This is a genomic window from Methylophaga sp. UBA2513 (assembly GCF_002341285.1).
GTDB classification, from domain to species: domain Bacteria; phylum Pseudomonadota; class Gammaproteobacteria; order Nitrosococcales; family Methylophagaceae; genus Methylophaga; species Methylophaga marina.
In genome coordinates this window covers 89,316-131,203 of sequence record NZ_DDNT01000001.1, presented here as the reverse complement: position 1 = coordinate 131,203, position 41,888 = coordinate 89,316, and the positions used below count along the sequence as shown (strand labels likewise).

Below are 41,888 nucleotides of genomic sequence, written 5' to 3'. Positions count from 1 at the left end.
TCCGGGATCAGTAAACCACTACAAGTGAAACACTTAATAAAAGATAATCAAAATTTGTCGGAAGAAGAATTAAGTGTGTTGTGTATGCTAAGAGAGAGTTTAAAGCAAAAGTCTTAATCCATTAGAATCAACGTAGATAAGGAATCAATAGAATCATATCGTTTGATTTTATACATATAGATTAAATTAATTTTCATCGTCATTTAAGCAAGGATTGCTCATGACCAGATTACCAAGACTATTCAAAAAAGATTGTCCACAATATCTCATTCAACGTGACAATTTTCATCAAGCTGTTTTCTTTTCTGATGAAGATGACTCAGTCTATTTATTTAAGTTCAAAGACTTCTCCAAGCGGTTTGAAGTAAAAATTCATCCTATAAAAATCAAACATTCTGACCGTATTGGTTCTTGAATTTCCTCATTAACACTGTAATTCGAAGTAGACCCCCATTGCATTTTTCATCAAGGTAATTAAATGCGTTTATTTAAAAATATCTGACAGCAAATCATGGATATTAATCCATTTAAGGGTGATGTTTTACCGTCACGTGTATATCTATTTGAAAGAGGGCGGCCATGTCTCCCTTTTCCTCATCTTTTGAACTACAAAACGCCTTTGGCACTCTTCGATGCTTTTTATACAAATGCTAAATCACCTGATTTGTTTGAGCGTGATAACCGCTATTTATATGTGATGGGTATGCCACTGGTTTTCATTACGCGTGATCCAGCCGTCATTAGAGCTGTTCTTCTTGCTACAGGCGATAAGCCCGGACAATTTGATCGTGATACGACACCCATGACTGGAATTGCCCGTGTCACCGGAGTCAATTCTCTCCTATATGCAAACGGCAAAGTATGGCGAAAACAAAAACAGATGTCAGCGGGGCCTTTTGGAAAAGGCTCTCTGTTCCAACCTGAAGAGTTTCATGAGTTTGAGAAAACGTTTCGTAAAACGATAGAGAAACGATTAATCGTTTTACGTGATGCGCAGAAGATGAGTAAGAAAAACATTTCTCGCGTCGGAATTGAACAGGAAATTCAACCTATCATGTTGGAAATGTTAGTGAATAATTTCTTTGGTGGTTCGGTTGACTATAAGGAGTTACGGGAACGGTATGTCCCTGCGTTACTTTCGTTAATTGATTACATGATTACTAATACCGTGGCACCTAACCTTTCGGCTATTCATCAATTTATTACGGGAAAAGGAGCTGATGTAAAGCGTTGGAGGGAAGCCCTTGAGGACTTAACTGACATTGCACTTTCTGGCAGAGGCGAAAAGTCAGGACATTGGAAAAACTTCATTGATAAAGTTGAAGATGAAGAGGCATTGCGGAGCAATATCAGAGTATTTCTAGCCGGGGCTTTAGAAGCGACTTCATCGTTTGCGACTTGGACGTTATCTCATTTGTCACGACAACCTGAGTTGCAAGAGAAGATATATAACGAAGTAAAAGACATTGATGTTTACGATCCTGAAAGCTTAACCGAAGCAAAATTGCTTAATCAGTGTTTGAATGAAACCTTACGTTTAACCCCCTCACTTTATTTTTTTCCCCGGAAAGCCACGGCCGATACTTGGCTTAAATTAGACGATACAAGAAAAATCATGATTCCCAAAAATACCACCATCCGACTGGATATTTGGAATGCAAACCGCAACGAAGCTTTTTGGGGCAAAGAGGTTTCTGGATATCCGGCAGACGTTTTTTCACCTTTACGCTGGGATGAGCTGACGCGTCGAGGCATAACGCGTAAAAATTTAACACATTTTGGATTTGGTTTAGGAGCTCGTGTATGCCCGGGGCAATTTCTTGGTCAGTTAGAGGTAGGGCTAGTGGTCGGCGCTTTTATCAAGGTATTCAAATTTAAAGCTGTTAATAATGCATCTGGAGTACGGGCTGGAGTCACAACCAAACCAGGTGATGGGACTTTAATGGATCTCGAACTGCGATAACGCTTATAGACCCCGATCTTGATAACCTAGGATATTTGGACCAGATTAAGACTATTAAGATTAACCTGACCCAATCGTGGCCGAATGTCGCAAAGTAAACTAATTGTAAATACTGCGGGGATTTTGTGTTGCTCAGCCGGAGTTTGCAACGGTAGGCGCGTTAGTTGTACCTTGTTGCGCAACGCGCTACAATTGCTTCATGATTAAGTCATTTAAACATAAAGGTCTGAAACTCTTTTTCGAGAAAGGCAAGACATCAGGCATACAAGCAATACACGCAAAGAAACTTCGTATGCAGTTAGTTGCTATTCATACCGCACAAGAAATAGATGACGTTAATCTACCAGGTTTTTTTCTTCATCCTTTAAAAGGAGAAAGAGCCAATATCTGGTCTATATCAGTTAACGGTAACTGGAGAGTAACTTTCGAATTCAAAGATGGTAATGCTTACATCTTAAATTATGAGGATTATCACTAATGATTATGCATAACCCACCACACCCAGGTGAATTTATTGAATCCATCTACATGGAACCACATGGGATTAGTTGCAGAACACTTGCAACACATCTTGGTGTCGCGGCTTCAACACTCAACCGGATTGTTAAAGGCAAAAGTGCTGTAACGCCCGAAATGGCCTTACGTCTATCCAAAGTACTGGGGCGAAGCCCTGAAAGTTGGCTTAGCATGCAAGACAACTATGAACTCTGGCAAGCTAAGCAAAATATCAACTTAGATAATGTGCAGCCAATAGATGTGCATGTAGCCTAACAAGACAACCAAGTTTACACGCTACCGTTCAGGAATATTTGGGCGCAGGTTATAAACGTTTAAAAGTAGCCTTACAAAACTGTGGCCGAATGTCGGAAAGTAAGCTATTTCGATCTGACTCAAAATACTACTTGATATCACCATCCTTGTGAGTGGTGTCACAAAACTGCAATATTTGTCCTCTTATGCAGTAGAAATCATTTTTTGATTTGATTAGATTGATCATGTTGTGCATGGATGCGCGCGAAAAAATATTTCTAAACCGTCATGGAGGACAGTCAGAATGAATCAATTTCCTTGTAAATTCCAATTTGATATTTATCGCGTTTAGGCGCGATGAAGACAATTACATGCTTGTGGCATATAGCTATATGCTGCTTTTCATTGATCCTGTCTTCCTTGAGTCTGCCTGTTTTCTCACAAACATTACCTGATATTGATGCAGCTAAAGAGCAGCGGCAAGAAAAACAATTAGAAGCGCTACGCCAGCATCAGGAACGGAAACCCGACATCAGACTTGAGCGTGATAATGTGGACAGTCCGGGCGATATACCTTTAGATGAAGACCCCTGTTTTATCATTGAAGAGATTTCATTAACAGGTGATGAGTCATCGAGATTTCAGTTCGCTATTCAAGATGTCTTGCATCAACATCCAGAGATCATGGGGCGATGCTTGGGAATTCAGGCAATTAACCGAATCCGAGCAGAGCTACAAAACAGTGTCATAAAAAAAGGATTTATCACGACACGTATATTGATAGAGCCTCAGGATCTTAACTCTGGCGAGTTGGTATATAGCCTTATTCCTGGACGTATTAGTAATGTCGATCCTGATAATTTGGTGTCCAGGTTAACACTATGGTCAGCTTTACCGAGTAGTGAAGGCGACTTGCTCAATGTGAGAGATCTCGAGCAAGCAATGGAAAATATGAAGCGTATTCCTACTGTGGATACGAATATCGATATCAAACCGGATGATACGGAAAACAGTCAGCCTGGTGATAGTCAGCTGATATTTGAACACAAGCAGGCAAAGCCATTCAGGATGACACTGTCATTTGATGATAGTGGTTATGAATCAACAGGGCGTTTTCAGGGTTCCGCCACCTTATCTTTGGATAATGTGCTGGGAATCAATGACCTTATCTATCTTAGTAAAAATAAAGACTTTGGTGGCAAGGGGAACGTCGGCGGCAGTCAGGGTGAGACTGCTCATGTTTCTTTTCCTTTTGGTTACTGGTTAGTGGCATTTACAAATAGTGAATATGAATATGATCAACGCATTGCTGGACTCAACCAGACCTATGTCTACAAAGGAGAGAGCGAGAGGCAGCAGCTTGCTCTAAGCCGAGTGTTATATCGTGATCAGTTGTCGAAATTAACCGCTTCATTGACCGGCTATCATCGACGTTCAAATAACTTTATTGATGATACTGAAATTGAGGTTCAACGCCGGAAAAGCGCTGGCTGGATTGCCGGTGTGGATTACCGTCGCTATATCGGTACATCCACCATGGATGCAGGTATTTCATATCAGCGAGGAACAGGTGCTTTTCACGCTATTGCTGCACCAGAGGAAGCCTTTGGTGAAGGTACTTCCAGACCCAAAATTATTAAAGCCTATTTCAATTGGTTTCTGCCACTGCAATTAACAGATTATCAAATACAGTTGCAGTCAGAGTGGCAGGCTCAATGGAATAAAACGCCATTGGTGCCGCAGGACAGGTTCTCAATTGCAGGGCGATACACCGTCAGAGGATTTGATGGTGAGCAATCCTTATCTGCTGAACGTGGCTGGCTTAGTCGTAACACCATCACTTTTCCCATAGAGCGTCAGCAACAGTTGTATTTAGGGGCAGATGTGGGACATGTCAGCGGTTCATCAGCAAAATTTTTATTAGGACAAACGTTGGTGGGCGGCGTGGTCGGATTCAGAGGTCAATGGAAGGGCCTTTTTTATGATGTGTTTGCAGGAAAATCTTTTTCAAAACCAGATGGTTTTGAGGACGGGCGACATCTTGGATTTAATCTGACCTATCAATACTGAACGGATTCAGGGAGATATGATCATGGAAGATCGTTTCAATAAAAACTATTTAAGCGTACTGATTTCAGCTGCTCTTTTTAGTTCATCACTTTATGGTGCTGGTGCTATGGCGGCTGGGATTACTGTCGATCCATCTGCGCCGGCAAATCAACAGGCCATCATTACGCAAACAGCAAATGGTTTGCCACAAGTTAATATTCAGACGCCCAGTTCAGCAGGGGTATCAAGAAATAAATACAGCCAGTTTGATGTTAGCAAAAAAGGCGTCATTCTTAATAACAGCGCCAGTAACGTACAGACGCAACTGGCTGGCTGGGTACAGGGCAACAGTCTGCTTGCAGGTGGCACAGCCCGAATTATTCTGAATGAAGTGAATTCACAACATCCCAGTTATCTGAATGGACCAACGGAAATTGCTGGAAGCAAAGCACAGCTTGTTATTGCTAATCCTGCTGGTATCAGCTGCGATGGTTGTGGTTTTATTAATGCAGACAGAAGCACGTTAACAACTGGCCGAGCTTTGATGAATAATGGCCAATTGAATGGTTTTCTAGTGGAAGAAGGCAAAATCAGTATTCATGGCGCTGGACTAGATGACAGTGGTACAGCCTATACTGACCTGATGGCCAGAGCCGTGTCAGTCAATGCCGATATCTGGGCAAACAATCTCACTGTCACCACAGGAAAAAACCGGGTTAGTACCACTAACGACATCATAACTAAACTGGATACTGATGATGACCAGCCTAACTTTAGTGTTGATGTCAGTGAGCTCGGCGGTATGTATGCAGGCAAAATCCGTTTAATCGGCACAGAAGACGGCGTTGGTGTTAAACAGTCTGGAGAGATAATCGCTGAGCAACGTTTAACGCTGACAACAGATGGGCGCCTAATAAATTCTGGTGCGATGAGAGCTGAAGGTGCTGGTTCTATCGCAACGGCTGAACTTCAAAATACCGATTCTGGCGAAATTATCTCAGACAATTTACAGATAGTGGCTGATTCGATGATAGACAATGAAGGTCTAATCAATGTTGGTCAATTGCTTATAGAGTCTGAGACAGTAAACAATCAGCCAGACGCACGTATTTATGCTGATAACGCCACGCTCAATACAATAACAATCAATAATAATGCCATCTTGGCTGCCAGAAACAATGTGTCGATATCGACCGAAACTCTCTTCAATAATGAGAATGCGGAAATAGTCAGTCAGGGCAATATACAGATTGCTGGCGTCTCTATCGGTGATGCATTGACATCAGCTCAACAGGTGATTAATTCAGGTGGGCGGATCGAGGCTTCAGGGGATATAGCGATAAATGCTGATGAGCTAAAAAATCTTAATGTCGGGATCAGTACTGAGTGGATGACAGACAGTATTGAGCGAATCATTGAAGTGCAGCCTGAGGGTTGGGCACATAAATATGATGTGAGTCGTTTTCCATTGATTCATAACCATAATGTAGAAGGCCAGCCTTTTACCGATGAGAACGGCAATATCATTCGCTACTTCGAAGACTATACCTATTACGACTACACGGCTAAAACACAAAGCACACATATCATCAGTTCTGCACCCGCCAAAATTATTGCGGCAGGTAATATTGAGCTAAAAGGCGATGTACTCAATAGCGATAGCCAAATTGTGGCAGGTCAAAAGCTGAATATCTCAGGAGGAAGACTACAGAATACTGCTACACCAGGACAAAAAAGAGTCAGTTATAACGGTACACGTCAGTTCAGGGATTGGGATGGAAATGATGAAGAGCTCGATTTTGGTGGAATAGCCCCCTACAGTCCAGCCACCAAAAACACCGAGTTTAATTTAGGAGTCAGTCTACTGGAGCATAGTCATGCTGATATCAAAAGCCTGGCGAATATCCAAACGATAACGATTCCAGTTTTTAATAATGCCATGTTCAGCTTTGTCGACAACCCGACGCAGTTTTATATTGAAACTGATCCACAGTTTCTGGATTACAGAGATTGGTTGAGCTCAGATTATATGTTGCAACAACTCGCCTTTGATCCTGCCAATACAATGAAACGTCTAGGTGATGGTTATATCGAGCAGCGCTTAGTCACTGAACAAGTTGCCCAGTTAACCGGGCATCTCTACCTGAGTGAATATAACGACCAGCAGACACAGTTTATGGCATTGATGAATGCAGGTGTGAGCGTGGCAGAAACACTTCAGTTAACACCGGGTGTGGCAATGACAGCGGAACAAATCGCCCAATTAACGACAGACATTGTTTGGTTAGTGAATACAGAGCTGACACTGGATAATGGCGAGGTAATCACTGCCTTGGTACCGAAAGTGTATATCAAGCCTGAAGCAGGTGACTTGGCTCCAGAAAGTGGTCTGCTGGCGGGGAATGAGGTGACCTTTGATGTACAAAGCCAAATATTTAACTCTGCCAGTATCAGAGGTCAAAAAAACGTTTCATTAGATAGTGAGCGTTACCAACAGCGTGGTGGAGATGTTCAAAGTCAGTCTATTGCTATCAATGCGACAGATATCACGATGGACGGTGGCACTTTAGCGGCCAATCACTCACTTTCACTTGCTGCTGATAACGATATCAATATCAGCAGTTCAATGACTCACAGCAAGCAGGATCAAGCTAACAGCCATTTCGAACGAGACAATATTAAGCGATACGCCAATCTTTATGTGTCTGATGAAACGGGTCAATTAATCGTTGATGCCCAGCGTAATGTTGCACTTAATGCAGCGAATATCGATTTATCAGGAGAGCAGAGCCAGACGCAGATATCTGCTGGACAAAATTTAACATTGGGCACTGTCAATGAGTCAGAAACAAATCTGAGCATAGTTGATAGCCGTGATTTTAATAAGATGTCTGAGCAAAAAGATAGAGGCACATCACTTCGTACAAATGGTGATGTCAGTTTGATGGCAGGAAATACTCTGCAAATCACAGCTGCAGATATTAATTCTCAACAAGGTAAGCTTGAACTCACGGCAAGAGAGGTCAATATTGATAATGGTGAAGCCCGTTATCAATCAGATATTGCCACCTATACTAATCGTTCGAGTGGCTTTAGTACTCGAAAAAAACAACAAAGAGATATATTCAGCCAGCAAACATCTGTGGCATCTTCATTAACAGCCAAAAATATTGCTGTTAACTCTGCAACGAATATCAATGTGAAGGGTAGTCAGGTTCTGGCTGATGAAGGCATTCAATTTAATGCGTCAAAAGATATTAATATCGCGGCTGCAAAGCAATCATTTACTGAGTCCCACTATATAAAAGAGAAAAAATCAGGTCTTTCAGGCACAGGTGGTGCGGGCATCAGTATTGGCACCCGAGAAATGAATACGGAAAATGACATCAAGCAACTGGTTCACAGTAAATCAACTATAGGGGCTTTAAATGGTGATATTTCCATGGTTGCCGGAGAAGCCTTTCATCAAAAAAACAGTGATTTGATTGCAGCGAAAAGTAATGTTGATGTTAGGGCAAAAGATATCAATATCACGAGCCTATATGATAAAACCGAAACAAAGCAGGTAACGGAGTTTTCGCAAAGCGGTTTGTCACTATCGCTAAAAGCGCCGGCTATTTCTGTCGCCACCCAAGCGTATCATCATGCTTTGGGAAGTGTGGAAGAGGACAAAAAGAAAAATCGCGTCCTGAATGGCATTACGGCCTATGTTCAATCTAAGCAACTCATTGAGATGGGGGAGAACACGCTAGATCTTATCAATGAAGGCAAATCCGATGAAGCCTTATCCACCTCAGGGATAAAAATAAGTATCAGTATCGGTAAGTCAGAGAGTAAAACCCAGACGCAGACCCAATCACAAACTTCACAAGCGAGCACCATTCGGGCGGGTCAAAATGTGCGTTTAACGGCAACAGATAAGGATGTGGCAGTCACTGGTAGTGATATTTTGGCGGATGGTGATATTACCATTGATGCTGCTAAGGATATTCATCTTTTAGCCAGTCAAAATACACAACAGCAAAACACCAAAATGACATCAAGTAGCGCCAGCATTGGTCTATCTTTGGGCATTGGTCAGAATACTGGCTTAAGTCTTGATATGGCGATGAGTAAAGGAAAAGGCAAAACGGATAGTCAGGGTGTGTTTTATCAAAATAGCCACATAGAAGCTGCAAAAGCGTTATCCCTAACCACTGGCCATGATCTCAGTTTGATTGGTGCACAAGCCCAAGGTGAAAAAGTATTTATCGATGCGGGGAATAATCTCACCCTATCCAGCTTACAGGACAGTCATTATTTAAAAGGTAAAGAATCCAATTCGGGGATGGGTGTCGGTATTGGTATAGGAACGTCCATGTTTTCATTTAACCTTCATCACAATACTCAAAAATCGAATAGTGACTATCTCAGCGTGAATGAACAAACGGCCATTCTCGCTGGGCAAGAGGGGTTTGATATTCATGTAGGTGCTCATACTGAATTAGATGCTGCGCTTATTGATAGTCAAGCTTCAGCGGACAAAAATCAGATGATTACCGCCACCTTACATACGACAGATAAAGAAAATGCGATGAGTGCTGAAGTGAGTCAACAAGGGTTTAATGTTGGCTCTGATGCCTTCTCTGGAAAATATGGCGTGTTAAAAACGGCGTCTCAGAATTTAAGTAATAAAGGCGAAGCCAGTGTGGATGATGCCAGTTCAACATTAAGTGCAATCGCGCCTGCAGAGATCACATTAATCGATCCTGACAAACAACTAGCTGTATATGGCAAAACAGCAGAAGAAACGATCTCGGATATCAATAGAGACACGGACAGTACGCACCGAAAACTGAATATAGCGGATATAGACCTACTCAAAGATAAGGCTGAAGCAGAGCAACTTTCCAAACAGTTAGTTTATGAAGCTGCGACGGTATTTACCGATGAAGCATTCAGAAAAATGTTTCTGACCAAGATCGAGTTTTATCAAGTGATGCGTGATGAAAATGGTGAAGTCATTAAAGATGAAAATAATGAAGCGATATGGAAAAAATTAACGGATGAAGAAAAGCAAAATTTAAAACCCGGTAAAGATAATAAGGTACATATTTTTAATAACGGCATGTTTAATTCAGTCGATGCGGCAAAAAAACTGGCACTGCAAAATCATCAATCAGACTATTTGATTCATTTCCCATTAACCAATAATGCCTTATCGGAGCTAATGGTTGCCGGTTACCAGAAATTTCTTGAAAGCGAAGGTTTTGGACTCACGAATGCTGTTAAAGAAAATATTAAGGTGATGGCTAAATACGGTAAGACAGGACTTATTATTGATGCGCATAGTCGAGGTGGAATGACAACAGGTAATACCCTGCGCTTTATCAATGAAAATTACAATGACAATTTAATCCTAAAAAAACTAGATATTTATACTGTAGGCTCAGCATTCAATAATCAACAGATGGCAGATTTATTGAGTGAAAATTCTAGTGGAAACGGTAAGGTTTTTGCTCAAGTTCACAAAGACGATTTTGTAGGTACTTTCATTGGTAGTAATGAAGCTACTGGGGGCACTACTCCTGATGGTAGTACCAGTTTTATTGAAGGACTGAAATCGCTCTTTTTTGATGTCACTGTGCATAATAGTTATGGGGAGGGAAAGCCTAATGGTGCTAGTAAAAAATATTGGCAGGATAGTCCCGATGGGAAAGCTAAATTTATCTTAATACCAGCAAGTAACAAGGAAGTGTTAAATAAATGATAAAAAAACAACTCGTTATATTGATCTTTTATATGTTTGTCACTGCATGTAGCTCAGTATATCAGCAACAAGATTGTGGAAAAGAAGGAAGCAATGAATGCCAGAATGGATCGGGCGGATATGTTCTTATAGAACCAAAGATTGATGAGGACTATGTCAGAAAATACAATATCCCATCACTGGATTTATACAAAAATAAAATAAGTATTGTAAAGACCAGCAATTGGCAAAAAGGTGATTTAACACGTAAAGAACGTGATGAGGCACTTTTAGAATGTGGCTCCAGTGATATCTGGTTGTCAAAAAACTATGCCTTAATGAAGACATTATCTCCTGATGAATATAACGGTAAGCTACTACTGATCAAACGCTGCATGCTTGATGATGGCTTTACTTTCCTTGGTGATTTTTCACCATGTGAGAATGATCCTATTCCTGCTTGTGAACTACCTGCTCCAAAAAGAGATATCAAAAGACGGCTTGATAGTGGGTATTGTATTCGCGATGCTTATCTTACGGAGTGTCAACCTCAGTCGCGTGAACGTATTCTCAATACTGAACAATGCAAGCGTTATCCTGAGGTGTATTACTGTGATGTTTGAGTATGTCCAATCCAGCCAAGCATTTTCTTTTTCAAAACTAAGATACATGGAGGTATCAAATGACTTATTTTTCCAGAATTATTATCACTATTTTTATTTGCAGTCTGGCGGGTTGTTCTATGTATAAGGTCGTTCCAGACCCGCTCTGGGATGCTTGGCATAAACGAGGCAGTGATAAAGATTCAACCATAAAAGACATGAATGAGTGCGGATATAGTAAAGATTTAAGAAGAGGAGCGGATCTACCTAACAGCAAGATTGAACCTCTTCACCGCTGTATGGAAGAAAAAGGTTATAAGTTTGACTTTAGTAGTTTTCGAGCGAATAACTGTTACGGTACAAATGCGCCTTATCCGTGTCGTGTTTACTGGGGTGGCGGTGCAGCTGAATGGGAAAAAGTGACGCCAACAAACTAGATTAGGTTTGTTTGGTGAGGGGCAGGCAGATGACGAGAGCATTAGTGCTTGTCCCTTACTTTTTTTGTTTAACAGGATATTCTTTCACCACATTTTTAACTCACGTTAAATCATAGAAGTCGATAGGGTGTTACTTTCACCTCCAAAATTGTGAACTTTATCTAAAAATGAAGTGACTTAATGTTACTTGATTGTCATAAGTTCAGTCAGGAGGTGCTTTTGTATTCCATTACTTATGTCAGTTCGGCTACCCATGCCTTTTCTCAGGAGCAGTTATTTGAGCTGCTGGATGAATGTCGTAGTAATAACCTTAGAGAAAATCTTACTGGACAGCTGCTGTATAAAGATCAAGAGTTTATGCAAGTTCTGGAAGGTGAGGAAGAGCCACTGAAGTTTACTTTTGAGAAAATTTGCTGTGACAAGCGCCATAAAAATATTCTCATTTTAAACGAGGGGTCCATCGGCCATCGTGAGTTCTGTGATTGGACCATGGGGTTTTACAATCTGGATAATGAATATGAGCATCATATTCCCGGCTACAGTGACATTTTGAATTACCCACTGACAGGGAATGAATTTCAATCACAGCCATCATTAGCCCAAATTCTACTTCTATCATTCAAAGATACTTATTAGTTCAAGTTAAATAATGACCAAGAGAATGGTGACCGTTTTATATTAATTTCACCTGCCCATGTTAGGGTTGAGTGATTAAAGTCTATTCGAATCAAATACAGTCTGTTTTGGTTCAAGCATGCAGCACGGTTTTTCAGAGAATCTTATAAATTAAGAGAGGAGAGACAACATGAGCACGAAAGATAACAACAGAACAACGACTGATTCCGGTTTACCTGTCTCCAGTGATGAACATTCCTTAACCGTTGGCCGAGATGGCCCGATTCTGCTTCATGATTTATATCTTATTGAGCAGATGGCTAATTTTAATCGCGAGCGAATTCCAGAACGTCAGCCTCATGCTAAGGGCTCTGGTGCGTTTGGTCATTTCAAAGTGACACATGATGTTAGCCAATTTACCAAGGCTGCAGTGTTTCAACCTGGTACCGAGACTGAGGTTCTAGCTCGGTTTTCAACTGTGGCAGGTGAGCGAGGTAGTCCCGATACCTGGCGCGATCCTCGTGGCTTTTCACTTAAGTTTTATACGACGGAAGGTAACTATGACATGGTGGGGAACAATACCCCCGTGTTTTTTATTCGTGACCCGTTAAAATTCCAACACTTTATCCGCTCTCAAAAACGTCGTGCTGATAACGCAATGCGTGACCATGATATGCAGTGGGACTTTTGGACCTTGTCTCCAGAGTCGGCGCATCAGGTGACGTGGTTGATGGGGGATCGTGGCATTCCCAAAACATGGCGTAACATGAATGGCTATTCCAGTCATACGTATTTATGGGTGAATGATAAGGGCGAAAAGTTTTGGGTGAAATATCACTTCAAAACCAATCAGGGCATTGATTTTCTGACTCAGGACGAAGCTGATACGCTGGCGGGTAAAGATGGCGATTATCACAGACGCGATTTGTTTAATGCGATCAAAGAAGGGAACAATCCTAGCTGGACCATGAACGTTCAGATTATGCCTTTTGAGGATGCGAAAACATACCGTCTGAATCCATTTGATTTAACGAAGGTCTGGCCTCACGATGATTATCCATTGCATGAAGTGGGGCAATTAACGCTGAATCGTAACCCGACAGATTTTCATACTGAGATTGAACAGGCCGCATTTGAGCCAAGTAATTTAGTGCCGGGCATAGGGATTAGTCCTGACAAGATGTTACTGGGTCGTATGTTTTCTTATGCTGATGCCCATCGCCACCGTTTAGGGGTGAACTATAAGCAGATTCCGGTGAATGCGCCGAAATGTCCTGTGAATAGTTATAGTAAAGATGGGGCCATGCGTGTACAAAATGTCACTGATCCTGTTTATGCGCCTAATTCTAAAGGTGGGCCGAAAGCTGATCCTGAAAACTATCCAGAAGACACCACATGGGCGGCCAGTGGTGAGTTCACACGCGAAGCTTACACGCTACGCGAAGATGATGACGACTTTGGTCAGGCCGGTATTTTAGTTCGGGAAGTGATGGATGATGCGCAGCGTGATCGTCTGGTATCAAATGTGGTTGGCCACGTGAGTGATGGTGTTGAAGAACCCGTATTATCACGCGTCATTGAGTACTGGAAAAACATTGACAGTGATATCGGTGAACGTATTGCCAAAGGCCTAGGCAAAGCATAAACCAATAGTTTGTCAGTGAAACAAAAAAGCCAGCTTTAAGCTGGCTTTTTTTATGAATCGATATATTTTTTTATCGGCTCAAGGCGTCTTCATCACCTTTATGGTTTGGGTGTATGAAGTTGGACTCTTTCGCTGTCTGCGTATCCGGGCCATCTAAAAGCGCGCCAGCACGATCAGGCAACACACGCTGGTCAGTAAAGTTGCCAAGTTCTTCATAGCCATGAGAAAGATGATCAAACAGCTCTTTGTACGAACCCGCCATATCCTTAAAAGCTTGTGCCGTTTTGTCGTAATGGGCATGTACTTTTTGTTTATAGGCATCAAGTTCGGCTTGTTTATCGGCCAGTTGACGATCATATGACTCAGCGATTTCTTTCATTTGATGATCACTGCCGGGAGCTTGGCGACGTCCCAGAGCAAAGCCGAGCAATGCAGCAATGATAGCGATGACAATCGTGATTGCCCAGATTTCCGTTGAGGTCATAGTTCTTCCCGTTAAAAGTGAATAAGCTCTAGTCTAGCCATTGAGTGTCCTCATGACAAACCGTTTTATTGAAAGGTTTTATTTTGTGATTTAATAAGCCATTGATATCACTTCTATCCGCCATTGCTGAAAGGATACATCATGGTTTCACCTCTTTTCTTGGGTCAGTCAACACAGCCCGTCACCTTATTAGCTAATATGGCAAACCGTCATGGTCTGATTGCTGGTGCGACAGGGACAGGCAAAACCGTCACGCTTCAGGTGCTGGCAGAAAGCTTCAGTCAGATAGGTGTGCCTGTATTTGCAGCAGATATTAAAGGGGACTTATCGGGAATCAGTCAGCCGGGTAAACCGCATCCCAAAATTAATGAGCGTGTTGATCTGATGGGTCTATCAGATTTCGGCTTTACTGGAATGCCTGTCACGTTTTGGGATGTATTTGGCAAGCAAGGTCACCCACTTAGAGCAACGATTTCCGATATGGGGCCGTTGCTGTTATCCCGATTGATGAATTTGAATGAAACGCAGCAGGGCATTTTGAACTTGGTATTTCGCGTTGCCGATGACAATGGCTGGCTGGTTTTGGATTTAAAAGATCTCCGATCCATGCTGCAGTTTATTGCTGAGAATGCGGCAGAGTTCAGAACCTTATACGGCAATATTTCTGCTGCTAGTGTGGGCGCTATTCAACGTCGTTTATTAGGACTGGAAGAGCAGGGGGCTGACCAGTTATTTGGTGAGCCAATGTTTAATCTGGATGAGCTGTTGCAAACAGATGAACATGGGCGAGGCATCATTAACTTGCTGGCCGCTGACAGTCTAATGCAGTCGCCTAATCTTTATAGTGCTTTTTTACTCTGGCTGTTATCTGAATTATTTGAGCAATTACCCGAAGTAGGCGATCCTGAAAAACCGAAGTTGGTGCTGTTTTTTGATGAGGCTCATTTATTATTTGATGATGCGCCTAAAGTATTGTTGGATAAAATTGAGCAAGTCGTTCGACTTATTCGTTCAAAAGGCGTTGGCGTGTATTTTGTCACACAAAACCCGACGGATATTCCGGATAGTGTGTTGGGACAATTAGGCAACCGCATTCAACATGCTTTACGTGCATACACCGTAAAAGACCAAAAAGCGTTAAAAGCAGCTGCTGAAACGTTCCGTGATAACCCAGAATTTGATACCCGCGAAAAGCTGACGAGTTTAGGTGTGGGCGAAGCCCTGATCTCCACACTGGATGAAAAAGGTCGCCCGCAGGTGGTGCAGCAAACGCTTATCAAACCGCCACAGAGTCAGATTGGTCCCATTACTGAGCAGCAAAGACAGAGTCTGCTGAGCACGTCTTTAGTGGCCGGTGTTTATGACAAGACGCTGGATAGAGAGTCAGCCTATGAAGTGCTGGCAGAGCGTGCATTAAAAGCCCAGGAGGCTGAAAAGAATCAGCCTGAAGACGAACCCAAAACAATTAAGAGAAGGCGTGAAACCGTGCTGGAAGCCTTTGCAAAAAGTACGATGCGTGCAATTGGCAGTCAATTAGGTCGTCGAATTGTCAGAGGTATTCTGGGTTCCTTATTAGGCAAGAAATAACAAATTGAGTCTGTTTTTAAATGCCGTAGAATAGTCATGAAGATATAAGGGGAAAGATGATGATTGATACTAAGAAAATTGAAGAAGTCGTACAAAGCATCAGCAAAGCATTACCACCGGGTTTAGTGCAAATGCAGGAAGATGCTGAAAAGAATATTCGTTCAGCTCTCACCGCGACATTCACCAAGCTGGATTTAGTCACGCGTGAAGAGTTTGATGTACAGGCGCAAGTATTGTTGCGTACCCGTGAAAAGTTGGAGGCACTGGAACGACGTGTCGCCGAGTTAGAAAACCCACCTAAATAAGAGAAACACTATGTCTGAATTTACTAATGTCACGGTCACACGTGAAGCAAACGTTTATTTCGATGGTAATGTGACCAGCCGTAAAGTGACATTTGCTGATGGCAGCTACAAAACATTAGGCATTATGATGCCTGGTGAGTTTACCTTTGGTACTGAAAAAGCCGAATTGATGGAAATTATGGCAGGTAAACTGAGTTATCGATTGAAAGGAGATGCAGAGTGGATTGATGTGACAGCTGGCGAGTCCTTCAATGTGCCCGCTAACTCATCATTCGATATCCAGATTTTAGAGTTAGTGGATTACTGCTGTACTTACTTAGATTAATTTTATTTTTCTATCAGCAATAAAAAAGGCGCTTCAAGCGCCTTTTTTTATGTCTTTAAGAGAGAGCTTTATTCCCAATCATAGACTAAGTTCATTTGATACGTGGTATCAGTTGTCTCAGCGTCTTCAGCAGGTTGACTGTTATATTTGCTACGCAAGCTAGCACGTAACTTCCAGTCTTCTTTTTCAGTAATAGGCATTTCTCCACCAAAATTGGTGACAATCAGATAGTTGGTGCCAGGGCTGCTGAATGAGGGGTAGTAGGTCAGATCATGAAATAAACTGAGTTTACTGTTCATTTTGTATTTGATGTCATAGCCTAATACACCAGTTGGGTCTTTATCTTTTGTGCCATCGCTGTAGCTTTCAAAGCGATAACCCAGACCGGCGAAGCCCTTGAATTTGAGATCATCTTCACGAATGAAAAATCGACCTAAACTCGCTGCGGCAATGGCACGTAAGTCTAATTCTTCAAACTCATCAATTTCAAAGTCGGCTGAACCACGAGCAAACCACATTTCGCTGATATCACGTTCTAAAGATAGACCGGCCAGCTTTTGGTTGGCGGTTTGTTCGCCATCTTCTTTCTGGAAGTTAATTTCCATGTAGAGATTCATGCGTTCGGCATCTGTTTCACGGTTCAGCTCACCACGACCATGCGCGCCAAATCGATCTGTATTACCTGATGCGCCCGTGACACCCATTGCAATGCTGCCACTCCATGGATCACGCAGACGATTTCGTTCTTCACGTAGCGCGTTAATTGCTGTTTCATAAGACGTTTTTATGTCTTCGACTTCTTTTTCTTTGTCAGCTTTAATGGTTTCGATTTCGTCTTGATATTCTTGTTGTACAGCAAGAATTTGAGGTTTGGTGGCATCAGTAGCCCAGACGTTCTTGATATTTTTGGGGTCAATATCCACATTACCGAATGCTGTATTAGTCAGTTGCGCTTGGCCGTTATTATCAACAGATAGTTGGCCGACTATTCTGTCGCGGCTGTCTAACTCAATCAGATATTTTTTATCGGTAGTGATTTGGCTGACGCGAGCATAATCAATCGTGACTTCATTAGCGAAGGCTGTGTCCATGATTAATTGACCATTTGCGACTTGTTTTACTGTCCCTTTGAGCATACTGCCATCATCAAGAACGACTTGGTCAGCTACTGCGATATTGGTCAATGTGCTTGAAATTAATAAAAAAATAGTCCTCAAGCTAGGCTTGTACATATAAACTCCGGAGATTTGTATTAGATGAGTTGCGCACTACTAAACTAACACAAGCAACCTCGCTCGTAAAAACGCAACGCTTTTTTGTCCTTTATTTATTCGACAAGTTTCACGGCATCTCAAAAAAAGTTAGGCTAATATTTCTTTTTTACACTCAACCAAGGATGGAGTATGAGTATCGCAAAGGTTTACAGCCGTGCGGTGACAGGCATACATGCCCAAGAAGTCACAATTGAAGTGCACCTATCGAATGGTTTGCCTAGTTTGTCGATTGTAGGGATGCCAGAAACAGCGGTGAAAGAAAGTAAGGATAGGGTGCGTTCTGCCATTTTGAACTCCCAGTTTACCTTCCCCCAGCAACGTATCACTATCAATCTGGCTCCTGCAGATTTACCCAAGGAAGGCGGGCGGTTTGATTTACCCATAGCATTAGGCATCTTAGCCGCATCAAACCAGATTCCACTGCAGACAATTGCTGATAAGGAATTTATTGGTGAATTAGGGCTGGCTGGCGAATGTCGTTCTGTGCGGGGCGTATTGCCAACCGCACTGGCTGCATCGGCAGCTAAACGTACATTGATTCTGCCAGAAATCAATGCCGGCGAAGCAGCCTTAATTGAACAATGCGAGAGTTTTGGGGCGGATAATTTGCTCGCCGTATGCGCGCATTTACATGGACAGCAACGACTTAACCTGGCGAGTTCACCAGATTTATCTGATGCAGCAGACTATCCAGATCTCATTGATATTCGAGGGCAGTCTCATGCAAGAAGAGCACTAGAGATTGCCGCAGCAGGCTCACACAGTATTTTATTTTGTGGACCGCCTGGCACAGGGAAAACCATGCTTGCCAGCCGATTACCCGGCATATTAACCACGATGTCTGAAGCTGAAGCAGTAGAAACGGCAGCCATACATTCTATTGCTTCTAACGGTTTTGATCCTGGTCATTGGCGTCAGCGTCCATTTCGTTCACCTCATCACACAGCATCTGCTGTGGCTTTAGTGGGGGGAGGCAGTCATCCGAGACCGGGAGAAATATCATTAGCGCATAATGGCGTACTTTTTCTTGATGAACTCCCTGAGTTTGACCGGCGTGTGTTGGAAGTGCTGCGCGAGCCAATAGAATCTGGCAAAATCTCGGTGTCGAGAGCAGCTCATCAGGCGGAGTTTCCAGCCCGCTTTCAACTGGTGGCAGCCATGAATCCGTGTCCATGTGGTTATCTGGGCGAGTCTCGCTGTCGGTGCACAGAAGAGCAAGTTCGTCGCTATCGTGCTAAAGTCTCCGGCCCATTGCTGGACAGAATTGATATGTTGGTTGACGTGCCTGCGGTAGATAAAAGCTTATTAAGACATCAACATGTCGATGTGACAGCCGAATATTCAGAACAGGTTCGGCATCGAGTAGAAAAAGCCCGCAAGAGACAGCTCGATCGACAGCGTAAAGCCAATAATTTGTTAGACCAAAAAGAAATTGAGGATGTGTGTCTGTTGAGTGAAGACGATTATCAGCTAGTGGAAAAGGCGATTGTCCGCCTTGGACTATCAGCACGGGCCTACCATCGAATTCTAAAAGTGGCGAGAACGATTGCTGATCTTGCAGGAAGTCGTCAAATACAAACTGAACATCTCAGCGAAGCCATTAGCTATCGTCGGCTTGATGTAGGTCACTAATGTTGCCGCTTTTTACCTTATTTGTTGAGTGGAAACACTCTTTTGATCATGTAGTTTTCAGAGGCGTTAATGCTCAATGATCTTAACCCGCAGCAGCAGGAAGCTGCGCGTCATATAGATGGACCCCTCTTAGTTTTAGCTGGTGCCGGTAGTGGTAAGACGCGGGTTATAACCCGAAAGATTGCCTATCTGATTGAGCAATGTGGTATTCCAGCCAAAAATATTGCTGCAGTCACTTTCACCAATAAAGCGGCGCGTGAGATGAAAACCCGTGTGTCTGAATTGATGGCCAGTCGTCAAAATTCGGCGGCAGCACGTGGTTTGATGGTCTCAACTTTCCACACACTTGGTTTGAATATTCTACGCCGTGAATATAAATCACTCGGATACCGCAGTGGTTTTTCTATTTTTGATGCTCAAGACAGTCTGGCGGTATTACGTGATCTGATGGGACGTGATTTTGCTGCAGATAGTGAGCATGCTGAACAGGTGCAGTGGCAAATATCAGAGTGGAAGAATCAGCTGATTCTGCCTGACAAGGCCATGCAAATTGCTGAAGCAGGTACGCAAATGGCCGCAGCGAAAGTGTATCCACTTTATACCGCTGCGTTACAAGCCTATAACGCCGTTGATTTTGATGATTTGATACTCAAACCGGTGGTGTTATTTCGTGAAAATCCTGAAGTATTAAAAAAGTGGCAAGCGCGTATTCACTATTTATTAGTGGATGAGTATCAGGATACCAATGGCTGCCAGTATGAGCTGGTCAAGCAGCTGGTCGGCATTCGTGAAGCACTGACAGTGGTAGGTGATGATGATCAGTCTGTCTATTCATGGCGTGGTGCCCGACCGGAAAATCTGGCACAACTACAGACCGACTATCCTCGTCTGAAACTGATTAAACTCGAACAAAATTACCGTTCCATGAGCCGCATTCTACGAGTGGCTAATACTCTGATACGCAATAATCCTCACGTATTTGAAAAGCAATTATGGAGTGCACTGGGAGAGGGTGATCCGATACGGGTGATCGGCTGTCGAGATGATGATCATGAATCAGAAAAAGTGGTGTCTGAGCTGCTTTATCACAAGCTGAAACATCAGGCCAGTTTCAAAGATTATGCGATCCTCTATCGCAGTAATCATCAGTCCAGACCGATTGAACGTGTATTACGTGAACATAATGTGCCTTACTTCTTAACTGGCGGCACATCGTTTTTCTCACGGATCGAAGTGAAAGACATCATGGCCTATCTGAGATTGCTAGCGAATCAGGATGATGACAATGCCTTCCTTCGGGTTATTAATACGCCGCGCCGTGGGATAGGTTCAAGCACTCTACAAGCTCTCGGTAATTATGCTACTGAGCGTAAAACCAGTTTGTTTGGTGCCTGCTTTGAGATGGGCCTGGCTGAAAAATTGCCTGAAAAAGCGATTCTGAATCTGACCCATTTTGCTAACTGGTTGGTTGATATTGCAGATAGAGCTAAACGTGGTGACTTAATGAGTGCGATCCGCGATATGGTCGAAGAAATCGAATATCGTGGTTGGCTGGAAGAGACCAGTGGTGATCCGAATAAAGCAGAGCGGCGCATGGACAACGTGCTCGAGCTGTTGAGCTGGATTGAACGTATCATCGAAAATGATACCGAAGAGAAAAGTATTGGCGATATTGCAGCCAGACTGACATTGATGGACATTCTGGATCGTCAGGAAGACGAAAACCAAGCTGATGCCGTGCATTTGATGACCTTACATGCTGCAAAAGGTCTGGAGTTTCCACATGTATTCATGATTGGCATGGAAGAAGAAATTCTGCCTCACCGAACTAGTATCGAAGAAGGCACCATCGAAGAAGAACGTCGCCTGACCTATGTCGGTATTACCCGAGCCCAACGCAGTCTGGTCATGACGATGGCCAATACGCGTAAGCGTTATGGGGAGAAGATGGAGTGTGAGGAAAGCCGTTTTCTTCGTGAGTTACCATCAGATGATCTGATTTGGATGTCTGAAAAAACACAGGCTGATCCGGAAGAACGCAAAGAGCGTGGTAAGGCGCATCTCTCTAATATTCGGCAAATGCTGAAATAAAAAAAGCCCGGTGACTGAAGTGACCGGGCTTTTTTATGCTAAACCATGCGGCGAAGCGTGTCGTCTTTGCGTATAAAGTGATGGTAGAGTGCAGCGCCAATATGGCCGACCACCAAAATAACCAGTACGATAGCTAATACTGAGTGTAACTCGCCGATATCATGGGCCCATTGCACTTTATCTGCTGGTTTTTCAACGAGCACCTGACCAAATATTTTGACTGGATACCCATGTCCATGGATATATAGTGCACCCAGTGGTGGCATAGCAATCAGGCAAAAATACATGATGCTATGTACCGTTTTTACCAGTTTGCTGTTAGCACCTTCAATAATCGGACGTTGATTTTTTTGTTTCATACTCCACAATAAACGCACTATGGCGAGAATCATAATGATTGCGCCTATCGACACATGATAGGGACCGAACGTGTCGCCTAACCAGTGTTTACCATCGTTAATCCGATCAGCAAATTTAAAAAATTGTTGGAAAACAAGTACGGCTACTAACCAGTGGAAAAAACGCGTCACACTGCCATATCGGTCTATCGAATCATTTATCATTTCTCTCTCCTTTGTGAAAACCATCGCTGAGACAGAATTATCAATACAATTGTTCCGGTTATTTGGTTTTTATTAAAATGATGATTGAATAATTTTGTCGAGTTGATTGGCAAACTGCATTCTGTCACGGTGATTAAAGGCATTCTGTCCACCTGTATCCACACCGCTTGAACGCATGGTATCCATAAAATTACGCATGGTTAAACGTGCAGCAATATTGCTTTTATCCATTAGTTCACCACGTGGGCTGAGGCAGATGCCGCCACGATCAATCACATCGTTGGCAAGTGGAATGTCAGCAGTGATAACTAAATCTTTCATTTGAACACGGCGGGCTATCTCATCATCTGCCATGTCAAAACCTGAGGCGACTTGAATAAACTGAATTTGATTATCTGCCGGCACCTTAATCGCGTGGTTTGCAATAAAGGTCAGCGGCAGGGAGGTGCGTCTTGAAGCCCGAATCAGGATTTCTTTAATAACAGCCGGACAAGCGTCGGCATCGACCCAGATATGCATTATTCTTCCTGGTCAGATTTATTCAACGTACGTTTTTCTTGTCTGACTTTAATATGAAGTGCAGCCTTTGCCATCAAATGTGCACTGACTGGAGCGGTGATAAATAAAAATAAAGTCACCAGTATTTCATGCAAACTGATACCGTCAGTTTTGGTACTGAAATGAATGGCAGATGCCACCAGAACAGCACCGACACCTAAAGTACTGGCTTTGGTGGGACCATGTAAACGCATATAAAAGTCAGGCAGTTTGAATAAGCCTAGGGAACCGACCAGCGTAAAGAAACCACCCAGAATAATCAGAATAGATAATAAAATTTCTAACATGATTTATTCCATTATGTCGCCGCGCAGCAGGTATTTGCTTAGCGCGAGTGTACCCATAAACCCCATCAACGCAATCAATAGAGCGGCTTCGTAATAAAGATTGCTTCGCAGGAAAATACCCAGCAGGATAAGTAGGGCAATTGAATTAATATACAGTGTATCGAGGGCCAGAATTCTATCCGGCACACTAGGACCGATAAGTAGTCGATAAAGGCTCAATAGCAGGGCCGTACACACCATAACGCAGGCTGTAATGATGGCGATATTCAGCATTAGTTGAAAATCTCCTTTAACGGTTTTTCAAACAGCTGTTTGATTTCATCAATGGTTGTTTGGGCATCATCGATATGCAGGGCATGAATCAACAGCTTTTTCTGGTCTTTAGACAAGTCACAGGTGACAGTCCCGGGAGTCAGTGAAATGGTATTGGCAAGAATACTGATCGCCAATGGTGAGGTTAAATCCAATGGTATCTCAACAAAACCGGGTCGCAGTTTATCTGAGGACATGAGAATAAGACGCGCCACATGAATATTGGCAATCACTATCTGCCAGAGCACAGAGCTGAAAAACTTAATCAGCAACCATGGCCGACGTACCATGACGCGCTCCTCCCAGAATCCAGCACTGAACCAAGGAATAAATATTGCGAGTAAGCCACCTAAAATCATATGGCCAGCCGATAAGGTGTTATTCAATAAAAGCCAGATAGCCCATAAGGCCAGAGTGAGAAATGGATGAGGAAAGCATTTTCGCCACATATTATTCTCCTCCCTGATAGGCAGGCTGGCCCATTACTGCATCAATATAAGCTTGATGATCATTCAGTTGTGAAGCCACACTCTGGGTAAAATCAGATATAGGACCGGCTGCAATGACTAATATCGGACTGGCTAGCACTAAAACTAAAGCCAGTGCCAATGCACGTATATTCAGCTTTTCACTGTCATCATCGAGAGAGGTATCCGTTTGATAGAAAATGATTGAGCCTGACCGTGCCATCGCCATAATCATTAATAAGCTGCCTATTAAAATGATGGCATAGATCCAGGTACTTAATGTGCTGCTCAGCGCGGCTTCCAAAATCATTACTTTACCGATAAACCCTGACAGTGGTGGCATGCCTACAATAGCAATAGCGGTAATGAAAAACACAGAGCCTAAAAGAATGGCATGTTTCATTGGGGCGCCAGGACGTAACCTATCAGAGTATGAGCCTCTGGCACGAGCAATGATGTCGGCTACCAGAAATAATCCGGCACCAATCAGCGTGGAATGAATTAGATAATACAAGGTAGCCGCTAAGGCTTCGGTTGTATTAATCCCGATACCAATCAAAAGCGTGGCGACGGAAGCCAGTATCAGAAAAGCGGTTTGTTCTTTTAATGCACGGGATGCAAATACGCCAAGGACGGCCATTGCTAACGTGACCAAGCCAAGACTTAATACTACCTCAGCATGTAAGCCAACTAGCGCGCTTGCCTGTTCTGAGAATAACGTGCCGTGAACGCGAATAATCGCGTAGAGACCCACTTTGGTCATGATCGCAAATAAAGCAGCCACGGCAGCAGAGGTATTGGCATAGGCACCAGGTAGCCACAAATAGAGCGGGAAAATAGCCGCTTTGATACCAAACACCACTAAAAGAAGCAGTCCAGCTGCTGCCACAATACCTTGATCAGCACTGTCCAGCTGAGCAATGTGCGTAGACATATCAGCGATATTTAATGTGCCCAAAATGCCATAGAGTGTACCCACAGCGAATAAAAACAAACTGGAGCCGACCAGATTAATGACGACATAATGCAGCCCGCCTTTAGTGCGAAGACGACCGCCGCCATGGAGTAATAAGCCATATGATGCGAGTAACAGCACTTCGAAGAAGACAAACAGGTTAAACAAGTCACCAGTCAGGAAGGCACCATTCAGACCAAAAAGCTGGATTTGATAGAGCACATGAAAATGTTGACCTTTTTTATCAGTACCCTGAGAAATGGCATAAGCCAATGCAATAACAGCCAGTATGGAGGTCAGCAGTATCATCAAGGAAGATAGCTTATCCAACACCATCACGATGCCAAATGGCGCTGTCCAGTTACCAAGTAAGTAAACAGAATAATCACCACTATTGGCGATAGTGACGGTATAGATACTCAGCAACAGCAGAGCCATAGTGAATATCAGGCTAACTACACGCTGCAGCGGGATACCTTTGGGCCGAAAAAATAATGTCAGTATGCCACCCAATAAAGGTAACAAAATAAGCAGAATAGGCAGCTGTGACAGTGTCATTTGGCATCTCCTCCTGCTACTTTATTCTCCTGTTCTTCAGCCACATAACTCATGCCATCGACGTGATCGTTACCTAGTTCACTACGTGCTTTTAAAGCCAGAACAATCAAAAATGCCGTCATGCCAAATGCGATGACGATGGCGGTTAATACCAGCGCCTGAGGAAGAGGATCGGTATATTTGGTTGTTTCCGCAGAGATAATGGCAGCCTCACCAATTTGTAAGCGTCCCATAACGAATAAAAATACATTCACTGCATAGGAAATCAGCGTTAACCCCAGTACCAGAGGAAAGGTACGAGCCCGAAGCACAAGGTAGACACCACTTGATGTCATGACACCTATCGCGATGGCAACTAACCACTCCATCTATTTTTTCTCCTGTTGAGCTAAACCATGAGATGCGTGACTGAGCTTACCCAGTTCGACCAGAATAAGTACGGTTGCACCAACGACCACCAGAAATACACCTAAATCAAATATCATGGCACTGGCAATTTCAAATTTGCCAACAATCGGCCATGTCAGATAGGTGAATGTCGTCGTTAGGAACGGATAAGACAGGAACATGGCTGCTAACCCGGTGACAAAAGCTGCTGTTAAACCAACCGCAATGACTTTATGCATATCCACTTTGATTCTGGCGTTTGTCCAGGCAATACCGTTTGCAAGATACTGTGAAATGAGTGCTACTGCAGCAATCAATCCTGCGATAAAGCCACCACCAGGTAAGTTGTGACCTCGCAAGAAGATAAAGACGGCAACCATCAACATTAATGGGAATAGCAGTCTTGTCAGTGTTTGCATAATCGGCGGGTGAGGATCATGACTCCACTCACGTCCCTCTGTGTCACGTTGCGGTGCAGGTAATTTCAGATCTTTGAGTAGCGCAAAAATACCCAGACCAGCTAAGGCTAGTACAACAATTTCGCCCAATGTATCAAAGCCACGGAAGTCAACGAGAATAACATTCACCACGTTAGTACCACCGCCACCAGGCTTGCTGTTCTCAAGGAAGAATCCAGAAATACTCGCGTAATCCCGGCTCATTACAGCCATGGCTAATAACATGACAGTGACACCTGCAGAAATGGATAAAACCAGATCACGAAACAGTCGTCTATGACTTCTTTCCTGAGGACTGTGCTGTGGTAAGAAGAACAGAGCCAATAACAGCAGCACAATCGTGACGACTTCAACGGATAATTGCGTCAAAGCCAAATCAGGTGCTGAGAATTTCACAAAGCCCAGGGAGACGATCAAACCAATCACACCGATAATAATCAGTGAAACAAGTCTTTGATGATGCAATAACGCCGTTAATATACTGGCAATCACAAGAATACCCACTTGCACCATGGTGAGCAGGTTCGCATCCAGTAAAGTGCGGTCACCAAACAGTGGGCTATCAAACTGTAAAAATCCATACAATGTTGCCGCGACACCAGACAGCAATACCCAACTAATGGCATTTTGCAAAGAGCCACGATCAAATAATCGACTGATTCTGCCACTCAGCACTAATAAACCGTGTGTGATTCTGTTAAACAGTGTTTTCGCATCCAGGCGAGGTAAATTTGTATCGTGCCAGCGGAATAATTTTTCCCGATAGAAATAGACAATAACGCCGAATAACAGAGCAATAAAACTCATTAATAAAGGGATATTGAAACCATGCCAGATAGCGAGACTATAATCAGGTGGTACAGATTGTATGCTCGCCGCGACAGCCACACTTAGAATCGGGGCGACAATCAGCATGGGTACCATACCCACCCCAAGACACAGCAATACCAGAATATCGACAGGTATCTTCATAAACCGTGGTGGTTCATGTGGTGTTTTGCTTAAGCCCTGAGGTTCACCATTAAAAAATACATCGTGGATAAATCGTAGCGAGTAAGCAACAGAAAAAACGGCGCCGAATGTCACAATGACGGGAATCGCCCAACTAAGAGTATGGTGATCCGTTGCGGTTAAAGCTTGTTGGAAAAACATTTCCTTACTCAGGAAACCATTCAGAAGGGGAACACCTGCCATGGCAGACGCCGCGATCATGGCGAGTACAGCGGTATGTGGCATGTATTTTAATAAGCCATTAACTTTGCGCATATCGCGGGTGCCACATTCATGATCGATGATTCCAGCCACCATGAATAACGATGCTTTGAAGGTCGCATGATTAATGATGTGGAAGATGGCCGCCACAGCAGCTAACTTGGTGCTAAAACCAAATAACAGTGTGATTAGTCCAAGATGACTTATGGTGGAATAGGCTAATAGTCCTTTTAAATCATGCTTAAAGAGTGCGGTATAGGCGCCCAGCACCATAGTTATCATACCTGCCCCACCCACTAACCAACCCCAGGCCTCAGTGCCTGAAAGAACCGGAAATAGTCGAGCAAGAATAAAAATACCGGCTTTCACCATTGTGGCTGAATGTAAGTAGGCCGATACAGGGGTCGGTGCTGCCATGGCGTGAGGCAGCCAGAAGTGAAAAGGGAATTGAGCCGACTTGGTAAAGACGCCCAATAAAATTAATACTAATGCCGTCAGATAGTGTTCATTTTGGCGAATAAGATCGCCTGATGCCAACACGTCGGTGAGATTAAAGCTGCCAACCATATTGCCAATCATTAATACGCCAGCCAGCATAGCTAAACCACCGGCACCTGTGATGGTCAGTGCCATTCTTGCACCATCGCGGGCATCTTGGCTGTACTGCCAGTAGCTGATCAATAAAAATGACGTTAAGGATGTTAATTCCCAGAATATAACAAGCTGAATTAAATTTTCTGAAAGCACAATGCCTAACATTGAGCCCATAAACATCAATAAATACGCAAAAAAACGGCCCATTGAGTCCTGAGCCGATAAATAATAGCGTGCATACAGAATGACAAGTAGTCCAATCAGTAAGATCAGAAAACTAAAGAGTAGCGACAGGCCATCAAGTCGAAACGCGAAATCTAAACCCAGTGCAGGTAGCCATGACCAGCTCTGAATCAGTGTTTCATTATCAAAAGGAATATGAACAGCTGGCATCAAGATCAATAGTGCTAAAAAGGTGACAATGCCCGCCACCCAGGCAGAGGCAACACGATTAAATCTTGCAGCCCATGCGGCAATAGGTGCGCCCAGAAAAGGGATTAGAGCAACTAAAGGTAAGTTGAACGCCAATAAATTCATTGATTTTCCTGTTATCTAACGGGTGCTCATATTCTATATTTATACATGAAAAAGCACTGTAGAGCAGCGCTCTACAGTGCTTTTTTGTTCATTTCAGACTTTACGCTATTGTGATTGAGCGACCATGTAGTCTACCGCTTCCATTATTGCTTCATCACTCAGATCAGAACGACCACCTTTAGCAGGCATCATATTAAAGCCTTCAATAGCATGCTTATGCAGGGTGTCGATACCTTTTTCAATACGTGGAGCCCAGTCTGCAGCATTGCCAATTTTAGGTGAATTCATCAGTCCAGAAGCATGGCAGGCAGCACAGACTTGCGTCACGATTTGTTCACCGGCGCCACCAGTATTGGTATCTTCTTCTGCAGGTGCTGCTTGCACAGCAGGCGGTTCACCAATGTTGACTTCTGCAACGGGTTTGATACGTTCAGCGACCGCTTCTTCATCCATGCTGGCTGGAGCGGTTGCATTCTTGCCCAATTCGAGTGCGTTATCCAGCACAACTAATATCAAACCGAAAAGTATTAATACGGTGACAATACTACCAATTAGAAATTGACCAGAATTATTATTATTCACTGAAAACCTCTGCTTATTTTAATAATGGCGATGATTATACGGTTAACGAACTTTCTGTGCCACGAAAAGCAACAGAAAGGATTAGTTCTCTATTGCCGATAAACATATTTTCCCTATGGTATGACCGGATAGTAAACGTTGGTGGGCTTGTTCAATATTACTGGCAGACATCGGCCCCAATGTCTGTTTGTGAGTACATTTAAGCGTTTCTATATCCAGCATTTCTGAGATGCTATTCAGTATATGATGTTGCTCGATCATATCGGCTGTTTTGTACATAGGTCTGGCAAACATAAACTCCCAGACAATGCCTGCACTTTTATTTTTGAGCTTGTCTATATTGTGATTTTGCTCGCTTGTGACAACAAAACAAATCATGCCTTGAGGGGCTAGCAAATCGGTCAGTTCATCGTAGTATGGGTCAGTATCTGCTAAGCATAAAATATAATCGGGAGCAGCAATATTTAATGCTGAGTAATGATCCGTTAATTGTTGATGGTTGATGACGTGATCTGCACCCATTGCATAGCACCAATCGATAGACTCTTTACGAGATGCTGTTGCCACGACATTGAACTTTGCAACCTGTTTAGCCAGTTGAATAGCAATTGAGCCTACACCGCCGGCACCGCCAACAATCAGGATGGTTTTACCTTTATCCAGATCGGGCTGAATGCGCATTCTTGAGAATAGGGCTTCCCACGCAGTAATACTGGTAAGCGGCATGGCAGCAGCTTGTTCAGCAGTGAAATTTTGTGGGGCCTTGCCGACAATGCGTTCATCAACTAATTGATGTGAGGCATAACAGCCATCACGCGTGACATCGCCAGCGTAGAAAACTTTATCGCCAACTTTAAATAGTTCACACTCATCACCTGTCTCGACAACAGTGCCAGAGGCATCCCAACCAATAATTTTGGCCTTGTCATTATTGTCACCCAGGCTGGCTTTAATTTTTGTATCAACAGGGTTAACAGCAATCGCTTCTATTTTGATAAGAAGATCATGTCCTTTGGGTGAGGGTGTCTCGCGCTCGAGTTCTTGTGCTTGTCCATTGGCTTGAAAAAATCCATAGGCTTTCATTCACTTTGCTCCGCTTGTGGCTATTTGATGTTAATGACCCAATAGTATGAATTAAGTTGCTGTGATTTATGGCAAAAGCTGCTTCAAAGCGTTTAGGTACTCGTCTTCTGATGGTGGCATGCCATCACGTTGTGCTTGCCATATAGATTGCGCCAGACAGTCCATCATCATGTGATCACAGTGATGTGGGTCTTGTTTGGAATGAAGTAATTGCTGATAGATGTCACGAATACCCTGGGGTCTATTTGTTTGAATCTGTTCGTGCAGAGCCAGATGTAACCCCATATGTAAATAAGGGTTGGTTTCGCCAGCTTCAACGAAGTAGTCTTGATCGATTTTATCTGGTTGATTAAATAAGGCGTGATATTCGGGATGAATCTCAATGATATGAGCGATGTGTTTTTCGAGCTCGGTGAGGGGGGCGCTAGTATGGAATTTCTTCCAAACATCGAAATAGACTTGTCTGATTTCTTGTCGGTTTTGACCAAACATTATGATGCAGTTCGTGACTGACGACGTTGCTGGTCACGGTAATAGTCACAATATTGGGTGACAGAGCAGGTGTCACATTTTGGTTTACGCGCCAGACAGACATAGCGGCCATGTAATATTAGCCAGTGATGCGCATCTAACAGATAGTCTTTCGGGACAACTTTCATAAGTTTGTCTTCGACCGCCTTAACCGTTTTTCCTTTTGCCAGCCCTGTTCTGTTAGATAAACGAAAGATATGCGTGTCTACGGCAATGACAGGGTGTTTAAAAACGGTGTTTAAGATAACGTTAGCGGTCTTGCGACCAACACCAGGTAAGGCTTCCAGTGCTTCCCTATCTTCTGGGACCTGACTGTTATGTTGCTCAATTAAAATTCGACAGGTCTTGATGACATTTTCAGCCTTGCTGTTGAATAAACCAATCGTTTTGATGTATTGCTTTAAGCCATCCACTCCCAAGGCGAGAATTTGCTCAGGCGTATTCGCTATGGGGTACAGTTTGTCCGTGGCTTTGTTTACTCCCACATCCGTTGCTTGAGCTGACAGAATCACAGCAATCAGTAACTCAAAAGGAGAAGAGTAATGAAGCTCCGTCGTAGGGGCCGGGTTATGTGCTTTTAAAGTAGCAAAAAAGTCACGCCGTTGAGCCTGGTTCATCTTAGCTGCTCGTAGCGACTTCGGCTGTGGGTTCAACTTTTACTGTTTGTTGCTTACTCACTTTGGCATCAATCACATTTTTTAAGGCAACAATTAATCCCAAGCCGATAAAAGCACCCGGTGGTAACAAAGCCAACAAAAAGCCACGGTAATCATCAATAACGGTAATAGTGAAGTTTTTTGCGATATCACCAAACATCAACTCTGCCTGACTGAATAAGGTGCCTTGACCAATCAGTTCACGCATGCCGCCAAGCACAACCAGGACAGCAGTAAAGCCAATTCCCATCATTAGCCCATCCAGCAACGCTGGTCCAACTGAATTTCTAGCGGCGAAAGCCTCTGCACGGCCAATGATGGAGCAGTTGGTGACAATCAGCGGGATAAAAATACCCAAAATAATGTAGAGATCATGGAACCAGGCATTCATCGATAATTCAATAATGGTCACAATTGAGGCAATGATCATGACAAAAACGGGTAATCTTGCTTCATCAGGAATCTGGTTTCTGAGTAGCGAAATCAAACCATTTGATGCCACTAAGGTCAGGATGGTTGCTAATCCCAGTCCCAGTCCATTAATGACGGTGTTCGTTACGGCGAGGAGGGGGCATAAACCCAGAAGTTGAACAAGGGCGGGGTTATTCTTCCACAGACCATCTTTTACAATCTGATAATAAGCATTCATGATTTTTCCTCATTGATAGCAAATAATGCTTCACGATGATTTTTGAAATACTCAAGCGAGCCTTTTACCGCTCTCACCACAGCTCTTGGTGTAATGGTTGCCCCAGTAAACTGGTCAAAAGCACCACCATCTTTTTTGACCTTCCATTTGGCTGATGATGGATTTTCTAATGATAAACCTTCGAATTGTTTAATCCAGTCAGAGCGGCTGGCATCAATTTTATCACCGAGGCCTGGGGTCTCTTTGTGATTGATAACACGTACGCCTGCCAGCGTACCATCGTTATAAATCCCAACCAGCATTTTAATACGTCCCGAATAACCGTTGGGCGCGACAACGGTCAGGATGACAGCGACTGGTTGATCCTGTTTGCGAGCACGGAAAACTTGAGTGGGTTCTTCAGTACCTAAGCTTTCAGTGGCTGGCAGTAAGATGGTGTCTTGTAAAATCGCATTATCGTATTGTTCATGCGGTATCAGAATATTGATGGCATCCAATAATGCTTGACGTTCGTTTTCTTTAATTTGTTGACGTGTATTTTGTTCTGTGTACGCCACCATGGTGGTAGCGACGATAGCAAAAATGCCCAAAACCACGCCTACGCGTAAGATGTGCTTTTTTAGGTCTGCCATTATTTCGTGGCCCCGTAGACTTTAGGTTGCGTGTAATAATCGATTAGCGGTGCCAGCATGTTCATTAACAGCACAGCAAAGGCAACACCATCAGGATAGCCTCCCCATACTCGAATGATGTAGGTTAAAGCGCCTACACCAGCACCAAATACCAGACGACCTTTCACCGTTGTCGAACCTGAAACCGGATCAGTGGCAATAAAAAACGCACCTATCATCGTTCCGCCACTTGTCAGGTGGAATAGAGGTGAGCCCGTGATTTCAGGGGCAAACAAATAAGTGACACCACTCATCACAAACAATGTGCCGATCATGGCAACTGGAACATGCCAGCTAATGACGCGACGATAAAGTAAATAAAGACCACCAATGGCAAACCAGATGTTAATCCATTCCCAGCCTAAACCACCTAAACTGCCAAATAGGTTTTGATTAACGATATAGACAGGCGCAATCGATTGTCCTATCTGAGTTTTCATTGTATCGAGTGGCGTTGCCCCAGAAACAGTATCTGCAGTCCAACCAGCGCTGGTTTCACCGTAAAAAATTAATTGTAAAGCCGAATGTAAATCGAGAGATTTGTCTGTCAGCGAGTCAACAGGTAACCAGGTTGTCATTTCAAGCGGAAATGACACTAATAACAACACATATCCAACCATGGCAGGATTAAATGGGTTGTAGCCCAGACCTCCATACAAATGCTTGGCAAAAATGATGGCAAATAAAATCCCGGTGACCGTTAACCACCAAGGTGCGAGCGGCGGTATGGCGACAGCCAACAATACGGCTGTTACTGCCGCACTGCCATCGGTGATGAAAGGTTTAATCGGTCTTTTACGCAGAGTCAGCATGACTGCTTCTGCGAGCAGGGCGACGATTAATGCCAGTGTAATATTGATTAAGACCGCAGGGCCAAAGAAATAAACCATCGCGGCTACTGCAGGAATCATCGCTAAAATGACTTGCAGCATTTGCAGCGTCACGCGGTTGGTACCTGCCAGAAATGGCGGGCTCATTCGAAATATCGCCATTATTTACTCCGTTTCCTTACTATCCGCTTCGGCTGTCACGGCAGCTTTTTCTTGTTGTTCTTTTTTGGCTTTAGAGGCTGCTAAGGCTGCTTTACGCTGACGCTGACGCTCTTCTTTTTCGCGCTGTTCCCGTTCTAAACGTGCCTGACGTGTTTCGAAACGGTCGCGAGCGAGATCTGATTTCTTACGTTCACGTTCTTGGTTCATAATTTCCGTTTTAGCAAAGCGGAAATAGGAAACTAACGGAATTTTGCTTGGGCAGACATAATCACAACAACCACATTCAATACAATCGAATAAGTTGTAATCTCGAGTTTGATCAAAATCTTTAGCCCGTGAATGCCAGTAAAGTTGTTGCGGTAATAAACTGGCAGGGCAGGCACTTGCACAGTCGCCACAACGGATGCATGGCAAAGGTTCCTGTGCTGGGGCGGCATCTTCCACACCGGCGAGAATACAGTTTGCTGTTTTTGTCACAGGTAAGTTATCGCCAGACAGGTTAAAGCCCATCATGGGGCCACCAAGAATGAAGGCTTCATCAGGTTCGCGCTGAGTTTCTGCGTACGCTAATAATTCTGAGATGGGTGTGCCAAAAAGGGTTTCAAAGTTGCCTGCATGTGTCACGTCTTTTCCGGTCACCGTAACGATTCTGGAGATTAACGGTTCCCCATGAAAAATGGCACGGCCCACTGCATAGGCTGTGCCCATATTGTGACTCACAATACCCAAATCAATCGGCAAGCCATCACTTGGCACTTCTTTACCCGTCACAACCTGTATAAGTTGTTTTTCACCACCCGTTGGGTAACGAGTGGGGACAACAACCAAGCGTGTATTATGCATACCAGGACGAGAAGCAAGTGCCAACTCCATAGCTGAAATGGCTTGCGGTTTGTTATCTTCAATTGCCACAATAACTTCACGAGCCCGAAGTGCGTACTGCATGATTTCAATACCATCCAATATGCCGTCAGCACGTTCGCGCATGAGCATGTCATCACAGCTGATGTAAGGTTCACACTCAGCACCATTTAGCAAAAGTGTTTCAACAGTGTGATGAACGCCGGGGTTCAATTTGATGAAGCTTGGGAAACCCGCGCCTCCGAGGCCAACGATACCTGCATCGCGTACGATTTGACGAATTTCATGAGTCGAAAGTGAACGATAGTCTTTTACGGGTTCACGCTCAATCCAGCGATCTTCACCATCGGTTTCGATAGTGATGCACGGCGCTGTCAGACCGGATGGATGGGGAATAGGCTGCTCATTAATGGCGGCAATGGTACCTGAACTGGGGGCGTGCAGGCAGACTGAAACATGGCCATCCGCACGAGCAACTCGTTGTCCCTTAAGTACCTTATCACCCACTTCAACAATAGGAATAGCTGCACTACCAATATGTTGTTGCAGCGGTAGAATCAGCCGTTTTGCGAGTGGTGTTTTCCGTATGGGAGTTTGAGTTGACCGCTTCTTATGACCGGGCAACTTGAGTCCACCTGGAAATGAGCCTAATGTTTTTGTCATGTTCTTTCTCCACGTTCTAGCTGGACGTGAGAAGGATCTGGCCAGCGCCAGGTGTTTGGATTAGGTGCCATTTCAACCATATCAATACAATCTACCGGACAAGGTTCTAAGCAGAGTTCACAGCCTGTGCATTCATCAGCAATAACTGTGTGCATATGTTTTGCCGCACCCAGGATTGCGTCGACAGGGCAAGCCTGAATACACAAAGTGCAGCCGATACAACGTTGTTCATCGATGACTGCAAGCATTTTGGGTTTTTCAACACCGCACTCTTCATCGAGTGGTTTAGGTTCAACATCGAGCAAGTCCGCCAGTGCTTGAATGGTTGATTCGCCGCCAGGAGGGCAACGGTTTATATCAACTTCACCTGCTGCAATAGCTTCAGCGTAAGGACGGCAACCTGCAAAACTACATTGACCGCATTGTGTTTGAGGAAGAATTTTATCGATCTGATCGACGATAGGATCGCCTTCAACTTTGAACTTGACGGAAGCAAATCCTAATAGCAAACCGAGAACTAACGCCAGAAGCGTTAAAGCAATAACCGCTGTCAACATGGGCTTATCCTTTCACTAGTCCGGTGAAGCCCATAAAGGCCATTGACATCAGGCCGGCAGTAATCAGGCCGATTGCAGCACCTTGAAATGGAACAGGTACATCGGCTGCAGCAAGACGTTCACGCATGCCAGCGAAAATAATCAATACCATTGAGAAACCCAGAGCAGCACCAAAGCCATACAGTGCTGACTCAATAAAGCCATGTTTTTCTTGTACATTTAGCAGAGCAACACCCAGTACCGCACAGTTGGTAGTAATGAGGGGTAAGAAAATGCCTAATACCTGATAGAGCAGTGGACTGGTTTTGTGAACGACCATTTCTGTGAATTGCACAACTACAGCAATTACAAAGATGAAACTGATAGTGCGAAGAAACTCAATACCAAAAGGGGCCAGCAAATATTCATTGATCAAATAACTGCTGATAGAAGACAGCGTTAAGACAAAGGTGGTCGCCAGAGCCATCCCCATGGCTGTTTCCAATTTACGAGACACACCCATAAAAGGGCACAGCCCCAGGAATTTGACCAAGACAATGTTATTGACCAGTATCGTACTTATAAGTATGAGGGCATAATCTGCCATTTAATAACCTACTGATTTTCTCAGGAATTAGTTGTCATTTCAGCACGGAATCAATTCTGCTGTAAACGGTAATCAGTAATTATAGCTTAAAAAGCATTAATATCGAAGCTGTTAGAGTGATATTAATGCTTTATTTGTGAGCTACTTATCCGTTATCTGGAGACGGAGGATTTGACGTCAGTGATGTTTATTTTTGTCGGCGTTGCTGTACAGCTTCAGCCAGTTCTCTTAATAAATTTTCAGTATTGTCCCAGGCCATACAAGCATCGGTAATACTTTGACCATAAACTAACTCTTTTCCAGACTCTGCATTCTGACGACCAGCAATCAGGTTACTTTCCAACATGAGGCCGATAATACGATTTTCACCTGTCGCAATCTGGGCTGCGACTTCGCGACAAACGGTTTCTTGCTGGATGTGGTTTTTTCCACTATTGGCGTGGCTGCAATCAATCATGATTCTGACATCTTGACCGGAACGGGTTATAACGTCTGCCGCAGAATTGATGCTGTCACTATCAAAGTTGGGCTCACGTCCACCACGTAAGATGATGTGACAATCAGGGTTGCCCGTGGTGGAGAAAATAGCCGAGCGTCCTGCTTTAGTCAAAGACATGAAATGATGAGGTTTAGAGGCTGACAGACATGCATCGACAGCGATTTGAACGCCTCCATCTGTTGCGTTTTTGAAGCCAACAGGACAGGATAAACCTGAAGCCAGTTCACGGTGCGCTTGACTCTCTGTTGTTCTGGCGCCGATTGCTCCCCAAGACACCAGATCTGCAATATATTGTGGACTGATTAAGTCCAGGTATTCAGTAGCAGAAGGCACGCCCATTTCAGCCAAATCAAGCAGTAGTTTACGGGCAATGTGTAGTCCATCATTGATTTTAAAGCTGCCGTCCAGATAGGGATCGTTGATTAATCCTTTCCAGCCAACCACAGACCGTGGTTTTTCAAAGTACACCCGCATAATAATTTGCAAATCATCTTGAAGTTCTTCAATTAATGGTTGCAGTCTTGTGGCATACTCTCGAGCAGCAAGAGGATCATGAATAGAACACGGACCTACAATAACTGTTAAGCGATCATCGCGTTTATGCAGAATATCCTGCGTCGCTTTCCGCGCATTAAAAACCGTTTCAGATGCTTGATCAGTAATCGGCAATTCTTCATGAAGTTGCGCCGGGGGGATGACTTCTTGAATCCCCGTGATTCGTAGGTCGTCTGTGCTATAGAGCATGGTGTGTCTGTTATCGATATGGAAACAGAAGATTGTAACCGCTGAGGGCTTTTTGTGCTATCTCAAGCGTGTAACAAATCAGAATGTGATCTGCCCAACGACACGTCACATGCTATGGCACACTATATGCACAAAAACTAATGACTAGGGAATAAGTCAAAAATTCGGCGTTCAAGTTTGAAAAAAAGGATCAACTATGCGGCTGGTAGAGTCATTTAAACAGGGCCAAGAGAAGCTCGAATCGATCAACTCAGAAATAAAAAGTCGCGTAGAGACTACCCTGAGAAGCTGGCCTGAGACGATCAATAAAAAAGTCTCTGATATTCGCAATTTTTCTCTGCCATGGACGCAATATTTTCACTTTTTCCATGACAGTGAAGAAACCATTGCTCACGAATCAGAACCTGTTATAAAACTCAGTGATAAGTTTGCTGCTTTACATCAACGCATTGCAGCTGATCTAGGCGTTGAAAATTTCGTGGGGGAGTGGTTCTTGGTGGATCAAGCCTGTATTGATCAATTTGCTCAAGCAACCGGCGATCATCAGTGGATTCACACCGATCCTGTCAAAGCTGAAAATGAGTCTCCATTTAAAACAACCATTGCACATGGGTTTTTGACACTGTCTCTGATTCCAAAATTAACGGATACAGTTAACCCCGAAAAGAATGATTATCCTGAAGCCAGAATGTTGGTGAATTACGGGATGAATAAAGTCGTTTTTCCTGCGCCGGTGAGGGTTGGAAAACGTATTCGTGCTCGGACTCGGATTATTGCTGTAACACCGCTTAGAAGAGGGCTTGAATTAGTTCGTGAAGTGACAATTGAGGTGGAAAACAGCAAACGACCCGCCTGTGTCGCGGAAATGTTATTACGCTTATATGACTGATAAAAAAGGCGGTTTTATGACCGCCTTTTTTATTGAGAAGATGTGTTTTGTTTTATTAAAACATGGCACTATTCAGCCAGAGATGAACATAGATGCTGGCTGCATAACCAAGGGCAATCGCCCAGATCCATTTGATGTGTGAGAAGAAAGTGTAAATGCCTCGCGCTTGCCCCATCACAGCGACACCCGCTGCTGAGCCAATCGATAGTAAAGAACCACCGACACCCGCTGTCAGCGTGACTAATAACCATTGTCCCTGGCTCATGTCCGGATTCATTGAAAGCACAGCAAACATCACAGGAATATTATCGACAATGGCTGACACAATACCGACTAGAATGTTAGCGGTTGTTGGGCCCAAGTCTCCGTACATCAGCTGCGAACCCAGGTTGAGATAACCAATGGTGCCAAGTCCACCTACACACAAAATAATGCCGTAGAAAAACATCAATGTGTCCCATTCTGCACGCTCAACCTGTTGAAATATATTGAACGGTTTGCGTCGATCTAATCCTTCAACTTTAACCCCTGGTAATCCTTCTTCATCAGATGTTGTGTTGATAAATGTTTTTTTATCACGCATTTTTAAGGTGTAACCGTAGAGCTTTAATAAGCCTAGTCCAGTCATCATGCCAATGACAGGTGGTAAATGCAGGAAATTATGGGCAGACACAGCCATGGCGATAGTGACTAAAAATAAGCCAACCACAACAAAAGCGCCTTCTTTGAGTTCTGCTTGGTCTGAGTTTGCTTGGGGTTGTCCATTCTTAATGGCTACTGACATTAAAAGTGCAGGAACAAACCAGTTCACAACAGATGGAACAAACAATTTAAAGAATTCTTGAAATTCTACGACCCCTTTTTGCCACACCATCAATGTGGTGATGTCGCCAAATGGACTAAACGCACCACCTGCGTTTGCGGCAACAACAATATTAATACACGCCAGAGACACAAACTTGACATTCGTGCCGCCAACCGCCATTACAACGGTGGCCATCAATAATGCCGTGGTTAAGTTATCCGCTACGGGGGATATAAAGAAGGCGAATAACCCTGTGATCCAAAAAATACTGCGCAGCGAAAAGCCTTTATTGATTAACCAGGCTCGTAGACTATTGAATACGCCTCGTTCTCCCATAGTGTTGATATAAGTCATCGCCGCTAGTAAGAACAAAAGCAACTCACCATACTCTTCTAGGTTGTGTCGAATCATCAGCCCTGCAGTGTGGTGATATTCAGAGTCTGGTTGTTGTGCATAAATGAGTGCAATCAAGCCCCATATCACGCCAGCCGCGACCATGACAGGCTTAGACTTGCGCATATGGATTTCTTCTTCAAGAATAACCAAAGCATAGGCCACCACAAACAACAAGATTGAGACATAACCGACCCAATGAGTGGTTAAATCCAGTAATTTCGCATTTTCTGCAGCCATGGCGGGGTAAGGCTGAGCTAACAGAGCGGCGAAACTAAACAGGAGCCATGGGCGTCCCTGAAGAATTGATTTCACGACAATATTCCTTATGAATGACGAGACCGGGCAATAATACGCCGGAATTTAAGCTGAACAAATAGATATCAGTTAACGACGCTATCATGAAATCCTTTAGAGGCGTCTGCAACAAGATCAAACACATGATTAAAGCCATTTTGCCCACCGTAATAGGGATCCGGTACATCGCTTTCTTCACGTTGCGGCGCATAGTCCAGAAACATTTTGACTTTGTGTTTGTATGCATCAGGACAAGCGTTGATTAAAATTTCGTAATTACTGGTATCCATTGCCAGTATGTAATCAAACTCTTCAAAATCAGCTTGGCTGAATTTACGGGCACGGATGTAAGATAAATCGATACCACGCTGTTTTGCGGTCTGTTGAGCACGGCTATCAGGTTCTTCGCCAACGTGATAAGCATGGGTGCCAGCAGAATCAATGAGGAAACGTTCGCGTGTGCCCATATCTTCGGTTAATTTGGTAAACACACCCTCAGCTGTAGGTGAACGACAAATATTGCCCATGCAGACAAACAGTACTTTTATTTGATTCATTGTTGATTTCTTTTATTTCACTATTAACTATAAAAATGAGATTAAATCTATTAACACCAATATAATCAGCCGTTATATTTCTGAAAGCAATTGGTCAATCATTGACTCAGCCTGACCCATATAACCACCCCCGAATAAGTTAAGATGATTGAGAATATGGTAAAGGTTATATAAGGTTTTGCGCGTTGAATAGCCTGAATCTACAGGATAGATAGCATTGTAAGCGGCAAAAAAGTCTCGGCCAAATCCACCGAATAGCTCTGTCATCGCTAAATCCGTTTCACGATCGCCGTAATAACAGGCAGGGTCATAAATAACGGGCTGCCCGTTTTCATCTGCTGCCGCATTCCCCCCCCATAAATCTCCGTGTAGTAGGGATGGGTGGGGCTGATGGTTTTCGAGCAGTTTATCCAGCTCATCCATCAGTTTTTCTCCTCTGGACTGTAACCGACCAGAATAACCATTTTGTGCAGCAAACTTGAGTTGCTGCCCAAGGCGTTGCTCTCGCCAGAATGTCAGCCAGTCGTGTGTTTGGTCATTGATTTGAGGGGTACTGCCTATAGTGTTATCCATCTGCCAACCAAAATAGGGTTGCTTGACTTTATGCATGTGCGCTAACTGTTCCCCTAACGCAATATTGCTATTACCTCTTAAGCCTTTGAGAGAAATATATTCCAACACTAAATAGCTGTGTTCATGAGTGGTCCCTTGGCATATGACGCTGGGAACGCGCACACTTTTTGTGGCCGCCATTTCTTGTAGGCCAAGCGCTTCCGCTTCGAACATCAAAGACAAAGAAGGTTGGTTGAGTTTTATGAAATAAGTGAGTTGGTTAGTCTTCAGTTGATAGGCGCTATTGATACAACCGCCACCAATGCTGCTCAATTGGTATGGCTGAAGACTCTGGTGGATAGTTGATTCGATATGTTCAACAATGGAGTCAAGTTGTGCCATTATTTTTCCTTAATGTGATTTGAGAAAAACGAGTAAAGTGTTGCCGTTAAGGATATGAGCTATAGAGAAAGGCATCAAGTTTCTGCTTTGTATTTGGGCACGGAATTTACCGAAGAACCATCAACCACAAGGATTGTCCGTTTTTTTATACGTGCTGGCTATGTAAGCTGATGATTATTTATGATGGCATAAGGAGTTTGTCTATGGCTATTAATCCTAAACAAAGAGTGGCACTGCATGCCGCAAATCTGGTTGAGCAGAATATGGTAGTTGGCTTAGGAACCGGTTCGACAGCTAACTTTTTCATTGAGGCGCTGGCTAAGCGTTGTAAAACCGAAAAATTAAATATTCAAACTGTCAGTAGCTCTGCTATCAGTGCAGTCAAAGCACGTGAGGCGGGTTTACCTGTCGTATCGATAGCGGATCTTGATTCACTGGATATCTATGTTGATGGCGCAGATGAGGTCACGCCGGATCTCACCTTATTGAAAGGGCGCGGTCAGGATTTGGTGAATGAAAAGTTATTGGCCTCTGCGGCTGATCA

Annotated in this window: 41 protein-coding genes (1 of these 41 only partly in view); 17 read left to right on the top strand and 24 right to left on the bottom strand. The window is 43.7% G+C overall.

Annotated elements, in window-relative coordinates; translation table 11 throughout:
* The first annotated feature begins 220 nt into the window (after positions 1 to 220).
* From B3V56_RS00615 to B3V56_RS00570, 10 genes are all read left to right on the top strand, one after another.
* Positions 221 to 415 carry a hypothetical protein gene (locus tag B3V56_RS00615; RefSeq protein ID WP_289283261.1) on the top strand — a complete coding sequence of 65 codons (195 nt, stop codon included), beginning with the start codon at positions 221 to 223 and terminating at the stop codon, positions 413 to 415.
* A 96-nt stretch (positions 416 to 511) separates the two neighbouring features.
* Positions 512 to 1,963, top strand: coding sequence for a cytochrome P450 (locus tag B3V56_RS00610; protein ID WP_289283260.1), 1,452 nt, complete (start codon positions 512 to 514; stop codon positions 1,961 to 1,963).
* 199 nt (positions 1,964 to 2,162) lie between these two features.
* Positions 2,163 to 2,441, top strand: a complete 279-nt coding sequence (locus B3V56_RS00605; protein WP_289283259.1) for a type II toxin-antitoxin system RelE/ParE family toxin — start codon at positions 2,163 to 2,165, stop codon at positions 2,439 to 2,441.
* Entirely contained in the window at positions 2,441 to 2,734 is a 294-nt protein-coding gene (locus tag B3V56_RS00600) for a HigA family addiction module antitoxin (protein WP_286304161.1), read from the top strand. Before B3V56_RS00605 ends, B3V56_RS00600 begins: the two co-directional genes overlap by 1 nt.
* Before the next feature lie 399 nt (positions 2,735 to 3,133).
* A complete protein-coding gene (locus B3V56_RS00595; RefSeq protein WP_289283850.1) occupies positions 3,134 to 4,783 on the top strand; it encodes a ShlB/FhaC/HecB family hemolysin secretion/activation protein in 1,650 nt (549 codons plus the stop codon).
* A gap of 22 nt (positions 4,784 to 4,805) precedes the next feature.
* Positions 4,806 to 10,511 carry a hemagglutinin repeat-containing protein gene (locus tag B3V56_RS00590; RefSeq protein WP_289283849.1) on the top strand — a complete coding sequence of 1,902 codons (5,706 nt, stop codon included), beginning with the start codon at positions 4,806 to 4,808 and terminating at the stop codon, positions 10,509 to 10,511.
* On the top strand, positions 10,508 to 11,113 hold the full coding sequence (locus tag B3V56_RS00585) for a hypothetical protein (protein ID WP_289283254.1): 606 nt from the start codon (positions 10,508 to 10,510) through the stop codon (positions 11,111 to 11,113). Before B3V56_RS00590 ends, B3V56_RS00585 begins: the two co-directional genes overlap by 4 nt.
* 59 nt (positions 11,114 to 11,172) lie before the next feature.
* Complete coding sequence (locus B3V56_RS00580) at positions 11,173 to 11,529, top strand: hypothetical protein (RefSeq protein WP_289283253.1); 357 nt, start codon at positions 11,173 to 11,175, stop codon at positions 11,527 to 11,529.
* A 180-nt stretch (positions 11,530 to 11,709) separates the two neighbouring features.
* The gene (locus tag B3V56_RS00575) at positions 11,710 to 12,165 is read left to right on the top strand and encodes a BLUF domain-containing protein (RefSeq protein ID WP_289283252.1); all 456 of its coding nucleotides are present in this window, start codon (positions 11,710 to 11,712) and stop codon (positions 12,163 to 12,165) included.
* Between the two features lie 169 nt (positions 12,166 to 12,334).
* Positions 12,335 to 13,789, top strand: coding sequence for a catalase (locus tag B3V56_RS00570; protein ID WP_289283251.1), 1,455 nt, complete (start codon positions 12,335 to 12,337; stop codon positions 13,787 to 13,789).
* Between the two features lie 70 nt (positions 13,790 to 13,859).
* On the opposite strand, the gene B3V56_RS00565 is transcribed toward B3V56_RS00570, so the two are convergent.
* A complete protein-coding gene (locus B3V56_RS00565) occupies positions 13,860 to 14,273 on the bottom strand; it encodes a ZapG family protein (protein WP_289283250.1) in 414 nt (137 codons plus the stop codon).
* Positions 14,274 to 14,414: 141 nt separating this feature from the next.
* Between B3V56_RS00565 and B3V56_RS00560 the strand changes: the two genes are divergently transcribed.
* The 3 genes from B3V56_RS00560 to B3V56_RS00550 are packed head-to-tail and all read left to right on the top strand — an operon-like array spanning position 14,415 to position 16,490.
* Positions 14,415 to 15,860, top strand: a complete 1,446-nt coding sequence (locus tag B3V56_RS00560) for a helicase HerA-like C-terminal domain-containing protein (protein ID WP_289283848.1) — start codon at positions 14,415 to 14,417, stop codon at positions 15,858 to 15,860.
* Positions 15,861 to 15,919: 59 nt separating this feature from the next.
* Positions 15,920 to 16,165, top strand: a complete 246-nt coding sequence (ubiK, locus tag B3V56_RS00555) for a ubiquinone biosynthesis accessory factor UbiK (RefSeq protein WP_289243476.1) — start codon at positions 15,920 to 15,922, stop codon at positions 16,163 to 16,165.
* Between the two features lie 10 nt (positions 16,166 to 16,175).
* The gene (locus B3V56_RS00550; protein ID WP_289283247.1) at positions 16,176 to 16,490 is read left to right on the top strand and encodes a pyrimidine/purine nucleoside phosphorylase; all 315 of its coding nucleotides are present in this window, start codon (positions 16,176 to 16,178) and stop codon (positions 16,488 to 16,490) included.
* Positions 16,491 to 16,558: 68 nt separating this feature from the next.
* On the opposite strand, the gene B3V56_RS00545 is transcribed toward B3V56_RS00550, so the two are convergent.
* A complete protein-coding gene (locus tag B3V56_RS00545) occupies positions 16,559 to 17,722 on the bottom strand; it encodes a DUF481 domain-containing protein (protein WP_289283246.1) in 1,164 nt (387 codons plus the stop codon).
* A gap of 171 nt (positions 17,723 to 17,893) precedes the next feature.
* On the opposite strand from B3V56_RS00545, the gene B3V56_RS00540 reads away from it, so the two are divergent.
* Together B3V56_RS00540 and rep are read left to right on the top strand one after the other, a co-directional pair.
* Positions 17,894 to 19,396: a YifB family Mg chelatase-like AAA ATPase gene (locus tag B3V56_RS00540; RefSeq protein WP_289283847.1), complete on the top strand. Its 1,503-nt coding sequence runs from the start codon at positions 17,894 to 17,896 to the stop codon at positions 19,394 to 19,396.
* Between the two features lie 69 nt (positions 19,397 to 19,465).
* Positions 19,466 to 21,487, top strand: coding sequence for a DNA helicase Rep (rep, locus tag B3V56_RS00535; protein ID WP_286304173.1), 2,022 nt, complete (start codon positions 19,466 to 19,468; stop codon positions 21,485 to 21,487).
* A gap of 38 nt (positions 21,488 to 21,525) precedes the next feature.
* Here the strand turns inward: rep and B3V56_RS00530 are convergent, their stop codons facing one another.
* The 19 genes from B3V56_RS00530 to B3V56_RS00440 form a co-directional block, all read right to left on the bottom strand.
* Positions 21,526 to 22,050 carry a cytochrome b gene (locus B3V56_RS00530; RefSeq protein ID WP_289283243.1) on the bottom strand — a complete coding sequence of 175 codons (525 nt, stop codon included), beginning with the start codon at positions 22,048 to 22,050 and terminating at the stop codon, positions 21,526 to 21,528.
* Positions 22,051 to 22,122: 72 nt separating this feature from the next.
* On the bottom strand, positions 22,123 to 22,569 hold the full coding sequence (locus tag B3V56_RS00525) for a YaiI/YqxD family protein (RefSeq protein ID WP_286304175.1): 447 nt from the start codon (positions 22,567 to 22,569) through the stop codon (positions 22,123 to 22,125).
* Complete coding sequence (locus B3V56_RS00520; RefSeq protein ID WP_286304176.1) at positions 22,569 to 22,895, bottom strand: Na+/H+ antiporter subunit G; 327 nt, start codon at positions 22,893 to 22,895, stop codon at positions 22,569 to 22,571. The genes B3V56_RS00525 and B3V56_RS00520 overlap by 1 nt, the downstream gene beginning before the upstream one ends.
* Before the next feature lie 3 nt (positions 22,896 to 22,898).
* On the bottom strand, positions 22,899 to 23,168 hold the full coding sequence (locus B3V56_RS00515) for a K+/H+ antiporter subunit F (RefSeq protein WP_007146389.1): 270 nt from the start codon (positions 23,166 to 23,168) through the stop codon (positions 22,899 to 22,901).
* Complete coding sequence (locus tag B3V56_RS00510; protein ID WP_286304177.1) at positions 23,168 to 23,656, bottom strand: Na+/H+ antiporter subunit E; 489 nt, start codon at positions 23,654 to 23,656, stop codon at positions 23,168 to 23,170. The genes B3V56_RS00515 and B3V56_RS00510 overlap by 1 nt, the downstream gene beginning before the upstream one ends.
* Before the next feature lies 1 nt (position 23,657).
* A complete protein-coding gene (locus tag B3V56_RS00505) occupies positions 23,658 to 25,187 on the bottom strand; it encodes a monovalent cation/H+ antiporter subunit D (protein WP_289283241.1) in 1,530 nt (509 codons plus the stop codon).
* Positions 25,184 to 25,555, bottom strand: a complete 372-nt coding sequence (locus B3V56_RS00500; RefSeq protein WP_289243403.1) for a Na+/H+ antiporter subunit C — start codon at positions 25,553 to 25,555, stop codon at positions 25,184 to 25,186. The genes B3V56_RS00505 and B3V56_RS00500 overlap by 4 nt, the downstream gene beginning before the upstream one ends.
* Positions 25,556 to 28,375: a monovalent cation/H+ antiporter subunit A gene (locus B3V56_RS00495; protein WP_289283239.1), complete on the bottom strand. Its 2,820-nt coding sequence runs from the start codon at positions 28,373 to 28,375 to the stop codon at positions 25,556 to 25,558.
* Positions 28,376 to 28,480: 105 nt separating this feature from the next.
* Complete coding sequence (locus tag B3V56_RS00490) at positions 28,481 to 28,957, bottom strand: c-type cytochrome (protein WP_289283238.1); 477 nt, start codon at positions 28,955 to 28,957, stop codon at positions 28,481 to 28,483.
* An 81-nt stretch (positions 28,958 to 29,038) separates the two neighbouring features.
* On the bottom strand, positions 29,039 to 30,040 hold the full coding sequence (locus tag B3V56_RS00485; RefSeq protein ID WP_289283846.1) for a zinc-binding alcohol dehydrogenase family protein: 1,002 nt from the start codon (positions 30,038 to 30,040) through the stop codon (positions 29,039 to 29,041).
* Between the two features lie 66 nt (positions 30,041 to 30,106).
* Positions 30,107 to 30,532 (bottom strand): DUF1841 family protein, encoded by a 426-nt coding sequence (locus tag B3V56_RS00480; protein WP_289283845.1) that lies wholly within the window; start codon positions 30,530 to 30,532, stop codon positions 30,107 to 30,109.
* On the bottom strand, positions 30,532 to 31,188 hold the full coding sequence (gene nth / locus B3V56_RS00475) for an endonuclease III (protein ID WP_286304184.1): 657 nt from the start codon (positions 31,186 to 31,188) through the stop codon (positions 30,532 to 30,534). Before nth ends, B3V56_RS00480 begins: the two co-directional genes overlap by 1 nt.
* Position 31,189: 1 nt before the next feature.
* Complete coding sequence (locus tag B3V56_RS00470) at positions 31,190 to 31,876, bottom strand: electron transport complex subunit E (protein WP_289283234.1); 687 nt, start codon at positions 31,874 to 31,876, stop codon at positions 31,190 to 31,192.
* Complete coding sequence (gene rsxG / locus B3V56_RS00465; RefSeq protein ID WP_289243409.1) at positions 31,873 to 32,508, bottom strand: electron transport complex subunit RsxG; 636 nt, start codon at positions 32,506 to 32,508, stop codon at positions 31,873 to 31,875. The genes B3V56_RS00470 and rsxG overlap by 4 nt, the downstream gene beginning before the upstream one ends.
* Positions 32,508 to 33,539, bottom strand: a complete 1,032-nt coding sequence (gene rsxD, locus B3V56_RS00460) for an electron transport complex subunit RsxD (protein WP_289283844.1) — start codon at positions 33,537 to 33,539, stop codon at positions 32,508 to 32,510. The genes rsxG and rsxD overlap by 1 nt, the downstream gene beginning before the upstream one ends.
* Before the next feature lie 3 nt (positions 33,540 to 33,542).
* The gene (gene rsxC / locus B3V56_RS00455) at positions 33,543 to 35,063 is read right to left on the bottom strand and encodes an electron transport complex subunit RsxC (RefSeq protein WP_289283232.1); all 1,521 of its coding nucleotides are present in this window, start codon (positions 35,061 to 35,063) and stop codon (positions 33,543 to 33,545) included.
* Positions 35,060 to 35,620 (bottom strand): electron transport complex subunit RsxB, encoded by a 561-nt coding sequence (rsxB, locus tag B3V56_RS00450; RefSeq protein ID WP_289283231.1) that lies wholly within the window; start codon positions 35,618 to 35,620, stop codon positions 35,060 to 35,062. Before rsxB ends, rsxC begins: the two co-directional genes overlap by 4 nt.
* 4 nt (positions 35,621 to 35,624) lie before the next feature.
* On the bottom strand, positions 35,625 to 36,206 hold the full coding sequence (gene rsxA / locus B3V56_RS00445; protein ID WP_040576593.1) for an electron transport complex subunit RsxA: 582 nt from the start codon (positions 36,204 to 36,206) through the stop codon (positions 35,625 to 35,627).
* A gap of 187 nt (positions 36,207 to 36,393) precedes the next feature.
* Complete coding sequence (locus B3V56_RS00440) at positions 36,394 to 37,449, bottom strand: 3-deoxy-7-phosphoheptulonate synthase (protein WP_289283843.1); 1,056 nt, start codon at positions 37,447 to 37,449, stop codon at positions 36,394 to 36,396.
* A 196-nt stretch (positions 37,450 to 37,645) separates the two neighbouring features.
* Between B3V56_RS00440 and B3V56_RS00435 the strand changes: the two genes are divergently transcribed.
* A complete protein-coding gene (locus B3V56_RS00435; RefSeq protein ID WP_289283229.1) occupies positions 37,646 to 38,338 on the top strand; it encodes a MaoC family dehydratase in 693 nt (230 codons plus the stop codon).
* A gap of 55 nt (positions 38,339 to 38,393) precedes the next feature.
* Here B3V56_RS00435 and nhaD read toward each other — a convergent pair whose 3' ends face one another.
* The 3 genes from nhaD to B3V56_RS00420 all read right to left on the bottom strand — a co-directional run bounded on the left by nhaD (position 38,394) and on the right by B3V56_RS00420 (position 41,344).
* Entirely contained in the window at positions 38,394 to 39,851 is a 1,458-nt protein-coding gene (gene nhaD / locus B3V56_RS00430) for a sodium:proton antiporter NhaD (protein ID WP_414673367.1), read from the bottom strand.
* Positions 39,852 to 39,919: 68 nt separating this feature from the next.
* Positions 39,920 to 40,390, bottom strand: coding sequence for a low molecular weight protein-tyrosine-phosphatase (locus B3V56_RS00425; protein ID WP_289282567.1), 471 nt, complete (start codon positions 40,388 to 40,390; stop codon positions 39,920 to 39,922).
* A gap of 72 nt (positions 40,391 to 40,462) precedes the next feature.
* A complete protein-coding gene (locus tag B3V56_RS00420; protein ID WP_289282566.1) occupies positions 40,463 to 41,344 on the bottom strand; it encodes a fructosamine kinase family protein in 882 nt (293 codons plus the stop codon).
* A gap of 203 nt (positions 41,345 to 41,547) precedes the next feature.
* Here B3V56_RS00420 and rpiA point away from each other — a divergent pair, with 203 nt between their 5' ends.
* Positions 41,548 to 41,888, top strand: partial view of a ribose-5-phosphate isomerase RpiA gene (gene rpiA, locus B3V56_RS00415; protein ID WP_289282565.1) — the 5' portion only. The gene runs 340 nt beyond the window's last position; 341 of the gene's 681 nt are visible here — the first part of the coding sequence; its start codon is at positions 41,548 to 41,550; its stop codon lies off the right edge, out of view.

Bases quoted from the DNA above. Each gene is read 5' to 3' on its own strand.
- B3V56_RS00495 (WP_289283239.1), bottom strand. From the start codon at position 28,375: ATGAATTTATTGGCGTTCAACTTACCTTTAGTTGCTCTAATCCCTTTT.
- B3V56_RS00420 (WP_289282566.1), bottom strand. From the start codon at position 41,344: ATGGCACAACTTGACTCCATTGTTGAACATATCGAATCAACTATCCAC.
- B3V56_RS00470 (WP_289283234.1), bottom strand. From the start codon at position 31,876: ATGAATGCTTATTATCAGATTGTAAAAGATGGTCTGTGGAAGAATAAC.
- B3V56_RS00615 (WP_289283261.1), top strand. From the start codon at position 221: ATGACCAGATTACCAAGACTATTCAAAAAAGATTGTCCACAATATCTC.
- B3V56_RS00590 (WP_289283849.1), top strand. From the start codon at position 4,806: ATGGAAGATCGTTTCAATAAAAACTATTTAAGCGTACTGATTTCAGCT.
- B3V56_RS00560 (WP_289283848.1), top strand. From the start codon at position 14,415: ATGGTTTCACCTCTTTTCTTGGGTCAGTCAACACAGCCCGTCACCTTA.
- B3V56_RS00480 (WP_289283845.1), bottom strand. From the start codon at position 30,532: ATGTTTGGTCAAAACCGACAAGAAATCAGACAAGTCTATTTCGATGTT.
- rsxG (WP_289243409.1), bottom strand. From the start codon at position 32,508: ATGGCAGACCTAAAAAAGCACATCTTACGCGTAGGCGTGGTTTTGGGC.
- ubiK (WP_289243476.1), top strand. From the start codon at position 15,920: ATGATTGATACTAAGAAAATTGAAGAAGTCGTACAAAGCATCAGCAAA.
- nth (WP_286304184.1), bottom strand. From the start codon at position 31,188: ATGAACCAGGCTCAACGGCGTGACTTTTTTGCTACTTTAAAAGCACAT.
- rep (WP_286304173.1), top strand. From the start codon at position 19,466: ATGCTCAATGATCTTAACCCGCAGCAGCAGGAAGCTGCGCGTCATATA.
- B3V56_RS00550 (WP_289283247.1), top strand. From the start codon at position 16,176: ATGTCTGAATTTACTAATGTCACGGTCACACGTGAAGCAAACGTTTAT.
- B3V56_RS00570 (WP_289283251.1), top strand. From the start codon at position 12,335: ATGAGCACGAAAGATAACAACAGAACAACGACTGATTCCGGTTTACCT.
- B3V56_RS00515 (WP_007146389.1), bottom strand. From the start codon at position 23,168: ATGCTGAATATCGCCATCATTACAGCCTGCGTTATGGTGTGTACGGCC.
- B3V56_RS00525 (WP_286304175.1), bottom strand. From the start codon at position 22,569: ATGCATATCTGGGTCGATGCCGACGCTTGTCCGGCTGTTATTAAAGAA.
- B3V56_RS00605 (WP_289283259.1), top strand. From the start codon at position 2,163: ATGATTAAGTCATTTAAACATAAAGGTCTGAAACTCTTTTTCGAGAAA.
- B3V56_RS00510 (WP_286304177.1), bottom strand. From the start codon at position 23,656: ATGTGGCGAAAATGCTTTCCTCATCCATTTCTCACTCTGGCCTTATGG.
- B3V56_RS00500 (WP_289243403.1), bottom strand. From the start codon at position 25,555: ATGGAGTGGTTAGTTGCCATCGCGATAGGTGTCATGACATCAAGTGGT.
- rsxC (WP_289283232.1), bottom strand. From the start codon at position 35,063: ATGACAAAAACATTAGGCTCATTTCCAGGTGGACTCAAGTTGCCCGGT.
- B3V56_RS00600 (WP_286304161.1), top strand. From the start codon at position 2,441: ATGATTATGCATAACCCACCACACCCAGGTGAATTTATTGAATCCATC.
- B3V56_RS00435 (WP_289283229.1), top strand. From the start codon at position 37,646: ATGCGGCTGGTAGAGTCATTTAAACAGGGCCAAGAGAAGCTCGAATCG.
- rsxB (WP_289283231.1), bottom strand. From the start codon at position 35,620: ATGTTGACAGCGGTTATTGCTTTAACGCTTCTGGCGTTAGTTCTCGGT.
- B3V56_RS00540 (WP_289283847.1), top strand. From the start codon at position 17,894: ATGAGTATCGCAAAGGTTTACAGCCGTGCGGTGACAGGCATACATGCC.
- rsxD (WP_289283844.1), bottom strand. From the start codon at position 33,539: ATGGCGATATTTCGAATGAGCCCGCCATTTCTGGCAGGTACCAACCGC.
- B3V56_RS00545 (WP_289283246.1), bottom strand. From the start codon at position 17,722: ATGTACAAGCCTAGCTTGAGGACTATTTTTTTATTAATTTCAAGCACA.
- B3V56_RS00530 (WP_289283243.1), bottom strand. From the start codon at position 22,050: ATGATAAATGATTCGATAGACCGATATGGCAGTGTGACGCGTTTTTTC.
- B3V56_RS00425 (WP_289282567.1), bottom strand. From the start codon at position 40,390: ATGAATCAAATAAAAGTACTGTTTGTCTGCATGGGCAATATTTGTCGT.
- B3V56_RS00575 (WP_289283252.1), top strand. From the start codon at position 11,710: ATGTTACTTGATTGTCATAAGTTCAGTCAGGAGGTGCTTTTGTATTCC.
- B3V56_RS00585 (WP_289283254.1), top strand. From the start codon at position 10,508: ATGATAAAAAAACAACTCGTTATATTGATCTTTTATATGTTTGTCACT.
- rsxA (WP_040576593.1), bottom strand. From the start codon at position 36,206: ATGGCAGATTATGCCCTCATACTTATAAGTACGATACTGGTCAATAAC.
- B3V56_RS00485 (WP_289283846.1), bottom strand. From the start codon at position 30,040: ATGAAAGCCTATGGATTTTTTCAAGCCAATGGACAAGCACAAGAACTC.
- B3V56_RS00440 (WP_289283843.1), bottom strand. From the start codon at position 37,449: ATGCTCTATAGCACAGACGACCTACGAATCACGGGGATTCAAGAAGTC.
- B3V56_RS00610 (WP_289283260.1), top strand. From the start codon at position 512: ATGGATATTAATCCATTTAAGGGTGATGTTTTACCGTCACGTGTATAT.
- B3V56_RS00565 (WP_289283250.1), bottom strand. From the start codon at position 14,273: ATGACCTCAACGGAAATCTGGGCAATCACGATTGTCATCGCTATCATT.
- B3V56_RS00520 (WP_286304176.1), bottom strand. From the start codon at position 22,895: ATGTTAGAAATTTTATTATCTATTCTGATTATTCTGGGTGGTTTCTTT.
- B3V56_RS00505 (WP_289283241.1), bottom strand. From the start codon at position 25,187: ATGACACTGTCACAGCTGCCTATTCTGCTTATTTTGTTACCTTTATTG.
- B3V56_RS00580 (WP_289283253.1), top strand. From the start codon at position 11,173: ATGACTTATTTTTCCAGAATTATTATCACTATTTTTATTTGCAGTCTG.